The organism is uncultured Oscillibacter sp. (assembly GCF_910579365.1).
GTDB lineage: Bacteria > Bacillota > Clostridia > Oscillospirales > Oscillospiraceae > Oscillibacter.
The window spans coordinates 1-56,079 of the sequence record NZ_CAJTUX010000005.1 but is presented as its reverse complement, the minus strand read 5'-3'; the positions used below and the strand labels follow the sequence as shown (position 1 = coordinate 56,079).

Sequence of the window (56,079 nt, the reverse complement as noted above, 5' to 3'; positions counted from 1 at the left end):
GTATTTTTTATAGGGATACGGCTGGATGGAGGCATTGGTTTCAGATTGGAAGTGATGATGAACTCAACAAGCAAATTTTTGATGCCTGTGCCCGGATCATTACCGGTATTGATACGCCGCTCGGTACTATACTTGGAGCCGCGGCTATTCGGACGAAAAGTCTGCGAAAACAGCTTTTGAAAACGCCTTTGCCGGAGAATCCCATTATGCACACATCATCTACTTCCAAACGGTTAAAACCGCTGTACAGGGAGATGGGGAAAAGCTTTCTATTCGCGAACAGCTTGCGGTGGCAAAGGCGGTACTGGCGGAGCAAGCGGAGCGGCCCGCTGTCCAGCGGCATCAGAAAGACAAGAAGGCGAGATCATGCCATTTGTGCCGGTTCCCAAGGACCTTACGAAAGTCAAAACGAAGGTTGCCTTTAACCTGCCTCGCCGCCAGCTTGTGTGTTTCGGCGCGGGCGGTCTGGGTGGCATCCCCGCTTATCTTCTCACACGGGGCAGTATTGGTAACGACACAGCGGCTTTGCTGATGATCGGACTGATGCTGTCCTTCTTTCTTTTCGGTATCTACGAAAAGGACGGCCGGCGCCTTTAACAGCATCCGGGAGGAATATGAGGTATATGACCGGATACGGAAATTCGAGGGGCTTTGACACGGAGGGGCGGCGGGAGCGTATCTTTTACGCTTCCGCCGCCCATTTTTTATTTGAAAACCTGTTTGCAAAATGCGCTTCCTATGCTATGATAGAAATAACTATTTAAATTTGATATTTTTGGATATAATTTCTCATAAGATTTTTCTCTCAATCATACATCAAAAAGGAGCATGAACCATGGATGAGCAAAATGTAAAGCGCACGCGCCGCACCCCGCAGCAGATGGCCGAGGATATTGACGGCAAGATTCAAAAGCTGAGTCAGGACTTGGACGCCCTCGCCGCCAAAAGAGCCGCCGCCAACGAGGATTTTGACAAGAAGGAGGCGGCTGTTAAAAGGCGTATTGCGGCTTTGGAGCAGAAGAAAAAGGACATTTTTGCGCCAAAACCGCCGCGCAAACCCCGTAAGACCAAAAAACAGAAAATCCAGGATTTAATCAAGAGTGCCAGCAAAGCCGGTCTCAAGCCGGAGGAAATCGCCCGGCGGTTAGGTTTGGATCAGCCGGAGGATTGAGTATTCCGGCAATCGCGGGAGGGAATGCCGGATACCTTTGACCCGGATGTGGGGGACCTGCGCTTGTACGCCCCCTGGGGCAGCCTCTGCATCTTTTATCGGGACTTCCGCAATTCCACTTCTCTGATCCTCTTGGGCCGCATTGACAGCGGAATGGATGTGGTCGGCGGTATGACAGAGAATTTCACGGTGAAAATGGAGGCAGTCAAATGAACCGGACGGAATTGTCAGAAAAGAATAACCAGAACTGGTATCGGGGTCAGGCATTCCCCGGCGACTGCGACCCGGAGGTTCGGAAGATCGCCCAAGGCTTTTAGCGCGGAGATGTTACGGAACACGGGACGTTGACAGACGCGCAGAAAGCGTTGATTCGTTTGGCGGCGCTGCCTGCCTGCCAGACTTGAAAGCCGCTGGAACGCTATACGCTTTCCGCCCTGGACGTGGGGGCTACCCCGGAGCAGATCAAGGAAACGCTCTATCAGTGCGCTCCATATATTGGACTGGAGAAGGTACAGTGTGCGTTGGATGAGGTCAATCAGGTATCCTGGTCCAATATCCGTCCCAGGTGGAGCCGGCGCCTTACGCATCGGAGCTGGGGCGGCTGCTGGACAGATTGGAACGGGACTATGGCTATGAGGACCAGGACGCCTTCCTGGTCCTGAAGGACATTCTGGCGGGAGTCTGGAAGGTCCGGAAGGATTCCTGAAAATCCGGAAAGAGAGACGGCTGTCCTGCGGGACGGTCGTCTTTTTCCGCTATAAGGAGTTGCCGGGATGCTTATGAGAAATATTTCACAATAAAGAGCGGCGCTTTTAAAAAAAGATTGTCTATTTTATAACTTTTCTTGACATTCCCGGGGGCTGCATTCATAATTAATATTTAGGAAACCAAAAAAACTTTTAGGAAAGAAGTGAAGTCATGAGCAGACTGGAAGTGAAGACCCCCGGCCAGGCCCAGGCGGTGGTGGAGCAGCTCTACCGCAATATGGAGCGGCGGATCGCGGCCAGCCCGCCGGGCCTCTGCCCCGTGGATATGGCGCTGAATTTCCTGGACCTCTGCCGGGCCCAGACCTGTGGCAAGTGCGTGCCCTGCCGCATCGGCCTGAGCCAGCTTTCCAACATGATCCGGGAGGTGCTGGACGGGGAGCCGGACCTGAGCATTCTCCGGCGGATTGAGAAGACGGCCCAGGTCATCGTGGACACGGCGGACTGCGCCATTGGTACCGACGCGGCCAATCTGGTCCTCATGGGCCTCAAGGGCTTCCGGGACGACTACGAGGAGCACATCCTGCACCACCGCTGCCTGGGGTCTCTGAAAAACCCCGTGCCCTGCGTGGCCCTGTGCCCGGCAGGCGTGGATATCCCCGGCTACATCGCCCTCATCAGCGAGGGCCGCTGCGGCGACGCCGTGCGGCTCATCCGCAAGGACAATCCCTTCCCCACGGCCTGCGCCTACATCTGCGAGCATCCCTGCGAGGCCCGCTGCCGCCGGAACATGGTGGACGACGCCCTCAATATCCGCGGACTCAAGCGCTACGCCGTGGACCACGCCGGGGACGTGCCCCAGCCCAAGCCCGCCAAGGCTACGGGCAAGTCCGTGGCCATCGTGGGCGGCGGCCCCGGCGGATTGTCGGCGGCCTACTACCTGGCCCTTATGGGTCACAAGGTCACGGTCTACGAGAAGCAGAAGGCCCTGGGCGGCATGATGCGCTACGGCATCCCCAGCTACCGCTTCCCCCGGGAGAAGCTGGACGCGGAAATCGCCTCCATCCTGTCTCTCGGCATCGAGGTACATACCGGGGTCAACGTGGGGACCGGCCTCTCCTTCGACGAGCTCAAGCAGCAGTACGACTGCCTTTATCTCTCCATCGGCGCCCACACCGACAAGAAGACGGGCATTGAGGGAGAGGACAGCCTGGGCGTGGTCTCCGCCGTGGAGCTGCTGCGCCACATCGGGGACAACGAGATGCCCGATTTCGCCGGTCAGAACGTGGTGGTCATCGGCGGCGGCAACGTTGCCATGGACGTGACCCGCTCCGCCATCCGCCTGGGAGCGGAAAAAGTCACCTGCGTCTACCGCCGCCGTCAGGAGGATATGACCGCCCAGGCCGAGGAAGTGGAGGGAGCCATCGCCGAAGGGGCGGAGGTGTTGACCCTCCAGGCTCCTCTGCGCATCGAGGCCGACGAAAACGGCCACGTCTCCGCCCTCTGGACCCAGCCCCAGATCATCGGCGAAATGGACAAGGCGGGCCGTCCCCGGCCCAATACCGCCGCCGTGGAGCCCCTGCGGATTCCGGCGGACACGATCATCGTCGCCATCGGCCAGGGCATCGAGACCCGGGGCCTGGAGCAGACGGGCATCAAGATTCAGCGGGGCGGGGCCCTGCTGGCGGACTCCAGCACCCAGCTGCCCGATATGGTGGGCGTTTTTGCAGGCGGCGACTGCGTGACGGGTCCCGCCACGGTCATCCGGGCCATCGCCGCAGGCAAGGCCGCCGCCGCCAACATCGACGAGTACCTGGGCTTTAACCATGAGATCGAGTCCGAGGTCAAGGTTCCCACGCCCCGCTGCGCGGACCTGCGGCCCCGGGGCCGGGTCAACGCCACCGAACGGGAGGCCGGCGAGCGCAAAGGGGACTTCCAGTGCATCGAGTGCGGCATGACCGACCAGGAGGCCGGGCAGGAGTCCTCCCGGTGCCTGCGGTGCGACCACTTCGGCTATGGAATCTTCAAGGGAGGACGTGTGGAGAAATGGTAAACTTTACGATCAACGGCCGGGAGCTGACCGCCCCCAAGGGGACCACCATTCTGAACGCCGCCGAGAAGGCGGGCATCCCCATCCCCCATCTGTGCTATTTGAAAGACATTAACGAGATCGCCGCCTGCCGGATGTGCATGGTGGAGATCGAGGGTACGGAGCGGCTGGTCCCGGCCTGCAACACGGAAATCCTGGAGGGCATGGTCATTCATACGAACTCTCCCCGGGTACGGGACGCCCGGAAGACGAATCTCCGTCTGATTCTCTCGCAGCACAACTCCAACTGCACCGTCTGCGTGCGGAGCGGCTATTGCGAGCTCCAGCAGCTGTCCCATGACCTGAACATCCACTACCAGCCCTATGCGGTCCAGCCGGAGCGGGCCCAGATCGACCTCAGCGTTCCCATCGTCCGGGAGGCCAGCAAGTGCATCAAGTGCATGCGCTGCGTCCAGGTCTGCGACAAGATTCAGGGCATGAACATCTGGGATGTGGCCGGGACGGGTTCCCGGACCACGGTGGACGTGAGCTACAACCGCTACCTCAAGAACACGGACTGTGTGTTTTGCGGCCAGTGCGTCACCCACTGCCCCACCGGCGCCCTGACGGTCCGGGACGATACCACCAAGGTCCTCCGGGCCCTGGCCGACCCCGAGATTACCACGGTGATTCAGGTGGCTCCGGCGGTGCGGGTGGCCTGGGCGGAGGTTTTCAATCTCCCGGCCAAGCAGGCCACCACCGGCCGCATGGTGGCGGCGCTGAAGCGCCTGGGCTTCGACTATGTGTTTGACACCAACTTCGCTGCGGACCTGACCATCATGGAGGAGGGCAGCGAGTTCGTGGACCGCTTCACCCACCGGGGGAAGTACCGCTGGCCCATGTTCACCTCCTGCTGCCCCGGCTGGGTGCGGTTCCTGAAGACCCAGTATCCGGCCTACACGGACCATCTGTCCACGGCGAAATCGCCCCAGCAGATGTTCGGCGCGGTGGCCAAGAGCTACTTTGCCGAGAAGATGGGCCTGGACCCGAAGAAGATATGCGTGGTGTCCATCATGCCCTGCTCCGCGAAGAAGGCGGAGAGCGAGCTGCCCGCCATGCGGGACGCCTGCGGCGACCCGGATGTGGACGTGGTGCTGACCACCCGGGAGATGGTGCGCCTGTTCCGCAGCGACTGTATTATCCCCACGGACCTGGAGGAAGCGGAGTTCGACAGCCCCCTGGGCAGCGGCACCGGCGCTGCGGTGATCTTCGGCGCGACGGGCGGCGTGATGGACGCGGCGCTGCGGAGCGCCTACTACCTGGTGACGGGGAAGAACCCGGACGCCGACGCCTTCAAGGCCGTTCGGGGCGAGAAACCCTGGAAGGAGGCCACGTTCAACATCCCCGGCGCGGGGGACATCCGCGTCGCGGTGGTCAGCGGTCTGGGGAACACCCGGCGGCTGATGGAGGCCATTGAGGAGGGAACGGCGGACTACGATTTTGTGGAGGTCATGGCCTGTCCCGGAGGCTGCGCCGGAGGCGGCGGACAGCCCATCCACGGCGGCGCGGAGTACGCGGGAGCGCGGGGCAGCCAGCTCTGGAAGCTGGACGCGGGTTCCGAACTCCGTTTCTCCCACGAGAACCCGGATGTGCAGGCGCTGTACCGGACCTACCTCAAAAAACCCTTGGGCGAGCGGTCCCACCACCTGCTCCACACGGATCACAACGCCTGGTCCGCCGGGACGTCTGAGCAGGCCCGGTAACCGCCGGTTTTGAAGCTGGAAAATGGTTCCCTAAAGGGTCAGAGGAGGCCGTCTTATGGCGGCCTCCTCTGACTTTGGAGAGTGTATGGAGATGGTAAGATTACGCTTTACAGTTCGCAGAGCTTGAGGAGGCCTTCCCAGTTGCGGTCGACTTCCTTTTGAACCTCCTCGACCATCCACTCGTTGCCCGGCTTGAACATGTGGGCAAAGCGGCCCTGCACCTTGAGGTATTCCTCCACGGGCAGCTTGTTCTTGGGTTTGTAGCTGAGGATGTACTTGCCCTCGATGACCTCATAGAGGGGCCACACGCAGGTTTCGACGGCCAGCTTGGTGATCTCCATCAGCTTCTCAGAGGGATACCGCCAGCCTCTCGGGCAGGGAGCCATAACATTCAAAAACGCCGCGCCAGGGGTGTAGATGGCCTTGTGGGACTTCTCGGCGATGTCCTTGAAGTTCCCGATGAAGGTGGTCTGGGCCACATAGGGGATGCCGTGGGCCACCATGATCTTGGTCAGATTCTTCTTCTGCTGGGGCTTGCCGGGAACCACCTTGCCCACCGGCGTGGTGGTGGTGTCGGCGAAGTGGGGCGTGGAGCTGGACCGCTGGATGCCCGTGTTCATGTAGGCCTCATTGTCGTAGCAGACGTACACCAGGTCGTGGCCCCGCTCCATGGCGCCGCTGAGGCTCTGGAAGCCGATATCATAGGTTCCGCCGTCTCCGCCGAAGGCGATGAATTTGTACGTCGCGTCGATCTTGCCCCGCTTTTTCATGGCGTGGTAAGCGGTTTCCACGCCGCTTAAGGTGGCCGCCGCGTTCTCGAAGGCGTTGTGGATGAAGCTGTCCTTGTAGGACGTGTAGGGGTACATGAAGGAGGAGACCTCCAGGCAGCAGGTGGCGGAGCAGACCACGGCGTGGTCCTCCGGCTCCAGGGCCCGCAGCACGGTCCGCACGGCGATGGGGCAGCCGCAGCCCGCGCACATTCTGTGACCGCCGGTGAAGCGGTCTTCCTTCATGACGTTTTCTTTCAGATTATAGGCCATTTTGACTCCTCCCTCCTTACTCGCGCACGTCCAGGTAACGGTAGGTCTCGCCCACCTCGCCGGTCTCGGCAATCTTCTCCAGGTCCGCGAACACGTGCTGGATGCTCTCCACCCGCACGTCCCGGCCGCCCAGGCCGTAGATGTAGCTGATGCCCTTGGGGCCGCTGACGCCGTTGGCATACAGCCCCGCACAGGTCTCCGCGAAGATGGGGCCGCAGTGGGCGTTGAAGCTGTCGTCCTTGTCCATGGCGGCGAAGGCCTTCACGTTCTTCAGCGCGTCCGCAATCTCCTCGGCGGGGAAGGGGCGGAAGGAGCGAATCTTAATCATGCCCACCTTCTTGCCCTGGGCCCGGAGCTGCTTGATGGCCTCCCGGGCGGTGCCGGCGGAGGAGCCGATGATAATAATGGCCTCCTCGGCGTCGTCCATCTCGTACTTCTCAATGAGGCCGTACTGACGGCCCGTCCAGGCGGCGAATTCGTCCGCGACCTTCTTGATGACATCCTTGGCGTCCATCATGGCCTGGGCCTGCTGGCGTTTGGTCTCCATGTAGTAGACGGGGGTGGAGTAGGGACCCACGGCGATGGGCTCGTCCTTGTTGAGGAGGTAGTGCTGGGGCTTGTACTCGCCCACGAACTGACGGACCTTCTCCGTCTCCTCCAGCTCGATGTTCTCGATGGCGTGGGAGGTGATGAAGCCGTCCTGGCAGATCATGATAGGCAGGGACACCGCCTCGCCGATGCGCATGGCCTGGAGGTAGTTGTCGTAAGCCTCCTGGTTTGTCTCGGCAAACAGCATCAGCCAGCCGGAATCCCGGACCGCCATGGCGTCGGAGTGGTCGTTATTGATGTTGATGGGGCCGGACAGGGCGCGGCAGGACACCGCCAGGGTGATGGGCAGGCGGTCGCTGGCCGCGACATACAGCATCTCGGCCATGTAGATGAGGCCGCAGGAAGAAGTCGCGGAAATGGCCCGGCATCCGGCGGCTTCCGCGCCGATGCAGGTGGACATGGCGGAGTGCTCGGACTCCACAGCGATGAAGTCCGTGTCGACCTCGCCGTTGTCCACGTAGGCGGAGAAGTACTGGGGGATTTCGGTGCTCGGCGTGATCGGGTAAGCACCCATCACGTCGGGGTTGATCTGCTTCATTGCGTAGGCAACGGCCTCGTTGCCGGACAGTCTTTCTCTGATACTCATTTTTCGTTACCCCTCCTTACTTCTCGTCCTTGACCATAGTGATGGCCCCGAAGGGGCAGACATTGGCGCAGATGCCGCAGCCCTTGCAGAAGAAGTAGTTGAAGTCCTCCCGCTTGCCTTCGCTGTTAACCGGGATGGACATATCCGGGCACACGGGAGCGCACAGCAGGCACTGCCTGCACTTGTCCATGTCCAGCATCGGCTTCATGGTCCGCCAGTCGCCGGTTTCGACAACCTCAGACGTGCCGCCCTCGAAGATGGCGCCGCCGGGAGTGATGTCCTTCCAGGTGACTTGAGGGGTCATATCCTTCGCTAAATGGCTCATCCTTCCTGTACCTCCTCCATAGAGCGTTTCAGGGCCCGCATGTTGCCCTCGATGACCTGGGGCTTGGAGGCAAACTTGTGCTTAAAGGACGCCTCCATGTCCTTGACGAACTCCTCTGCGTCCACCACGCTGCTGACCTTCACAATGGCGGCCAGCATGGGGGTGTTGGGGAAATTCTTGCCCAGCTCTTCTTCGCTGATCTTGCCGGCGTCGATGGTGCACACCCGGCCCTCATAGCCCTTGAGCAGGGGGCGGAGCTCCTCGGGCTTCTTGCCGGAATTGATGACAATGGCGCCCTCTTTCTTGAGACCCGCCGTCACGTCCACGGCGGAGATGAGGGTCTCGTCAACGACCACGACGTAGTCGGGCTCATAGATGTTGGAGTGGACGGTGGAGCGTTCCGAGCTGATGCGGTTGTACGCGGTGATGGGCGCGCCCATGCGCTCCGGGCCGTACTCCGGGAAGCCCTGGACATACTTGCCTGTATTGAAGGCGGCGTCCGCCAGCAGCAAAGACGCGGTCTTCGCGCCCTGGCCTCCCCGGCCGTGCCAGCGGATTTCTACGATGTCTTTCATGTACTGCGTTCTCCTTTCATTTCACTGCGTCGAAGACGGGGCCGGACTGCCGCCGCCTTTCCGGATTGATTGTACCAGAAACGCGGCGGGCAGTAAAGATCTGCCCGCCGCTGAACGATAAGAAAATTACGCCAAGGGGTCCAGAACGGCTTTGAAATCGGCGATAATGTCCTCCGGGTCCTCCAGACCCACGCTGACGCGGACCAGCCCCTCCGAGATACCGGCGGCTTTCAGTTCCTCGGCGGAGTAGGTGGAGTGCGTCATGGTGGCGGGGTGCTCCACCAGAGTTTCGGCGTCGCCCAGGGAGACGGCCACGGTGCACAGCTCCAACTTGTTCAAAGCGGCGGCGGTGGCGGCCTTGTCGGCTTTCAGCTCCAGGGAGATCATGCCGCCGGGCAGCCGCATCTGCTTCTTGGCGGTCTCGTAGCCCTCAAAATGCTCCAGGCCCGGATAGTAGACCTTGGAAACGGCGGGATGCGACTCAAAGAACTCGGCCACCTTTTTGGCGTTGGCGCAGTGGCGCTCCATGCGGATGTCCAGGGTCTTCAAGCCACGGGCCATCAGGAACGCATCAAAAGGACTCAGCACCGCGCCGGTCAGGTCCTTCAGACCAAACATGCGGCACTTGGTCACAAACTCCTTGTCGCCGACGATGACGCCGGCGATCACGTCGCCATGGCCGTTTAAGTACTTGGTGGCGCTGTGAACGACGGTGTTGGCGCCGTGCTCCAGAGGACGCTGGAGATAGGGGGTGCAGAAGGTGTTGTCCACAATCACCCGGATATCGGAGTTGAAGTCATGAGCGGTTTTGGCGATCAGGGCGATGTCCAGAATCTTCAGGGTGGGATTGCAGGGCGTCTCGAAATAGACCACTTTGGTCTTCTCGGTCAGGGCTTTTTTCAGATTCTCCATATCGCTGAGATCGGTGAGGGTGACCTTGACGCCGAACTGGGCCATGCCGTGCTCCAACAGGGAGTAGGTGCAGCCGTACAGGGTTTCGTCCGCTACGATTTCGTCGCCGGCGGACACGGAGCTCCACAGCGCGGTGGCAATGGCGCCCATGCCGGAGGCGGCGGCCAGGGCGTCCTCGCCGCCTTCCAGGTCTGCCATCTTGGCCTCCACCAGAGCGGTGGTGGGGTTGCCCAGGCGGCTGTAGATATAGCCCTCTTCCTTCCCGGCAAAGCGGGCGCCGCCCTGCTCCACAGACTCAAACTCGAAAGTGGAAGTCTGGTAAATCGGGGCGCAGAGGGAACCGGCGGCGTTCCCGACCTTGCCGGTGTGAATCTGGCGGGTGGCAAAGCCCTTGTTTTTGCAGTTCATAGTTGTTTACCTTCCTTTCTTTTTTGCGCCGCCTAATGCTGATTTTGACCGGGAAAAGTTGGAATTCGGTTTTTCTGCTATAAAGAGCTTTTTCCGGGCAGAGACAGGCGGACCTGTGAGATTGTGTGGAGAGACGGTTATACAGCGGGATTTCGGTAAAGTTGACCATAAACCGAAGAGCGAAACCTCGGTTTTTTTCAACTTCTACTAATTCTACTAAGAATCATACCATTTTTCCCACGGGGGTGTTAGTATCAGTTTTTGAGAATTTGTTAGCGTTTTAAGTGATAACAATTTGACAATTCCGCAGAGCCGCTTTATAATGCAGGTAAGGGCTCACAGTGGAGAAACTCTGGATTTCGGGAAAACACGGCGTGCCGCGCGCCGGAGACAGAAGCGGCCGTCCCCGTTCCCGCGGGAGCGGGGAAGAGCATGGAGGCGTTATGACCTTTCAGCAGCTGACCTATGTGGTGGAGATTTCCAAGTGCGGTTCCATCAACAAAGCGGCAGGCAAGCTGTTCCTTTCTCAGTCCGGCATATCCACTGCCATACGGGAGTTGGAGGAAGAGCTGGGCATTCAGTTTTTTGTCCGCAGCAACCGGGGAGTGGAGTTCACGCCGGACGGACGGGAGTTCCTGGGCTACGCCGTATCCCTGCTGGAGCAGAAGCAGTGGATTGAAACCCGCTACGGCGAGGCGCGGAACGCCGCCCCGGCCACGCATCTCTCCATCTCCTCCCAGCGCTATCCCTTCACGGAGGACGCGTTTATCGAGCTTCTCCAGTCCCCCAAGGTGAACCGCTATCAGTTCTCTGTCCGGGAGGTGGACATGGACGCGGTCATCGACGACGTGTATGACCACCGGGCGGACATCGGCGTCATCTGCCTGACGGAGCTGACGGAAAAGATGATTTTCCGCTTTCTGGATTCCCGGGCGCTGGTGTTCCATGAGATTGCGGTGGTGGACCCCTGCGTTTACGTCCGCCGGGGCCACCCCCTGGCGGAGCAGGAAGCGGTGACGGAGACAGACCTGGCGGGCTATCCCTATGTGTCCTTTGAGCGGGAGCAGGGCGTGGCGGTGGACTTCTCCGAGGAGTACCGGATGCTGTCCTTGAAAAAACCCGCCCGGCAGATTCGGGTGAACAGCCGCAGCACCATGCTGCGGGTCCTGTCCTATACGGATGGATTTACTACCGGCAGCGGACTGATTACAAAGAGCAGCGGCTACCGGAAGATCATTACCCTGCCCCTGGCGGAGAAGAGCGGCATCCGCATCGGCTGGATTGCCCTGAAGGGCGGCAAGCTCTCCGCCCAGGCGGAGCGGTTTTTGGAGCTGCTGAAGGTGCATATTCTGGAGTCCATCCAGTTTACGAGCGAGGCCCGGCAGCTCAGCCGCTGGGACCGCTGAGCGCCGTTTCCGCCCTGCCGGGGACGCTTTGCCGGTTCCGGGGGGACGTCTCTGGAAAAAAGCGCGCCGGAGTACCGGCGCGCTTTTGGGCTTTGTCAGGTGGTGTGCTCTTTTTCAATGGCCTTCTCCGCCGCCAGCAGGGCCTTCTTGGCGGCCACGCCGGACTCGGCGGTGTCATACTCCCAGTTCCAGGGGTCCTCCTTGCAAATGCCGTCGGCGAAGGGAAGGAAGATGGAGGCAATGCCCACGATGGCCAGTATCCAGCAGTACCACAGGTTGAGAACGATATCCGTGGGATTGATGGCGATGCCGCAGGCAGTGGTCAACGCAGCGGCGGACAGCAGCTGTGCGCCGTAGGGGATGATGCCTTGGAAGACGCAGGAGAACACGTCCAGTAAAGAGGCGGTCCGCCGGGGGTCCACCTTATACTCGTGGCTGATTTCCTTGGCCATGTTTCCGCTGAGGACGATGGCCACGGTATTGTTGGCAGTTGCACAGTCGGCCAGAGAGACCAGGGCGGCAATGCCCACCTGGGCGGACTTGTTGCCCTTCATCATGCCCCGGAGGCTGTTGATGAGCCAGTTGATACCGCCGTTGTGGGTGACCATTTCTCCCATGCCGCCGCAGAACAGGGTCAGGAAGAATACCTCGTTCATGCCGGTAAAGCCGTTCCAGATGGCCTGGGCGAAGCCGAACAAATCCAGGGAGCCGGTGGCAATGCCCACGATACCGGCGACAAAAATGCCGATGGTCAGGACCAGGAACACGTTCATGCCGATGAGGGCCAAGATCAGAACCAGCAGATAGGGCACGACCTTGATGATGCTGTAGCTCAGGTCATCCATAGGGGCAATGACCTCGGGACGGCCCACAATCAGCAGGACCACCAGGGTAATGAGAGCGGCGGGCAGGGCGATGAAGAAATTCACCCGGAACTTGTCCCGCATCTCGCAGCCCTGGGAACGGGTGGCGGCGATGGTGGTGTCAGAGATCATGGACAGGTTGTCGCCGAACATGGCGCCGCCCACGCAGGCGCCCACCAGCAGGGGGATGGACAGCCCGCCCTTGTCCGCCACGCCCACGGCGATGGGAACGATGGCGCCGATGGTGCCCATGGAGGTGCCGGTGGCGGTGCCCATGAAGGCGGAGATGATGAACACGCCGGCAGCCAGGAACTGGACGGGGACCAGGGAGAGGCCCAAGTTGACGGTGGCGTCCCGCCCGCCCATGGAAGTGGCTACGCTGGAGAAAGCGCCCGCCAGCAGGTAAATCATCAGCATGGTCAGCACGTCAATGTTGGCCGCGCCCCGGGCGAAGATGGCGAAGCGCTCGTCAAGAGTGCCTTTGGTAATGGCGAAAGCCACCAGCAGGGCAATGAACATGGCGGTGACGGAAGGGAACTGGTAGAACGCCATCTCGACGCCCTGGGCCTGGAGAATCAGGCCGGCGCCCAGGTAGATCACGACGAAAATCAGAAAGGGGATCAGTGCCAGAGCGCTGCTCTTTTTGTTTAGGTTGTGTTCCATTTCATTTCTCCTTTTCTTTGCCGCTTTGAAGATACGCCTGCTTTCCGCTGATTGCATAGTTTGCATAATTTTCCGCTGAGAGCCCCCCTCTCTCTTGTACAAAATTATAGCATGCCTGGGCAAAAATTGGTAATAGCTATTTTCCGGAATCTGTCAACGTTTTTCCTTATATTAAACCTTTTTCTTCCAGATTTCGAGCCAGTAAATTTATGAACTGACAAGAAATGCGCCCGCTGAGGGCGGTTGAAGAAGACCTCCTTAACAAGGCGCGGCGGAGCGCCCTGCAAAGGTGCTCCGCCGGTTATGGCGCCTGTTATTTTCTTTTCCAGCGGTCCAGGGTGGGCAGGAGCCTTCCCAAAAATTCCCGGTTGCCCTCTGGAGTGCCGAAGGGCATGTAGGGCAGGCACCACTCGATCATTTCCTCCATGGTGCAGTCGGAGAGGAACTCCCCGTTGTCCCGGCACCATTTGCAGTAGTGCTGGTTGAGCGTTCCATCCTTCTCCCGGGCCATATCCCCGGAGACGATGGGCATGCCGCAGCTCTGGCACTGCAGGTCCGTCGGGTAGCCCAGAAGGCTGTTGATGGTTACGCCGAAGAGCTTGGAAATGGCCTGTAAGGTCCCGATCTCCGGCACGGTTTCCCCCTGCTCCCAGCGGGAAACCGCCTGGCGGGTGACGAAGAGCTTCTCCGCGATGTCGTTTTGGGAAAGGCCCGCCTGTTTCCGCAGGGCCGTGAAGTTGTCTTTGAAGTTCATGGGTCCGCCTCCTTTGTGCCGTTAGTTTACCACGCCGGGAGACGAACCGTCAAGCAACCGCCGGTTGCCTCTGCCGGAAGATTATGGAACCGCAGAAAGAGGCCTATCCGCCCGCCGGCAGCCCCGGACTTCGGGAGGAGGATGGCTGGGAATTCCGCCGGGCCTCCCTCTCGCCAAGTCTGGAGGATCTGGTCGTTTCCAGGAGAAACGCGGCGGGCAGCAGGAGTTCCGGCACAGACATGGCGCTCTTACCGAGGCCGGGCGGCGAAGACCTTCACGCTCCGGGGACCGATGGAGAAGCGGCCGTCGGGGATATCCAGGGATTTCTGCTCCGCCTCCCAGGTGTCCGCCAGCTGCTCCCAGCACATGTTGGGCGGCAGGTCCGGAAGCTCTGCCTCCAGGGGTTTCCAATAGGCGTTGGAGGCGGTGTAGACGATCTGGGGCGCTTCCCCCGGGGCCTGTCCGGCGAAGAGGACACCCACGTAGCGCTCATGGTCCTGGAACTGGCTGTGCCAGGGGGTGACGCCGTGGAAACTGACGTCGGGAAAGCCGTAGTATCCGTCGGAGAGGTTGGCCCGCAGGATGCGGAAGCGTTTGCGCAGGGCAATCATGAACTGGAAGAAGCGGAACATGTCCCGGTTTTTTTCCAGCAGCCGCCAATCCAGCCAGCTGGTGAGATTGTCCTGACAGTAGGCGTTGTTGTTGCCGAACTGGGTGTTGCAGAACTCGTCTCCCGCCAGGAACATGGGAATGCCCCGGCTGCACATCAGAAGGGCGAAGGCGTTGCGGACCATTCGCCGGCGGAGGGTGTTGATCTCCGGAAGGTCGGTTTCGCCCTCGATGCCGCAGTTCCAGCTGTTGTTGTCGTTGGCGCCATCGGTGCCGCCCCAGCCGTTTTTCTCGTTGTGCTTGACGTTGTAGCTGAAGAGGTCCCAGAGGGTAAATCCGTCGTGGCAGGTGATGAAGTTTACCGAGGCGTTTTTCCGGTCCCCGGACTGGTAGATGTCCCGGGAACCCACCATCCGCAGAGCGGCGGCCTGGGCGCAGGCCGCGTCGCCTTTCAAATAGCGGCGCATATCGTCCCGATAGCGGCCGTTCCACTCCGCCCAGCGGTTCCATGCGGGGAAGCTTCCCACCTGGTAGAGGCCTCCGGCGTCCCAGGCCTCGGCGATGAGCTTCACGTCTCCCAGGATGGGGTCGAAGGCCATGGCCTGGAGCAGGGGGGGCTTGTGCATGGGACTGCCGTCCTCGTTCCGGCCCAGGATGGAGGCCAGGTCGAAGCGGAAGCCGCTGATGTGATAGGTGGTGACCCAATAGCGCAGGCAGTCGATGATCATCTGATGGACGATGGGGTGGTTGCAGTTCAGGGTGTTGCCGCAGCCGCTGAAATTATAGTACTGCCCGTTGGGGGTGAGGAGATAGTAAATGTTGTTGTCAAAGCCCTTGAAGGAGAAGAAGGGACCGTCCTCGTTGCCCTCCGCCGTGTGGTTGAAGACCACGTCCAGATAGACCTCGATGCCGTTTTCGTTGCAGGCCTGGATCAGCCGCTTGAGCTCGTTGCCTTCCCGGTTGTACTCGGTACCGGAGGCGTAGCTGGTGTTGGGGGCGAAGAAGCTGACGGTGTTGTAGCCCCAGTAGTTGTAAAGCTGTACCCCGTCCACCTGCCGGGCGTCCTGCATCTCGTCAAACTCGAAGATGGGCATAAGCTCAATGGCGTTGACGCCCAGCTCCTTTAAGTAGGGAATCTTTTCCCGCAGACCCTCGAAAGTGCCGGGGGCGGCCACGGCGGAAGACTCGTGAATGGTGAAGCCCCGGACATGGAGCTCGTAGATCACCAGATCCTCCATGGGAATCAGGGGCCGGGTGAGATTGCCCCAATCAAAATCGTCCTTCACGACCCGGGCCTTGTAGTGCTGATCCATGGAGGACTTCACGCCCCACTGGCTCTGTCCCGTAACCGCCCGGGCATAGGGGTCCAGCAGGTATTTCGTCTTGTCGAAGATCAGGCCCTTTTCCACGTTCCTGGGCCCGTCCACCCGATAGGCATACTCGAATTCCTCAATGTTCAGCTTGAACACAATCATGGAGTATACGTTGCCGATGCGGTAGCGCTCCGGGAAGGGGAGAATGGCGTAGGGCTCCGTCTCCTCCCGCCGGAAGAGCAGAAGCTCAATGGACGTGGCTCCGTGGGAGTGAACCGTGAAATTGACGCCGCCGGGAATGGCGGTGGCGCCGTTGATCTCGTAAAAGCCCGGACGCACGTCGAAGCCGTTCAGGCGGTCCATGGGGACCAGATGGATGGTGCGGGGCAGCGCCACTGCGGGGGCGTCCGCCTCCAAAATAGTCTCGCGGACCGCAGTTTTGTCTTGTCTTTCCACCGGGAACTCCTTCCTCGCCGGTTTGGCGACTGTAGAATACAAGTCCATTATACAACACACCCACAGATTTGTCATAGGTTTTTTCGGTTTTTGTCAAAAATTACAAAGTCTTTGCCGGAAGGGCGCTTTGCGGCAGAACTGCAAATTGTAAGGGGAGAAGACGCGGAAGGTTTCCCCAGGACGCCGGATGAAATTTTTCGGGGGGAGTGAAAAATTTCCCGGCTTCCGGACGTGTTGGTAGTGAAGGGAGTTGAGGACCGTGGTTCCATTTGGTACCGATGAAACCATATGCCGGATTGTGGCGGAGTACAGTCCCATGCTGCTGCGGCTGGCCTGTACCCGCCTGAGCTCCGCCGCCGACGCGGAGGACGCCGTGCAGGAGGCGTTTTTGCGCCTGCTTACTGCCCGGCCCGCCTTTCGGGACGGGGAGCACGAGAAGGCCTGGCTGATCCGAACCACCCTTCAGCGCGCAAGCGACATCCGCCGAAAAGCGGAACAGCGAAACATCCCTCTGGAGGATGTTACGGAACCTGCAGCCCCGGAGAGCGCCGGTGAAGAGCTCCGCTCCGCCGTCCGGACCCTGCCGGAAAAATACGGGGCCGTGATTCACCTCCATTACTACGAGGGATATTCCATCCGAGAAATTGCCAAACTGCTGGGCCTGCCCGCCGCCACGGTGGGCACCCGCCTGGCCCGCGGCCGGGAGCGGCTGCGGCAGATGCTGAGGGAGGACGCAGTATGAACCGGGAAGACTATCGCAAAGCCTTCGACGAACTCTCCTTTTCCGCGGATTTTCAGGAGCGGACGGCGGACCTGCTGCAAAAACGTGCCCGAGAATTGGAAAAGGAGTGTACCGACATGACGTTCAACAAGACAAAAAAAATGGCTGTACTCATTGCGGCCTGCATCGCCTTACTGGTGGTGTCCGTCTCCGCCGCCTTCGCCTGGCTGACCCCCGCCCAGGTGGCGGAGGAGTACGACCAGCCCCTGCTGGCGGAGGCGTTCAGCGGCAAGGACGCGCTTTTGCTCAACGAAACCGTGGAGAACGGGGGCTACTCCATCACCCTGCTGGGTCTGGTCTCCGGGAGGAACCTGGACGTTTTGAATCAGGACCTGGAACAAGACCACACGTATTCCGTCCTGGCTCTCCGGCGGCTGGACGGCGCCCTTTTGGAAAACTGGGATTTCGATTTCAGCAGCTTCACGATGACCCCTCTGGTGGAGGGCTACTCCCCTCGGGCGGTGAACAACTGGACCCTGGATGCCTTTGCCCAGGGCTTCGCCAAGGACAACGTATATTATTTTCTGTTGGATACCGCCAGCATTGAGATGTTCGCGGACCGCACGGTTTACATGGCCTTCTACGAGGGCTTCGTCCCGGACAATAACACGTTCACCATGGCGGAGGACGGGACCATCGCCTTCTGTGAGGACTTCACCGGCGTCCATGCCCTCTTCACCCTGCCTCTGGACCCCGCCAAGGCAGACCCGGCGGCGGCGGACGCCTTCGTGGAATCCACCGGCTTGAACGGCTGGAGCAATGAACGGACGGCGGCAGAAACGGAGGAGTTCGAGACGGAGAGAAGCGTAGATGCGGACGGGAACGAAACGGTGATCATCCGGCCCAAGGAGGACGCGCCCGCTCTCGCGGTCGAGTGAGCACCCCTGAAAAAGAGCGGAAGGACCGGCGAGGAAACATCCCCGCCGGTCCTTCTCCATCTTCAAGCCGAGACGGCGCTGCCGCCGCTCCAGCCCGGATACCCCCGGACCGCCAGAGCGCGCCGAAGTTCTTTTGCGTACTTTTCTTTCAAGAAAAGTGCGTTACAGCAAGGTAATGCCCGCCTTCTCGCAGTCCTCGAGGGTCTCCTTGTCCCAGAGGCTGGCCTGGACCTCGCCGATGTGGCAGGCCCCCAGCAGCAGCATGCACACCCGGGACTGTCCGATGCCGCCGCCGATGGACTGTGGCAGTTCGCCGTTGAGCAGCATTTGATGGAAGGGCAGCTTCCGCCGTTCGTCGCATCCGGCGGCGGTGAGCTGGCGGTCCAGAGCCTCCGCGTCCACCCGGATGCCCATGGAGGAAACCTCGAAGGAGCGCTCCAGCACCGGGTTCCACATGAGGATGTCCCCATTGAGCTCCCAGTCGTCATAGTCCGGGGCCCGGCCGTCGTGGCGGGTTCCGGATTTCAGGGTTTTGCCGATCTGCATCAGGAATACCGTCTGGTGCTCCCGGCAGATTTCCGTCTCCCGTTCCGCCGGGTTCAGGTTCGGATAGCGGTCCTCCAGCTCCTGGGTGGTGAGAAAGCACACGTCCCGCTCCGGCCGGAAGGTGAGGACAGGGAAGTGGTTCCGCAGGACGGAGGCGGTGTCGCACAGGGCGCTTACGATGTTCAGCACGGTGTCCTTCAGGTACTGGAGGGTTCGGTCTTTTTGGCCGATGTGTTTCTCCCAGTCCCACTGGTCTACATAGATGGAGTGGAGATTGTCCACAACCTCATCCCGGCGGATGGCGTTCATATCGGTGTAGAGGCCGCAGCCCTCGGGGAACTCGTAGCGCTTCAGGGCCAAGCGCTTCCACTTGGCCAGGGAGTGAACCACCTGCCCCTCGGTGCCCACGTCAGGGATTTCGAAGGCGACGGGGCGCTCCACGCCGTTGAGGTCGTCGTTCAGGCCGGTGCGGCCGTCCACAAACAGGGGGGCGGAGACCCGGTGGAGGTTCAAACGAAGGGTGAGGCTGCGCTGAAAATCCTCGTGAATAAGTTCAATGGCTCGCTGGAGTTCGTTGTTGCTCAGAGGCATTTTGTAGCCGGCGGGGATGGTGAGTTTGCTCATGAGATAAAACCAGTCCTTTATTTAATTTGAAAAATATGGGGGCGGAGATTACAGCTTCGCAAGGCCCAGGCGCAGGCGGCGGAGGGTTTCCTCCCTGCCCAGGATGTGACAGATTTCCACCGCGCCGCCGGGGGTCACCTGCTTGCCCGCCGCGGCGATGCGGACGGGCCACATCAGCGTGGCGTTCTTGACGCCAAGCTGCTCCGCCAGGGCGATGAGGCAGTCGTGAACGGCGTCCTGGGTCCAGTCCGGCAGGGCCTCCAGGACGGGGACGGCGGCCTCCAGCATGCGCTTGGAAACCTCGCCGTCGGTCTTGGACTTCTTGTTGGTGAAGAGGGCGGCGTCATAGTCCGGCAGAGCGTCGAAGAAGTCCACCTTCTCCGGAATGTCCGTCAGCTTTTCGCACCGGGCCTGGAGAAGGGCGGCCACCGCCGCCGCGTCGACGGAGGGGTTTTTCACGGTCTGCCGGATATAGGGCTCCGCGGTTTTGGCGAAGTCCTCCGGCGTCATGGCGCGGAGGTACAGGGCGTTGAAATGGGTCAGCTTCTCCATGTCGAAGATGGCGGGAGACTTGGAGATGCCGGCGATGTCGAAGGCGTCCACCAGCTCCTTCAGGGAAAAGACCTCCTGCTCGCTCCGCTCGCCCTTGGGGGCCCAGCCCAGCAGCGCCACGTAGTTCAGCACGGCGGAGGTCAGATAGCCCTGCTGGATCAGGTCCTCGTAGGAGGGGTCCCCATGGCGTTTGCTCATCTTGTTGTGCTGGTCCCGCATGACGGGGGAGCAGTGTACGTAGGTGGGAATGTCCCAGCCGAAGGCCTCATACAGCAGATTGTACTTCGGGGCGGAGGAGAGGTATTCGCTGCCCCGGACCACGTGGGTAATGCCCATGAGATGGTCGTCCACCACGTTGGCGAAGTTATAGGTGGGCAGGCCGTCCCGCTTCAAAAGGACCTGATCGTCCAGGGTCTTGTTTTCCACGGTGATGTCCCCAAAGGAGACGTCGTGGAAGGTGGTGGTCCCCTCCTGCGGGATGCGCTGGCGGATGACGTAGGGCATTCCCGCCATCAGATTGGCGTCGATTTCCTCCTGGGAGAGGTCACGGCAGGGGTCGGCGGCCCGGTCGAAGCCGCCGCTGTCCTCCTCGGACTCGGTCTTCTCGCAGAAGCAGTAGTAGGCCGCGCCCTTCTCCACCAGGAGCTTGGCATATTTGCCGTACAGGTCCCGGCGCTCCGACTGGATGTAGGGTCCCGTGGGACCGCCCACGTCGGGGCCCTCGTCGTGGGTCAGGCCGCACTCGGCCATGGTGCGGTAGATGACGTCCGTGGCGCCCTCCACCAGACGGCCCTGGTCCGTATCCTCGATGCGGAGGATGAAGGTGCCGTGGTGGTGCCGGGCGATGAGCCAGGTGTACAGGGCGGTGCGGAGATTGCCCACGTGCATGTAGCCCGTGGGGGAGGGGGCGAAGCGGGTGCGGACCGTCCCCTTGGGGATGCGGTCCTCCATGTCCTGGAAAAAGCGGCTGTCAGGAGCCATAGAAAAACCTCCGAGTCAAGCCGGATGGGTCCCGGCGGGTTTGGTGTAAGACATTGCCATTATCCACGCTTTGGAGGGAAAAGTCAAGGGTCGGAGGTTCCCTTTCCCGCTCCTTTTTGCCAGATACGCTAAAAAAGCCGCCGCCGCCGCCCCCGGCTTTCAGTCCCTTCGTCACTTGCAAAGGGGGAGGGGGCTTGTTAGAATATCTATAGCTGAGGAACCGGCGGATATTCCAAGTTTCCTTCACCATTCCGATAACTGATTATGAGGTGTCATATGTATCATACCGTGATTTTTGACCTGGACGGAACCCTGCTGGACACCATCGAGGACCTGGCCGCCGCCGGGAACTGGGTCTGCCGCCGCAACGGCTGGCCGGAGCACTCGGTGGAGCGGTTCAAGGCCATGGTGGGCCACGGCATTCCCAATCTGGTTTCCAAGTTCTCTCCCGAGGGCTGCCGAAGCCCTCTGATTTTGATGAACACCCTCTCCCAGTTCAGCGAGTACTACGGTGAGCACAACATGGACGCCACCGCCCCGTATCCCGGCATTCCGGAGCTGCTGGAGCGTCTGAAGGCCGCCGGGGTGCAGATGGCGGTGTACTCCAACAAGGCCGACAGCTTCAGCCGGGAGATCGTGGAGCATTATCTGCCGGGCTTTTTCCGGCTGGTCCGGGGAAAGGTGGACGGCGTGCCCGTAAAGCCCGACCCGGCGGGAATTCACAGCATCATGAAGGAGCTGGACGCCAAGCCGGAAAGCACCCTCTTCGTGGGGGACAGCAGCGTGGACATCCAGACAGGCCACAACGCGGGATTGAAGGCCTGCGGCGTCACCTGGGGCTTCCGGCCCCGTTCTTCCCTGGAGGAGGCCGGGGCGGACCGGCTGGCGGATACCATGGAGGAGCTGGAGAGCGTCATTCTGGAGGGCCCATGCGCCTGAGCTTTGATCAGGCGGGGGAGCTGCTGGACGAACTGGCGGAGCCCTTCCCGGAGGCCCTGTTCGACGGGCTCAACGGCGGCGTGAACCTGCTGGAGGACGCCGTGCCGGACCCGGAATTCCCGGCGGGGGAGATGTACGTCCTGGGGGAGTACCGCGAGGACCTGCTGGGCCGGTATATCAACCTCTATTACGGCTCCTTCGCCGCCCTGGCGGAGCGGGAGGACTGGACGGAGGAGGATTGGCGGACGGAGCTTCGCCAGACCCTCTCCCATGAGCTGACCCACCATATGGAAAGCCGCAGCGGTCTCCACGCCCTGGACGACAAGGACGAGGCGGAGCTGGCCGCCTGGCGGGCGGAGTACGGACTGGACGGCGAGTAGATGAAAAGACCAGAGCGCCGGTGGCTTGGAATCAGAATTTTTTAAAATTGAGAAAAACCGGAAGGATGGTCCTTCCGGTTTTTTGCCGCTATTTTGTGGGAAAGCCGAACTGGTCCCGCATGTCGAACAGGAAGCGCAGAAAACTCTCCGGGTAGGGGATGAAGGTCCCCTCCGCCAGCATGTCCAGGATTTCGTCCAGAGCGGCCCAGCGGACGGCCCGGACTTCCTCCTTTTGCAGGGTCAGGTCCTCCAGGGCCAGGTCCATTTGAACGAGGAAGAAGTCGTCGAAGCCGCCGTCAAAGTTCACCGTCACCGAGGGGCGGAGACCGCCGAGGTCCAGGGGCCAGCCCAGCTCCTCCCGAAACTCCCGCTCCGCTCCCTGGCGGCTGGTCTCTCCCGCGTCCACGCCGCCGCCTACGGACAGGTCCCAGAGGTTCGGCCAGATGAATTTTTCCGGGGTCCGCTGTTGAATCAGCAGCCGTCCCCGGCGGTCAAAAACGCAGACATGGACCACCGTCCGGTACTCGCCGGGGGCCCGCCCGGCGCTTCGCTCCCCGGTTTTCCCCAGGGGGAGGCGGTTTTCGTCGTATAGGTCTACCAGTTCCATAAGGTCCTCCCTCACTGTTTCGCGGCGGTTTTGTAGTCGCCTCCGGGGCGGTAGAAGGGACAGGCGGTATTGGTCCCCTTCAAAAAGCGCTCCATCTCGTCCTCGTCCAGGTCCATGGTGCAGATGAAGGCCTCCAGTTCCCCGTCGTAGTCATAGCAGACGCAGTCCTCGCAGATGTTGGACAAACAGCATCACCTCTCAGAGGATAATAGCATAAATTCCGTCCACATCCAAGTGTTTTTTCATCACCAGCTCCTCCAGGTCCTCCCGGGCCTCCGGCGGCGCGGCCCAGCACAGCCCGCAGCCGGCGGTGACGCTCCGGGGCACGGGGATCAGCCGTCCCGGCAGACCGGACGTCTGGCAGGCGGCCTCCATGGCCATGGCCCCGGCGGTGGTGAGGAAGGTCACCACGCATTTTTCCGACCGTTCCCGCATCTCTACCGGGCCTCCCGGGCCAGAACGCGGACCGCCTCCGCCGCCGCGTCGGTTTCCGCCTCCGTGTTGAAGTACGACCAGGAGAACCGGACGGCCCCCTGGTCCTCTGTCCCCAGAGCGTGGTGGAGCCGGGGGGCGCAGTGAGCGCCGGGGCGGGTGGCGATTTCAAAGCGCTCCGCCAGCTCGTCAGAGACCTCGGCGGAGTCACAGCCGGCGATGTTCAGCGTCACGATAGGAGCCCGGAGGGGGGCGGAAAAGTCGCCGTAGACCGTTGTCAGGTCCTTGACCGCCTCGTAAAACCGGCGGGCCAGGGCGTCCTCGCGGGCGTGGATGGTGTCCGGGCCGGTTTCGTTCAGGAAGTCCAGGGCGGCGCTGAGGCCCGCGAGGCCGTGGCCGTTGAGGGTGCCGGCCTCCAGGCGGGTGGGGTAGTCCAGGGGCTGGGACTCGGAGTAGCTCTGCACCCCGGTGCCGCCCACCGCAAAGGGGCGGACCTCCAGTCCCCCCCGGAGGCACAGTCCTCCGGTGCCCTGGGGGCCCATGAGGCTCTTGTGTCCGGTGAAGCACACCACGTCCATGCACTGAGCGGTCATGTCAATGGGAAGGACCCCTGCCGTTTGGGAGGCGTCCAGGATGAAGAGCAGGCCATGCTCCCGGGCGAAGCGGCCGACCCAGTCAATATCCACCACGTCCCCCGTCAGGTTGGAGGCGTGGGTGCAGACCACAGCCTTTGTCTCCGGCCGCAGAAGACGGGCAAAGCCGTCATAATCCAGCCGTCCCCCCGGCGCGGGAACGAAATCCACTGCCGCCCCCTGGTCCCGGAGGCGGTACAGGGGCCGCAGGACAGAATTGTGCTCCAAATCCGTGGAGAGAATGTGGTCCCCGGGGCCCAGCAGGCCGGAGATGGCAATGTTCAGGGCCTGGGTGGAGTTCTGGGTGAAGCACACATGGTCCGCCCTGGGACAGCCCAGCAGGGCGGCGATTTTCTCCCGGGTCTCGTAGATGGTCCGGGCCGCCGACAGGGCGTCCTCGTGCCCGCCCCGGCCGCAGTTGCCATATGAGGAGAGGGCCTCCAGCACGGCGGCGGCCACGGCGGGAGGCTTGGTCCGGGTGGTGGCGGCGTTGTCCAGATAGATCACGGCTTGACCACCTTGCCCGCTCCCGCCAGCTTCTCCACGATGGAGTACATGTTCGTCACGCCGCCCACGGCCAGTTCCTCCGTCAGTCCATAGTGGTTCAGGCAGGTGCCGCAGGTTAGAATTTCCACCCCCTGGGCCTCCAGGTTTTTCAGGTCTTCCAGGGAGGCGGAGTCCTTGCAGGTGAGGCGGGCCCCGCCGTTGTAAAAGAGCATGGTTTTCGGCAGCTCCGGCAGCTGACTCACGGCGAAGAGAAAGCCCTTCATCAGCACGCCGCCCAGCTCCTCGCTGCCCCGGCCCATGACGGCGCTGTCCACCGCCACCACCAGATTTCCCCTGACGTCCGGGGCGCAGGAGAGCGGCGGCTCTTCCATAGGGGCCTCCCCGACGGGATTCGTCACCTCCATAGTGACCACAAACTCCTGGCCGCTCCGTTTTTCGGAACGGGCGGCCAGCTTGTGTCCGGCGGCCATCCGGGTCAGATTCTGGACGGCGATCTCATTGTCCACATGGACTTCCAAGGTTCCCGGTCCGGTCATTTCCCGCAGGGCGCGGGTGGCCTTTACCACCGGGATGGGGCACTGCTCGCCCACGGCGTTTACAACGATCTTTCCCATAGTCAAACCTCCGTTTTCCGCTCCGAAAAGCGGATTGTTTCTCCACCATTGTACCGCCGGAGACAGCGGAATACAAGGGCTATTTTTTGAAAAGGATATCGAGAGAAAAGCCTTGAATCAAGGCTGTATCTGTGATAGAATAAAAACTGTTTATCCGAAGTAAGCGAGGAGACGGAGACGATGGCCGGTATTTTTGACGAGGGCAACATGCTGCAAGTTCTGGAGGGCTGCACCCCGGAGGGGGAGACGATTTCCGCGGGAATTCACGGCGTAACGCTTCAGATTAACCAGAAAAAGACGTCCAAATTTGATGTGTATATTGGCGTTACCTCTCAGTATTTCCTGGTTGCCGAATGTGAGGAGCGGAAGTATTTGAACCAATTTTATCACATTCCGGACCTGCGGAAGACCGTGGCCGAGGATCTGGGAACCTGTTTTCCCCTGTCGGAGATTCAGGACTGCGAGATCAAAAAAGCCATGCTGGGCGCCGTCAGCTGTTCCATCACCCTGAAAAACGGCGCGTTTCTCAAGCTCCTGCTGCCGAAGCGGGGCGGACTGGGGGGAGGTATGCCCCACCACGAGGAATACCGGGAAAAGATCATCGCCCGCCTGAGCGGTCTGAGCTGCACCCGGCAGGCGCTTTGAGCGGGAACGCCCCGCCCCATTATACGAAAGAGTTGAGGCCGTTTTATGAAAACACCTTTTGTCACCAAAGACCGGCTGGAGAGCATTGCCGCCCGGTATCCCACGCCTTTCCATATTTACGACGAGCGGGGCATCCGGGAGAACGCGCGGCGGCTGAAGGCCGCGTTTGCCTGGAATCCCGGCTTCCGGGAGTATTTTGCCGTCAAGGCCACCCCCACCCCTGCCATCCTGAAGCTCCTCCACGAGGAGGGCTGCGGCTGCGACTGCTCCTCTCTGGCGGAGCTGGCTCTGGCGGAGCGCTGCGGAATTACCGGGGAGGAGGGGATCATGTTCTCCTCCAACAACACTACGGAGGAGGAGTTCCAGGCTGCCTGCCGTCTGGGGGGCATCGTCAATCTGGATGACCTCACCCTGATCGACACCTTGGTAAAGGCCCAGGGAACGGTTCCGGAGAAGGTCTGCTGCCGCTATAACCCCGGCGGCGTCTTCACCCTGGGGGAGAGCCGGGACGGCGTTCAGGTGATGGACACCCCCGGCGACGCCAAGTACGGCATGACCCGCCCCCAGCTGGCGGAGGCCTTCCGGCGGCTGAAGGACCTGGGGGTCAAGGAGTTTGGCCTTCACGCCTTCCTGGCCTCCAACACGCTGTCCAACGAGTATTATCCCGCCCTGGCCCGCATTCTCTTCCGGCTGGCGGCGGAGCTTCAGGAGGAAACCGGCTGTCCGGTTACATTCATCAATCTCTCCGGCGGCGTGGGTGTGCCCTACCGTCCGGAGGAGACGGAGAACGACATCGCCGCCATCGGCGAGGGCGTGCGGAAAGCCTTTGCGGAGATTCTGGCGCCGGCTGGAATGGGCGGTGTGGCGCTCTACACGGAGCTGGGGCGCTATATGCTGGCCCCTTACGGACATTTGGTCACCCGGGCTATCCACGAAAAGCATATTTATAAGGAGTATATCGGCGTGGATGCCTGCGCGTGCAACCTGATGCGTCCCGCCATGTACGGTGCGTATCACCACATCACCGTAATGGGCAAGGAGGACGCCCCCTGCGACCACAAGTACGATGTGGCGGGAAGCCTCTGCGAGAACAACGACAAATTCGCCGTGGACCGGATGCTGCCCAAGGTGGACATGGGGGACCTGCTGGTCATCCACGACACCGGGGCGCATGGGTTCTCCATGGGCTACAATTACAACGGCAAGCTCCGCTCGGCGGAGCTGCTTCTCCGGGAGGACGGCAGCGTGGAGCTGATCCGCCGGGCGGAGACGCTGGAGGACTATTTTGCAACGTTGATTTGGTGATTGGCTTTTCCGGGAAAAAAGGGGAAGCCAATAAAAACCTTCGTCCGGTCCGGAGCGGAGGCGCAGAAAAGACCGCCTGGGATGGCTGCTCCCAGGCGGTCTTCGATTTATAAAACACAGAGACGATGGACGGAAGGGCAGAGCGCTGCGGAGAGACTGCGCCTGCGGCGCGGCTCGGCGCAGCCGTTGGGTATGACGGCTCTAGGCACGGAGAGAACCCGGGGAAGGGCTCCCTCCGGTTTTCAAAGAGGCGTCACAGCTTCCGCAGGGCGTCCACCAGGGCGGTTTTCCCCTCGGTCTTTTCGTCCTTCATCTTGATGATCCGGGCGGGGCTTCCCGCCACCACGGCGTTCTCCGGCACATCCTCAATGACCACAGCCCCGGCGGCCACCACGGCGTTTTTGCCGATATGAACGCCCTCAATAACCACGGCGTTGGCGCCCACCAGCACCCCGTCCTCCACGATGACAGGGGTGGCCGAGGCGGGCTCCACCACGCCGGCCAGCACGGCTCCCGCGCCGATGTGACAGCGGCTGCCCACGGTGGCCCGGCCGCCCAGCACGGCCCCCATGTCAATCATGGTACCCGGGCCCACCACGGCGCCGATGTTGATAACGGCCCCCATCATGATAACGGCCCCCTCGCCGATTTCCACCTTCTCCCGAATGATGGCGCCGGGCTCAATCCGGGCCGTGACGCCTTTCAGGTCCAGCAGGGGTACGCCGGAGTTCCGGCGGTCGTTCTCCACCACATAATCGCGGATGCTGTCCCGGTTGGCCTCCAGAATGGGGGCCAGCTGAGCCCAGTCGCCGAAGACGGTGAAGCTGTTTCCGCCGCCGAAGACTTTGGCGGAGCCGAAGTCCACGGGGCCGGTGGTGTTGACATAGAGCTTTACCGGGGTCTTCTTCTCTGAGTTTGCGATATAGTCGATGATCTCCTGTGCGTTCATGGGCCGTCACTCTCCAAATAAGATTTTTTGCAGGTCGTAAACTCCGTTGGGCTTCCCCGGCAGCAGGCGGGCCATGTGCAGCGCGCCGTTGACAAAAATCTGCCGGCTGGCGGCCCGGTGGGTGAACTCCAGCTCCTCGTCGGGGCCGAAGAAGTGGACGGTATGGGTGCCCGCCACGGTGCCGCCCCGAAGGGCGTGGACGCCGATTTCATTCTTCCGCCGTTTTCCCGTGCTGCCCTCCCGGCCATAGACCAGGCGCGCCTCATGCCGGGGATCGACGGCCTCCAGCAGCAGCTTGGCGGAACCGCTGGGGGCGTCCTCCTTCTGGTTGTGGTGCGTTTCGGTCAGCTCCACGTCGAAGTCCGGCTTCAGCACGCCGGAGACCTCCCGCAGGGCCCGGTACAGCACCGCCATGCCCAGGGAGAAGTTGGCCGCCCACAGCACTGGGGCGGAGGAGCCCAGGCTCTCCAGCTGCCGGAGCTGGTCGGGGGTGAAGCCGGTGGTGCCGGAGAGAAGGGGGGTGCCGGTGCGGCGGACATAGGAGGCGATTTCCGGCAGCGTCTCCGGCCGGGAGAAGTCGATCACCACGTCCGCCACCCGGCCCAGCTTTCCCAGCTGCTCCAGGTCGTCCCGGCCGAAGGCGGCTTCGATCTCGTCTCCGGCGGCCTGGGCGGTCTCCTGAAGGAGGCGGCCCATTTTTCCCCGGCCAATCAGCAGATACCTCACAGCAGTCCCGCCTCCTTCAGCGCGGCTCGGAGAACGGCCTGATGCGCTTCGCTCATTTCGCACAGGGGCAGGCGCATGGGACCTACGTTCAGGCCCATCATGTTCATGGCGGACTTGACGGGGATGGGATTTACCTCAATGAAAAGATCGTTCATCAGCTCCAGGTACTTCAGATGAGTCTCCAGCGCCCTGTCCTGATGGCCGCCGGCGTAGTCCGCCACGATCTGGCGGCAGACATCCGGACAGACGTTGGCGAAGACGGAAATGACGCCGCTGCCGCCGATGCTCATCAGGGGAAGGGTGATGTCATCGTTTCCGGAGTAGAGGGCGAAGTCCGGGCCCACGCAATGGGCGATCTTCATGGCGTAACTCATGTCGCCGCTGGCTTCTTTGATGCCGCAGATATTGGGGTGCCGGCTCAGCTTCTCCACCACGGAGACGGGGATGGAGCAGCCGGTGCGGCCCGGGACATTGTAGAGGAGGCAGGGGATGTTTACCCGGTCCGCCGTCTCGGCGAAGTGGCGGTACATGCCCTCGGGATTGGCCTTGTTGTAGTAGGGGGCGATCAGCAGCAGGGCGTCGGCCCCCATGTTCTGGTACTCGATGCTCTTTTCCACCTGGGTGGCGGTACAGTTGGAGCCACTGCCCACGATGACGGGCACGCGGCCGTTCACCACCTTGATGGTGTGGGCGACGACGGAGGCGTCCTCCTCGTGGCTCATGGTGGGATATTCGCCGGTGGTGCCCAGGGTGAGGATGGCGTCGGTTCCGGCGGCGATCTGCCGTTCCAGCAGATGGGTGAGTACGTCGAAGTTGACGCTGCCGTCCTCGTGGAAGGGAGTGATCATGGCGACAATGGAGCCGGTGGGATTGTTGAATTTCATTTGAATGCCCTCCAAGTTTTGTAAGATCGTGGGTCGGGGCCCTGCTTTTGTATAAAAAAAGCCGGTAGAGGCGCGCTCCTACCGACAAGCTGCACGCCGCAGGCGGCGTGACATCTCTGTAAGCGGATAGCGCCCCCGCAGCCGAAGCCGCGGACAGTCCCGGAAGTATTCCCTCCGGACCCATCCCCCGCCCATGCCTGGGCGGAAGATTCGGCGGAGCTGCCTCCGTCGCGTTCCTGGCCTGCCGGCTCCCGCGACCTCTTCGTCTCCGCGCCTCTATCTCATTTTTTGTTATCATATCATCTTCCCAACGCAGTTGCAAGAGGGATTTTCAAAAAAGCTTTTGTCAAAACCGCCGAAATCTCTGCGGCCTCTTGCCGCGCGGGGGGAAGGTGTGCTATATTGTGAAATCATCAAACGCCAAAGGAGGGCTCTGCCCATGCTGCCCGTTGTGGAATACCGCCGCGCCCTGCACCGGATTCCGGAGTTGGACGACCGTCTGCCGGAGACCTGCGCCTATGTCCGCTCCGCTCTGGAGCGTTTTGGATTGACGCCGTTCTCCCCCATCTCCTCCGCTGTCTGCGCGTATCTGGACGCCGGGAGGGAGGAGACCGTGGCCTTCCGGGCGGACCTGGACGCCCTGCCGGTGACGGAGGCCGCCGGTCTGCCCTATGCCTCCGTTCACCCCGGCGTGATGCACGCCTGTGGCCACGATGGGCATACGGCCATGGCGCTGGCCCTGGCGGAGTACGCCGCCGGGCATGGTTCGGAGCTGCCCCGGAACGTGCTCTTCCTCTTTCAGCCCGCCGAGGAGACCACCGGCGGCGCCCGGCGGCTCTGTGAAACCGGGCTGCTGGAGCGCTACTGTGCCGCCCGGATTTTTGGCCTGCACCTCTGGCCCAAGCTTCCGGCGGGGGAGGTTTTCTCCCGGCCGGGTCCGCTGATGGCCCGGTCCAACGAGGTGACCGTCACCGTAACCGGCAAAAGCGTCCATCTCAGCCGGGCGGCGGAGGGACGGGACGCCCTGACAGCGGGGGCGGAGTATCTCCGCAGGGCCTATGCTATGGCGGAGGCCCTGCCCCGGAGGGAGCCGCTGGTGCTTCGCTTTGGCAAAATGACCTCCGGTACGGTGCGGAACGCCGTCAGCGGAGAGACCCGGCTGGAGGGAAGCCTCCGGACCTACCGGAATGAGACGCAGGCCCTCTGCCGCCGGGGACTGGAGGAGACGGGTCGGGAAATCGAGGCGGAGACCGGCTGCGGCGTGGACGTGCGCCTCAGTGAGGGCTACCCTGCCGTGTGGAACCACGAGGGCCTCTATGAGACCCTCTGCGCGGATTTGGGGGAGGACGTCCCCCGGACGCTGGAAGCCCCGGTTCTGGCGGCGGAGGATTTCTCCTTTTACCAGAAGCGGGTTCCCGGCGTGTTCTTCTTCCTGGGTACAGGGGACACGCCGGAGCTTCACGCGCCGGAGTTCTGCTTTGACGACGAGAGGGTGCTGCCTCGTGGCGTGGAGTTCTTAAAGCGGCTGCTTTTGCTGAAGTGAGCGGATGGAAACAAAAAGAGAAAGAGTCCCGGACGGATGTCCGGGACTCTTTTTGCGCGGTATTTGGTTCAGCCGATGTTGCTCATGTAGTTCAGCAGCATCTGGGCAACCTGGGCGCGGGTGGCCTGGCCCTTGGGGTCCAGCATGTTGCCGCCCTTGCCGTTGATGACGCCGTTCTGGGTGGCCCAGGCCATGGCAGCCTGCGCGTAGCCGCCCACCAGGGAAGCGTCGTTGAAGCGGAGATCGGTGGAGCTGACCGCGGGGCTGCCGGCGTAGCGGTAGAGCATGACGGCCAGCTGCTCGCGGGTGATGTAGTTGTTGGGCTTGAAGCTGCCGTCGGCATAGCCGGTGACAATGCCCTTGGAGGAGGCCCACTGGACAGCCTCGGCGCACCAGGCGTCGCCGGTCACGTCGGAGAAGCTGCCGGCCTCGGCGGCGGGATTGCTTTCCAGATTGTGGAGGACCTTCGCCAGCTGGGCGCGGGTCATGGGCGCGCTGGGATTGAAAACGCCGCTGCTGGTGCCGTTCATGATCTCCCGGCTGGAGACGAAGGCCACGGCGTTGGCGAAGGTGTTCCCGGCGGGAACGTCGCCGAAGGACTTGCTGTTGTCCACCAGAGTAATGGAGGCGGAACCGTCCAGAGGAACGGTGACGGTGCCGCTGGCGGCATCGGCCACAGACTTGCGGAGCAGCTCGGTGGTGCCGTCGGCCTTGGTGAGCATGGCCACAGTGCCGGCGGTGCAGTTGGCGGGAATCTCCACGGTCACGCCGCCGCTCACGCGGTCCACCACGGAGCCGCCGGCGGTGATGGTGACGTCAATGGCGCCGCCCTTGGCGGCGGTGTTGACCACCAGGGAACCGCCCTTGGACGCCAGACTGGAAAGACCCTGATTGGAGATGGTCACATTAGCGGCGGGAGTCACGACCTGAAGGTCCGCGTCCGTGCGCTTGGAGATGTCTCCGACCACGCTGGAGCCAATGGTGACGCTGGTCTGATCGGCCTCGCCGTTGATGGAGGGGGCGATGACCACGGTGCTGCTGTTGTTCTCCACAGCCTGGTTCACCAGGTCCTGACCCAGGCTTCCGCTGATGTTGGCGGAGGCGGCGCCGTCCTTCACGGTGGCGTTGGGCATGGCAGTGGTGGTGTCCCGGCCGCTGGAGACGCTGGGTGTGGTGGAGGTAGAGGAGGTGCTGGGCTTGGAAGTGGAGGCGGTGCCGCCGTTGATGACGGTGGAGCCGCCGCCGCCACCGCCGCCGCCGGTGGAGCGCCGGGTGAAGGTGACGGAGTGGACTTCGCTCTTGGAAGCGACGCCGCCATCCTCGTTCAGGTTTACCACAATGGCCTTGACGGTAGTGGTGTTGGTGATGGAGAAGGCATTGCCGTCATAGAGAATGCCGGAGATCACGGGCTCTTCCGCGCCCTCGGGGATATTATAGGTGGGTTCGGTGCCGTCGGTGGTGTAGACGATTTTCGCGCCGTCCTTGGCGTGGAGCGTCACCTGCTGGCTGCCCCGGAAGGTGCCGCCGTTGGGATTGAAGGCGGGGGGAACAATCGTCATGGACGTGCTCTGCTCCGGGCCTTCCAGAGAGACATCCTCCACAGCGGCGCGGCGGATGTAGGCGATATAGGAATCGCCGCCCTCCAGGCCGGTGAGCGTGTTGTTGGGGCCCCAGTATACGTTATCAAAGCTGTATTCCGCGCCGTCCTGCGGAGTGATGGTCACCGTGTAGGTAGTGCCGGCGCCCTGGGTAAGGGTTACAGCGATGGGGGCGAGGGCAGCGCCTGCGGGGAGGTTTTTCACCGTGATGGTGAAAACCAGGTTGAAGTCCTGATGGTTCATAGACTGGACAGGAACCGTCACAGTGGCGGTCTGGCCTTCATTTCCCGTTCCGGTCAGGGTGTAGGAGAGAACGCCGTCCGGGCTGATGGTCACGGTAGGACCCAACAGGCTGTTGCCATCGCTCACGGTAAGAGCGCCATAGGTGACATTGGTGTAGCCGGAAAGCAGGGCGGCGATGCTGTAGGTCTGCGGGCCTTCGGTCACAGTGCCGTGGGTCTTTTGTACCGTGGGAGGCGTGGCGACAACCGCCTTTTCAATGCTGAACTGCGTGATCACAGGGTCCCAAACGTAGTTTCCGCCCTGGGCGGGGGAGACGGTAACATGGGCGGTGTTGGTGCCCGCGTTGATGTTGTTGTCGTAGCCGATGTCGTATTCAGCTTCCGCAAGCACGGATCCGTCGTTTTTGACAACCACGCCGGGCTTGATCTCGCTGCCGGTGTAGGTCCAGGGACCGCCGGTCAGTTCCACGGTGGGGGTGATGCGCTTCGGAGTCACCGTCAGTGTATAGGAGGCGCTGTTTTCGGCGACTTCTCCCGCCACGCCTGCGACAGAGGCGGTGATGGTTACGGTGCCGGCCTTGCGCGCCGTGACTGTGCCGGAGGCGTCCACCGTGGCGACAGTTTCATCACTGCTGGTGTAGGTGGGAGCGGCGGGCTCGGAAGCCACGCCCGCAGGTTTCGTAACGGTGGCCGCATTTGTAACCGTTCCGCCGAACTCCACCGTTTCGGTGGGAGAGGTGAAAGCAATCCCCCAAACAGGCAGATCGGTCACGTTGACGGTTACTTGTTTAGATTCAGCCGCCTGGTGGTTGTTGTCTCCGGCATAGGAGACGGTAATTACGGCAGTGCCTACCGCTTTTCCGGTTACGAGTCCGGTCTGGTTCACTGTGGCGACAGAAAGATTTGCGCTGGTATAGCTCAAAGTGAGTCCGACGGGGTCCGTCGCCGCATTCAGCTGCACGGTTCCATTGATGTTGGTGGAAACCGTGGAGGGGACCGTGATGGTCACAGGGGCCTTGGTAATTTCAAAGGCGCCGACTTTGACAGGGGTAGTCAAATCAGAGAAGCCGCTTTCCGCGGTTGCCGTCGCTGTAACGTATACGTCGTAAACGCCCGCATTGGTGGGAGACGCGACAATCTGCCCATTCTGCCGGTATGTAACGGTAGGAATAACGCCGTCGGGGGCGGTGACAGTGGTGCTCTTCGCGGCGCCGTCGTAAACAACGGTGGGCGTGTCGACCTGGAAGGAATTCGCGCTCAGGGCGCCCTTGGTCGTAGCGGTCATGCTGCCAATCGTGCCGGGTTTGGTGGTATTCGTTTCCTTGACGCGGATAAGAATCGTATACGTGGTGCCCTCGTTCAGACCAGTAAACGTATTGCTGTTCTGCCAACGAATGTCAGCGCTGGACTGAATGGCGTATTCATAGTCCGCAGAGGGCGTTGCTGTTACCGTAATGCTGTTGTAGGTGCTGGTGGCGGTGGCGTTCGTCGGAGCGGCGGGGCCATCCGCCTTCTCCACGGGACCAACAGCGTTGGAAATTTTGCTGGCCTCTTCAATGGTGACTTTTGCGCTGATGTGCTTACCGATATCATTGACAGTGAGACGGTAAGTAGTGCCGGAGGCACCGCTGATTTCAGTACCGTCTTGAAGCCACTTCCAAGTGGCGGAAGAGTCGTTTTCCCCTTCCCCCTTGGTATAAGCGGCAGTCAGGATTTCGTTATATTTGGGCGCACCGGTAATGGAAATTGTGCCTTTCAGGGAGTGAGGAGGCACATAGTCGCTGGCGGACAAATTCAAAATTCCGGTGTTTTGATAGAGGCCGGTTGTTTTAGGGTCATAGTTATAAGTGATGAAGTTATCTTCATCAAAATCAAGACGGTAGCGTCCTTCCTCCTGACTGTATGGAATGCCGGCCATAAACAGCTTATCGGGGCTGCCGATAGAGTTGCTGTCACAGTTGGTCACGTCTACGAGGTAATTTTGGTCTCCAACAGTAACGATGTTCCACATATGGGGACCCTCGCCTGTGCCGCCGCCCATAGGACCAGAGACAATATGGCTCTTGATGGTATCATCTTCCCATTCCGTCAGATCGCACAGAAGCTGGAACGCCTTGGCGTAGCCCTCACAGACGACGTTCGTGGTTTCATCCTCATCAAAAACCCAGATAAGCTGCCAAGGGCCTTCACTGTGCGTTTCGATGGTGCCGGTCAGAGCGTCGTGATTGTATTCAACCAGACGGCAGATCTCCGTCATGTAAGTATACAACTTTTCATAGTCGGACTTGCCGCTGTTGGCATCAACAATCTCTTGGGCGTTAGTGATAGCTGCCGCAGCCACATTCATGGCGTTCTTGGCAACGGTCGTGGTGCCAATCTTGCCATCAGAGGAATATTTAAAATCAACCAGGATGGTGAGCGTTACAGAGGTGACGGCTGTCATGGGACCACCTTGGGAGTCGGCCGTTCCACTTATGTTAAGACGGAAGCTCTCTCTGTGAAGTTCAGAGGGAGTGTCAGCGGTAGCGCCTCTGTCAGCCCAATAGAGCGATGCGGCACAGTCCACATTCAGACAGTTTACGATCTTCTGCCAACTTCCAGTGCCATCGATAAGCATGTTGCCCCATGTGTCGATGCCGTCATCGTGATCGTATGTAAAGACCGTGCTGGTCTTCGTTCCGTCAGCGACAGCCTCAATATCCGCACGGACTAGATCATAGAACTTCTTTTCGTTTGCATTAAGGGGAGAACCCGCCTCGCCGGCGAGGTTCGCCAGGGTATCAACGCCGTCATCAGCGTCTCCAAACAGACCAGGAAAGATCGTGGAGAGATAGCTCTCCAGACTCTCGCCGCCGTCGGGAAGATCGACGTCGGCGGTCAGCTCAATCTCGATAGTCTCCTTTTCTTTTTCGGGAACGACAGGAGTTTCCGGGGCGCTGGCCCCATCCTCCTCCTCGTTCTCCTCAGGCTCCGCCGGGGTTTCGACGGCTGCGGGGTCTTCGCTCGGACCATCGTCCGCCGGTTCGTCGGCCAGAGCCCAAGAGGGCATCAGCGTCAGCGCCATGCAGAAGGCAACGAGCGCTGACAACAGGCGTTTACTCATGTTTTCTGCTCCTTTCATCATAACAAAATTGCCGCATGTATAGTGGCTACTTCAGTTTACCAAACACGGGATAAAAAAGCAAGAGGCGAGGGCGGTTTTTTTATCTCCGAACTCTTTTTTCGCCCGCTTTTCGAAAAAACCGCCGAACCCTTGAAATCAGAGGAGCAAACGAGTATAATAACAAAGAGAAGCGCCGCGGTTTCGACGCTTTTTCAGAAATTGTCAAAAGGAGATTTTTCCCTATGCGCCGTCCGAACGCCGTCCAGACTCTGGCTCTGGGCTTCGCCCTGCTGATTCTGGCGGGGGCGTGCCTTTTGTCCCTGCCCATCGCCTCCCGAAGCGGGGAGTCCATCTCCTGGACCGGGGCGGTGTTTACCGCCGCCTCCGCCTCCTGCGTCACCGGGCTGACGCTGTACGACACCGCCACCCAGTTCACCCCCTTCGGTCAGGCGGTGGTGCTGCTGCTGATTCAGATCGGAGGTCTGGGATTTGTGACGGCGTCTCTCCCTGCGGCGCTGCTGGTCCGGCGGCGGGTGAGCCTGCGGCAGCGGGCTCTGCTTCAGGACAGCGTGGGGGCTTTGCAGCTGGGAGGCGTGGTGCGTCTGGCCCGCCGGGCTCTGCTGGTGACGCTGGCGTGCGAGGGGGCCGGCGCGGCGCTGCTGGCGCTGTGGTTCTGCCCCCGGTACGGCTTGGGCAGGGGGCTTTGGATGGCGGTGTTTCACGCCGTCTCCGCTTTTTGCAACGCGGGCTTTGACCTGCTGGGCACCGGCGCGTCCCTGACCTCTGCGGCGGGGGAGCCGCTTTTGAACGCCGTTTTGATGGCCTTGATCGTCTGCGGGGGACTGGGCTTTCTGGTGTGGGACGACGTGCTGACCCACGGCCGCCGCTTCCGCCGCTGGCGGCTGCACTCCAAGATGGCCTTTACCATGACGCTGGTTCTTTACACCGGCGGAGCCTTGGCCTTTTTTTTCCTGGAGGCGGACCACGCCTTCGCCGGGGAGAGCGCCCCGGTCCGGGCGCTGATGGCGGCCTTCCAGTCGGTGACGGCCCGGACGGCGGGCTTCGCCACGGTGGATCAGGCCTCCCTGAGTCAGGGAGGCGTGCTGCTGATGCTGGTGCTGATGTTCGTGGGGGCGGCCTCCGGGTCCACCGGCGGCGGCGTGAAGGTGAACACCTTCGCGGTGCTGCTTCTGGGAGTCCGGGCCCGCATCCGGCGGCAGGACGATTTGAACATCTTCCGCCGCCGCCTGGACGAGGAGGACATCCACAAGGCCAGCTCCACCGCCGGCATCTACCTGCTGGGGGTCCTGGCGGGGTGCATGGTGCTGTGCGTGCAGGGTGTGGACCTGACGGACGCGCTGTATGAGACCTTTTCCGCCATGAGCACCGTGGGACTGTCCCGGAACGTCACCGGGACTCTGCCGCTGCTGTCCAAGTGGACGGTGATTCTGATGATGTTTGCCGGGCGGGTGGGGAGCATGTCCGTGGCCATGGCCATCACCCGGGGAAAAGCGGCCCAGAACTGCATCCGCTATGTGCCGGAGAAGATTTTGATTGGATAAAAATTTGGATATGATATTTAAATGAAGGAGAATGGCTGTGAAATCCTTTTTGGTCATCGGTCTGGGCCGCTTCGGGCGGCACCTGACCCGGTATTTGCTGGAGCTTGGGAACGAGGTCATGGTCCTGGATAAGGACGAGGACAAGGTGGCCCGGGTGGCCGCCACCGCCACCGCCGCCTGCGTGGGGGACTGCCAGGACGAGGATGTGCTGGCGTCTCTGGGCATCCGGAATTTTGACGTGTGCTTCGTCTGCGTTCGGGACGATTTTCAGTGCTCCCTGGAGGCCACCGCCGCCTTGAAGGAGCTGGGGGCGAAATTTGTGGTGGCCCGGGCGGACCAGGAGCGGCAGATCAAGTTCCTGCGGAAGATCGGCGCGGACTTCGTGGTCCATACGGAGATGGACATGGCCCGCCGTTCGGCCATCCGCTTCTCCGCCGAGAACGTCTTTGACTATTTTGAGCTGACGCCGAAATTTGCCATCTTCGAGCTGGAGGTCCCCGCGGAGTGGACGGGCCACACCGTCGTGGAGCTGGAGGTCCGGCGGAAGTACAACGTCAACATCCTGGGCGTGAAAAGCGGCGACGTGGTGGTGCCTCTGGTGGACCCCCAGTACCGCTTCCGGGAGGACGCGCACCTCATCGTCGCCGGAGACAAGGAGGCGGGCATCCGCCTGATGAATCTGCACTGACGGCAACATAAAATCCCCGTCTTCCGCGCATACTCCCTTCGGGGTGATATTATGTCAGAGGATAAGCGGGCGGTCAATGGCCGCGACGATGAGAAGCCGTTCCTCCGGCTGGAGCCGGAGAAGCGGATGTGTCCCATTTTCGACCCGGACACCATCGCGAAATTCCCGGTGGCGCCGCCGGAAGAGATGGGCTTCCGGGTGTTGGACAATTTCTGTGAGGAGCATATTGAGTGACCGAAAACACCCCCTCCGGCAATGCCGGAGGGGGTGGAAAACGGCTGGCGGGGTCAGTGTGTTTCCCGGCCTGCGCCCGCGCAGACGGAGAGGTCCCAGAGAAAATCCTCCACAGCCTGCTCCGGCGTGGCCCAGCTGGTGACCAGACGGATGCAGGTGTGTCCGGCGTCCACGGTGTGGTCGGTTTCGAACGCATAGCCCATGTCCCGGAGCTGCTCCACCACGTCGTTGGGGAGCACGGGGAACTGCTGGTTGGAGGGAGAGGGCAGCGGCAGGGGATAACCCAGGGCGGCGACGCCGTCCCGGAGGCGGAGGGCCAGACGGTTGGCGTGGCGGGCGGCGCTGAGGAAGGTATCGTCCTCCAGCAGGGCCTGAAACTGGACGCCCAGGAGGCGGCCCTTGGCCAGTATGGCCCCCCGGCGCTTCATGTACCAGCGGAAATCCTTCCGGGGAGTGGGCAGGACCACGGCCTCGCCGAAGAGGGCGCCGTTTTTGGTGCCGCCGATGGAGAAGACGTCGGTCAGGGCCGCCAGGTCCGGGAAGGTGAGGTCCCCGCAGGCCATGGCGGAGCCCAGCCGGGCCCCGTCCAGAAAGAGGAGGAGGCCGTGCTGGTCACAGCATTGGCGGAGGGCGGAGAGCTCCTCCCTGGAGTAGACGGTGCCCACCTCCGTGGTGTTGGAGATGTAGACCATGGCGGGCTTGACCTGGTGCTCGTCCCCGTGGAGCTCCGCCACGGACTCGATCGTCGCGGGCGTGACCTTGCCGTCCGCGCTCTTGAGGGGGAGAATCTTGCGCCCCGTGGCCTCAACAGCCCCGGTCTCGTGGACGTGGATGTGCCCCGTGTGGGCGGAGAGAACCGCCTCATAGGGCTTCAGCAGCGCCTCAATGACGGTGAGATTGGCCTGCGTGCCGCCCATCAGGAAATGGACGTCCGCCTCCGGGGCGGCGCAGAGGGAGCGGATCAGGTCCGCCGCCTTTTGGCAGCGGGGGTCCAGACCGTAGCCCCGGGTCTGCTCCAGATTGGTCTCGGTGAGGGCCTGAAGCACCTTGGGGTGGGCTCCCTCGCTGTAGTCGTTGCGGAAACTGTACATGGCGACCTCCAGAAAGTAACAACCAAACAGTGGAACTGTTACGGAATGTTACAGATTTGATGTTGAAATTATAGCGTGAATCCTGTATAAAAACAAGGAACAAAAAGAAAACTTTTCCGGCGGCGGAGCCGTCTGCGGGAGCGGGAGGAGATCGGGATGAAGAGAAGAACGGTGTGGGTTCTGGCGCTGCTGCTGCTGGCCTCCGGCTGCGGGCAGGCGGACGGCGGCGGGGCGGAGACGGCGGAGGTGTCCCTCAGCGCCCTTTATGCCGGAATGGCGGAGGCCTGCGGCTGGGAAGACGGCTATATGACGGACGTGGAGGGAGAGCTGCTGGAAAGCTACTATCCCGGTCTCGCCGGGGTTCCCGCCGGGCAGCTTCTGGCAAAGGTTCCCGCCATGAGCTCCGACGTGAATGAGATTGTGCTCTTCCAGGGGGAGACGGAGGAGGACGCGGAGGAGGCCGCCGGCATCCTCCAGGCCCGCGTCGACGCCCAGGTAAACGGCGGGGCCTGGTATCCCGAGACCCAGGCCGCCTGGGAGAAGGCCGAGGTGCTGCGCCAGGGGACCTACGCGGCGCTGATCGCCTCGGGGGAGTTCCAGGAGAGCCTGGAGGAGCAGTTTAACCGGCAATTTTCGTGAGGAGAGCGTCCCATGGTTTTCAGCAGCCTGACGTTTTTATTCGGATACCTGCCGCTGACGCTGGCACTTTACTTTATTACGCCGCTTCGGCGGCGTAATTTTGTGCTGCTTTTGGCCAGTCTTTTTTTCTACGGCTGGGGCGAGCCGGTGTACGTGGGAATCATGTTCCTGTCCATTTTCATCGACTATACCCACGGCCTTCTGGTGGAGAAGTTCCGGGACCGGGACCGGCTGGCGAGGTGGTTTGTGGGGCAGTCGGTGGTGTTCAACCTGCTGCTTCTTGGGTTCTTCAAGTACTGGGACTTTCTGGCGGCCAATCTGTCCCTGCTTCCCGGCGTGTCCCTCCCGGAGCTGGGCCTGCCTCTGCCGCTGGGCATCTCCTTTTTCACCTTCCAGACGATGAGCTACACCATCGACGTCTACCGCCGCGACGCGCCGGTGCAGCGGAATCCTGTCGACTTCGGGGCCTATGTCACCCTTTTCCCCCAGCTCATTGCCGGGCCCATCGTGAAGTACAAGACGGTGGCGGCGGAGCTGGCGCGGCGGACCGTCACCTCACAGGACTTTGCTGGGGGGGCCTGCCGGTTTACGGCGGGCCTTGCCAAGAAGGTGCTGCTGGCCAATGCCGCTGGAGCGCTGTGGGAGAGCTGCCTGTCCTCCCAGAGCGCCGGGACGCTGACGGCTGCGGGGGGCTGGACGGGACTGCTGGCCTTTGGATTTCAGATTTACTTCGATTTCTCCGGATACTCCGACATGGCCATTGGCCTGGGGCGCATCCTGGGCTTCCGGTTCGGCGAGAACTTTGACCACCCGTACCTCTCTCTCTCCGTGGGGGAGTTCTGGCGGCGGTGGCACATGTCGTTGACCTCCTGGTTTCGGGAATACCTGTACTTTCCCCTGGGAGGCAGCCGGAAGGGGAAGGCCCGGACTTTGCGGAATCTGCTGACCGTCTGGCTTTGCACCGGCTTCTGGCATGGGGCCAGCTGGAATTTCATTCTCTGGGGACTGTACTTCGGCCTGTGGCTGATTTTGGAGCGGTTTGTGTTCCGGGACCTCCTAACGCGGACGCCGGTTTGGGTGAAGCGGGCCTATACGCTGGCGGTGGTCTTTGTGGGCTGGGGTATCTTCGCCATGGAGGACCTGGGGGTCTGCGGGCGGTATCTGGCGGTTTGCTTCGGCGGCGGGCCGCTGTGGAGCGCCCTGGACGGCTACCGTCTTCGGAGCTGGGCTGTGATTTTGGCGCTGCTGGCGCTGGGCTCCACCACTCTGGCCGTGGACCTGTGGGAGAAGCTCCCCGAGCGGGGGCGGAGAGTTCTGGCGCCGGTGCTGATGGTTCTGGGGCTGGTCCTCTCCACCGCGTATCTGGTGGACGGCAGCTACAATCCCTTTTTGTATTTCCGGTTTTAAGGAGGAGGCGGAATGACAACGAGATACAGCCGTTTTCTCGCGGCCTTCTTCTGCCTCTTCCTGGGTGGACTGCTGGCGTGGCATGTCCTTCTGCCGGACCGGGACCGCTCCGGCGTGGAGAACCGGACCCTGGCCCAGTTCCCGAAGTTCTCCTGGGAGAATTTGAAGGACGGCAGCTTTACCAAGGGCGTGGAGGACTATTTTGCCGACCAGTTTCCCCTCCGGGAGCAGTGGACGGGCCTTAAGGCCCGAACGGAGCAGCTTCTGGGCAAGCGGGAGTTCAACAGAGTGTACCTCTGCGGCGATACCCTGATTGCCAAGGTGGAGCCGCCCCGGGACGGTCTGGAGGAGAAGAATCTGAGCTATGTCTCCCGCCTGGCGGAGCGGACGGAGGTCCCGGTGTACCTGGGCCTGATTCCCTCTGCGGCGGAAATCTGGCGGGACCGCCTGCCCAAGGGGGCGGAGAGCTGGGACCAGGCGGCTTTCATCGCCCGGGCCGCGGAGCTGGAGGGCGCGGAGTCCATTGATTTCCTCACGGCCCTGAGCGGCCGCGCCGGGGAGGATATCTTCTACCGCACGGATCACCATTGGACCACCCTGGGGGCCTATTACGGCTACGCCGCCCTGATGGAGGCCCTGGGCCGTGGGGAGGAGGTTCCGGAGCCGGAGGCGGTGAAGGCGTGGGACCTCCCGGTTTCCAACGGGTTTCAGGGAACCCTCTATTCCCAGTCCGGCATTCACTGGCTGGAGCCGGACAGCATCGAATTCTGGGTGAAGGAGAGCGGTCTGACGGTCACCTCCTGGCGGGATGGCACGCCCAAGGAGGCGCGCTTGTATGAGTACGATTACCTGGGAGAGAAGGACAAATACTCCGCCTTCCTGGGGGGCAATCAGCCGCTTTGCGTCATCCGCAATCCGGAAGGAACGGGGAAGCTGCTGGTGATCCGGGACTCTTATGCGGATTCCCTGGCCTCCTTCCTGGCCCAGCACTTTGAAGAAGTCCACCTCCTGGACCCACGGTATTACCGATACGCCGCCTCAGGGTACGCGGCGGAAAACGGCATAGACGCCATCGCGGTGGTCTACAGCGTGCCGAATTTCATCACGGACCGGAATCTGGTCCTGCTGACCCAGTGACGAACCGCCCGCCGAAGGTTTTTTCGGCGGGCTTGCTTTTGGGCGTTCATGCGGTTATAATAAACGCCGTAAAGGCGGAAACCGTTTATGGACATGAGTAGATCAAAGGAGCGCTTTGCGATTGAGGCGGCGGCTCTTACGTTCGCACCGTTCCGCCGGTATACTAGCAACATGAAAAAACGAAAGAGGGGAGCAGAAATGATGAACGCCACCCGCATCGAGCACGACACCATGGGCGAAATCGCCGTCCCGGCGAACCGCCATTGGGGCGCCCAGACCCAGCGGAGCCTGGAGAACTTCAAGATCGGCGGCCAGCGCCAGCCCAAGGAGATCATCACAGCCTTCGCTTACTTAAAAGAAGCCTGCGCCAAGGCCAACGCCGCTGCGGGCAAGCTGACGGCGGAGCAGGCTGCCGCTATCGCCTCCGCCTGTGAGGAAATCCGAGCGGGGAAGTGGGACGAGGAGTTTCCCCTGGTGGTCTGGCAGACCGGCAGCGGCACCCAGACCAACATGAACGTCAACGAGGTCATCGCCCATCTGGCGGCGGACCGGGGCGTTAAGCTCCACCCCAACGACCATGTCAACGCTTCCCAGTCCAGCAACGACACCTATCCCTCCGCCCTCCACATCGCGGCGGCCCTGAGCGTCGCGGGCGGGGTCATTCCGGCGGCGGAGCGGCTGGCGGAAGCCTTCGCGAAATTGGAGGCGGCCTATCCCGGCCTCATCCGCATCGGCCGGACCCACCTTCAGGACGCCACGCCCCTGCGTTTCGCCCAGGAGGTCTCCGGCTGGCGGGAGCTGGTGGAGGCCCCCTGCCGGATGCTCCGGGCGGCCCAGGCGGAGCTTTGCCGCCTGGCCATCGGCGGCACCGCCGTGGGCACCGGGCTGAACGCCCCCAAGGGCTATGATGAGATGGCCTGCAAGGAGCTGCGGCTCCTGACGGGCCTGCATTTCCAGCCCGACGGAAATAAGTTCCACGCCCTGACCAGCAAGGACGCCCTGGTGTTCGCCCACGGGGCTCTGAAGGCCCTGGCGGCGAATTTGATGAAGATTGCCAACGACATTCGCTGGCAGGCCAGCGGTCCCCGCTGCGGCATGGGGGAGCTCCGCATTCCGGAAAACGAGCCCGGCAGCTCCATCATGCCCGGCAAGGTGAACCCCACCCAGTGCGAGGCTGTCACCATGGCGGCGGTGCAGGTGATGGGGAACGACGCCGCCATTGGCTTCGCCGCCTCTCAGGGGAATTTTCAGCTGAATGTGTTCCTGCCGGTGTCGGCTTATAACTTCCAGCTCTCCGCCCGGCTGCTGGCGGACGTTATGGACTCCTTCCGGGTTCACTGCGTGGAGGGCATCACCCCCAATGTGGAGCGGATGGAGGAGAACCTGAACAATTCCCTGATGCTGGTGACCTGCCTGACGCCGAAGATCGGCTATGAAAAGGCGGCGGAGTGCGCCAAGAAAGCCCTTCACGATGGGGTGACGCTGAAAGAGGCGGTCCTTTCCCTGGGCCTTCTGACGGCGGAGGAATTTGACGAAACCGTCCGGCCGGAAAAAATGGTTTGACATGGAATTTTCCGCCTGCCAGAGCGCCGGCAGGAGTGGGGACATGGGGCGTCTCCGCAAAGTCCTATAAAATCGGGTCCGGCCTGAGGGCATTTTTGTGAAAATCGGAGATTCTGCCGTACTAGCGAATTAGCGCTTTACCTTATTAAAAAATCGGTGTATACTGAAATCCATCAATGGGGCCCTGCCCCACAAGGAGGAATCCCCGTGGAATTGGATTTGAATTGTTTGCGCCCCCAGGAGCGGCTGTCTCTCCAGCTCCGCTTGCTGTATGAGCAGGCGGGCTTCCGGCAGTACCGCATGGGCCGCTTTGAGGAGTACGGCCTCTACCAGCAAAACCGCCGGTTTCTGGCCAGCGATCAGGTCATCACCTTCACGGACCTGGACGGGCGGCTGCTGGCGCTGAAACCGGACGTCACGCTCTCCATTGCCAAGAACGCCCAGGTCGAGGAGGGGAGCTGCGGGCGGTTTTACTATTCCGAGAACGTCTACCGCCCCAGTCAGGAGAGCCACACCTTCCAGGAGATCAGCCAGATGGGGCTGGAGTGCATCGGCGCGGTGGACGATGAAGTTACTGCCCGGGCGGTGTCCCTGGCCTGCCGGAGCCTGGCGCTGACCGGGCGGGAGTTTGTGGTGGAGGCAAGCCACATGGGCTTCGTGGCGGGCCTGCTGGACGCCGTGGGCGCGCCGGAGGCCGTCCGCCCCCGGCTGCTCCGCTGCATCCGGAATCGGAACCTCCATGAGCTGAAAGCGGCGGCGGAGGAGGCGGGACTTTCCAATCAGGGCGCCGGAGCCCTCTGCCGTTTGGACTCCCTGGCGGGGGATTGGGAGACCGTACTGGACCAGGCGGAGCCCATCGCCCTCAACGCCGCCATGGGAGCGGCTCTGACGGAGCTGCGGACGCTGTGCGGGGCGCTGGCGGCGGAGGGACAGAAGCTGCGGCTGGATCTGTCCCTGGTGAACGATATGGACTATTACAACGGTCTGGTGCTCCAGGGGTATCTTGCCGGCATTCCCCGAGCGGTGCTCAAAGGCGGGCGGTACGACCCCCTGGCGGAGCAGTTCCGCCCCGGGGCCAGGGCCGTGGGCTTCGCGCTGTATCTGGACGAGCTGGACCGCCTGAGCGACGAGGCATCGAACGGGCGGGAAAAGCGTATGCTGAACGTGGCCCTGCCCAAGGGCCGCCTGGGGGATCGGGTGTACAACCTCCTGGCGGGCGTGGGCTACGGCTGCCCCGAGGATTACAGCGAGAGCCGGAAGCTGGTGGTGGAGAATCCCGCCGCCGGCATCCGCTATTTCCTGGTGAAGCCCAGCGACGTGGCCATCTATGTGGAGCACGGCGCGGCGGACATCGGCATCGTGGGAAAGGACATCCTGGAGGAGTCCGGGGCCGACGTCTATGAGCTGCTGGACACGGGTCTTGGCCGGTGCCGCATGTGCGTGGCGGGACCCGAGGACTTCCGGGACGACCCGGGCCGGTCCCTTCGGGTGGCGACGAAGTTTGTGAACATCGCCAAGGCCTATTACGCGGCCCAGGGCCGGGACATTGACATCATCAAGCTGAACGGGTCCATCGAGCTGGCCCCGATTTTGGGCCTTTCCGATGTAATTGTGGACATTGTGGAGACCGGCACGACCCTGCGGGAGAACCATTTGAAGGTGCTGACGGAGTTTATGCCCATCTCCGCCCGCTTCATTGCCAACCGGGCCAGCTTCCAGTTCAAGCGCCGGGAGGTGGAGACCCTGCTGCAAAAGCTGACGGAGGTGACGGGGACATGATGAAAATTCTGGAGTTTGACGGTCTCCCGCCGGAGGCGCTTTTGAACCGGGACATTCAGGCGGAGGAGGACGTCTCCGCCGCGGTGGACGCCGTGATCGCGGCGGTCCGGGAGCGGGGCGACGCCGCCCTCCGGGAGTACACCCGCCGCTTTGACGGCGCGGAGCTGGACAGTCTCCGGGTGACGGAGGCGGAGCTGGACGCCGCCCTGGAGGCGGTGGATGGATATTTCCTGGATACTTTGCGGGAGGCGGCGGAGAACATCCGGCGCTTCCACGAGCGCCAGCGGCACAACGATTTTGTTCTGACGGACCGGCCCGGCGTGGTCATGGGCCAGCGGTGGACGCCCATTGAAAAGGTGGGCGTCTGCGTGCCCCGGAGTCCGGAGGCCTTCCCCTCCACTATTTTGATGAACGTCATTCCGGCCAAGATCGCCGGAGTGGGGGAGACCGTCCTGGTGACGCCGCCTGCCCGGGACGGAAGCATCAGCCCCGGTGCCCTGGCGGCGGCGCGGATTGCCGGGGCGGACGCGGTGTTCAAGATCGGCGGGGCCCAGGCCGTGGCGGCCCTGGCCTACGGCACGGAGAGCGTGCCCAGGGTGGATAAGATCGTGGGCCCCGGCGGCGTGTTCGTGGCCACGGCCAAGCGGAAGGTCTTTGGCCGGGTGGCCATTGACATGATCGCCGGCCCCAGTGAAATCCTGGTGCTGGCGGACGGGAAGTCCGACCCGAAATGGGCGGCGGCGGACCTCCTCAGTCAGGCGGAGCATGACGTGCGGTCCTCCGCCGTGCTGGTGACGGACAGCCGGGAATTGGCGGAGGCCGTTCAGGCGGAGGTGGAGGCCCAGCTGGAGACGCTGCCCCGGCGGGAGATCGCCCGCCGGTCCCTGGAGGACAATGGGAAGATTCTCGTCACGGACAGCCTGGACAAGGCGGTGGAGGCGGTCAACCGCATTGCCCCGGAGCATTTGGAGCTTTGCGTGGACGACCCCTTCGCCCTGCTGCCCCGCATTCGGAACGCCGGAAGCGTCTTCCTGGGCCGCTCTACACCAGAGGCTCTGGGGGATTACGTCGCCGGGCCGAATCACACCCTGCCCACCTCCGGCACGGCCCGGTTCTCCAGTCCCCTGGGCGTGGATGACTTCATGAAGCGCTCCAGCTTCCTCTGCTATGACCGTCCGGCGCTGAATGCCTGGGCGGACCGGATCGCGGACTTTGCCCGTCGGGAGGGCCTGGAGGGCCACGCCCGTTCGGCGCTGAGCCGGAGAGAATTTGGAACGAAAGCGGTGTTTGAATGAGCCGGTTTTTATCTTCGGAGGCCATGGCCTTGGCCCCCTATACCCCCGGCGAGCAGCCCCGGGACCAGCAGTATATCAAGCTGAATACCAACGAGAGCCCCTTCCCGCCCTCGCCCAAGGTGCTGGAGGCGGTGAGCCGGGCAGAGGTGGAAAAGCTCTGCCTCTACTCCGACCCCACCTGCGCCGCATTGAACGGCGCCATTGCCCGGCGGTATGGCCTGGGCCCGGAGAACGCCGTCAGCGGCAACGGCTCCGACGAGATACTCGCCTTTGCCTTCCGGGCCTTCTGCGGGAGAGGAAAGGACGTGGCCTTTGCCGACATCACTTACGGCTTCTATGAGGCGCAGGCGGCCCTCTTCGGCCTGAGAGCCTGCCGGATTCCCCTGGGGGAGGGGTTCGCCCTGCGGGCGGAGGACTACATGGACTTTCCCGGCATGGTGGTTATTGCCAACCCCAACGCCCCTACGGGCATGACCATTCCCGTCTCCGACATCCGGCGGCTGCTGGAGAAAAACCCGGACCGGGTGGTCCTGGTGGACGAGGCTTATGTGGACTTCGGGGCGGAGAGCTGCGTCCCCCTGGTTCGGGAGTACGGGAACCTTCTGGTGACGCAGACCATGTCCAAGAGCCGCTCCCTGGCCGGGGGACGGATTGGCTTTGCGCTGGGGGACCCGGAGCTCATCGCGGATCTGAACCGGGTGAAGTACAGTTTCAATCCCTATAATGTGAACCGTCTCTCCCTGCTGGCGGGAACCGCCGCTATGGAGGACGAGGCGTATTTTCAGACCTGCTGCCAGGCCATTCGGGACAACCGGGCCTGGACGGCGGCGGCGCTGGAGGACCGGGGATTTTCCGTTCTGCCCTCCTCCGCCAACTTTCTCTTTGCCAGATCGGACCGCATCCCCGGCGGAGAGCTCTACCGGAGACTGAAGGAACAGGGCGTTCTGGTCCGCTGGTTTGACAAGGACCGCATCCGGGATTTCGTCCGCATTACCATCGGTTCCAAGGAGCAGATGGAGGCGCTGGCGGAGCGGATTGACCAGGTGCTGGACAACGGATGAGGAGGGAAACGGCCATGCGCACCGCAAGCATTGAACGAGACACGAAGGAGACGCAGATTCGGCTGGCTTTGAATCTGGACGGAACCGGCAGGGCGGAGATCGCCACCGGCTGCGGCTTCCTGGACCATATGCTGGAGCTCTTTGCCCGCCACGGGGACTTTGATCTTACAGTGACCTGCCGCGGCGACACGCAGGTGGATTACCACCACTCGGTGGAGGACATTGGCATCTGCCTGGGCAAGGCGTTTCAGGAGGCCCTGGGGGATAAGCGGGGCATCGTCCGCTACGGCCAGTTTCTGCTGCCCATGGACGAGACGCTGGTCCTCTGCGCCTGCGACCTGTCGGGCCGGGATTACCTGGGCTGGGCGGTGGACCTGCCCGCCGCCAAGGTGGGGGATTTTGACACGGAGCTTGCCCAGGAATTCTGGCTGGGCTTCGTGCGGAACTGCCCCGGCGCCATCCACATCCGCCGGATGGCGGGGGAGAATACCCACCACATTTTGGAGGCCGTTTTTAAAGGCATGGGCCGGACGCTGAAGGGGGCCGCGGCCTTTGACCCGAAGCATCTGGACGACATTCCAAGCACGAAAGGTGTGCTGTAAATGACTGCGATTGTGGATTATGGCGTGGGCAACCTGTTCTCCCTGACCTCCAGCCTCCGCGCCCTGGGCCTGGAGGCGGAGGTCACCGGCCAGGCGTCAAGGCTTCGGGCAGCGGAGCGCATCATCCTCCCCGGCGTGGGGGCGTTCGGCGACGCCAGGGCCAAGCTGGACGCCGCCGGGCTGGTCCCCGTTCTCCTGGAGGAGGCGGAGCGAAAGCCGCTTTTGGGCATCTGCCTGGGGATGCAGCTCCTGTTTGACCGGAGCTTTGAGTACGGCGAGCACCCCGGCCTGGGGCTGGTTCCCGGCGAGGTGGCGTCCCTGGCGGAGGACCTGACGGACAAGGCGCAAAAGGTTCCCCACATGGGCTGGAACAGCCTGGAGGTTCTGCGGGACGACCCGTTGTTCCGGTATTTTAAGGACGGCGAATATGTGTACTATGTCCACAGCTTTTACGCTCGGAACTGCGCCGGGAGCACCCTGGGCGCGTCCCAGTACGGAAACGTATCCGTCACCGGCGTGGTCCGCCGGGGGAACGTCTGGGGAACGCAGTTCCATCCGGAGAAGTCCGGGGACGCGGGGCTGCGGCTGCTGCGGGCTTTTGGAGAGCTGTGAAGAAGGAGGACGCCTATGAGAAGGAAGGACCGGGAGGTCACCGACCCTGTAAAAATCCGGGAGATTATTACGAATTGTAAATGCTGCCGCCTGGGCCTGTGCGACGGGGAGCGGGCATATGTCGTTCCCATGGACTTCGGCTTTGTGGAGCGGGAGGGGCGGTATACCCTCTATTTCCACAGTGCGCAGGAGGGGCGAAAGATCGACTTGATCCGCAGGGCGGGCTGGGCCGCGTTTGAGATGGATACCGGCCATGAATGGGTGTCGGGCCCCAAGGCCTGCGACTATACCTCCCGCTTCCAATGCGTCATGGGCGGCGGCCCGGTGACGCTGCTGGAGACGGCGGCGGATAAGCAGGCGGGCCTCTCCGCCATTTTGGCCCATGTGGCCGACAGGGACCAGTGGGAGATTGGCAAAGCGGCCCTGGACGCTGTCTGCGTCTTCCGCCTGGAGGCGGAGGAACTGACCTGTAAAATCCATCCATAAGAAGGGGAGGGATATCATGCAGATTTTTCCCGCCATTGACCTGCGGGGCGGACAAGTGGTTCGCCTTTACCAGGGGGACTACGGCCAGGAGACGGTTTACGGAACGGACCCCTGTGCCTACGCCAGGGAATTTATGGACGCCGGAGCCCGGTATCTCCATGTAGTGGACCTGGACGGCGCCCGGGACGGCGCTCCGGCCAATTTTGACAGCATCGCCGCTATTGCCGGGCAGGGCGGACTTTATATGGAGGTGGGCGGCGGCATCCGCAGCGAGGAGCGCATCCGCCAGTACCTGGACCTGGGGGTGGACCGCTGTATCCTGGGTACCATAGCAGTAAAGGATTTTGACTTTACAGCTCGCATGGCCCAGACATACAAAGACCGGATTGCCGTGGGCGTGGACGCCCGAGACGGTTACGTAGCCGTCAACGGCTGGAAGGAGCTGTCCCGGGAGAAGGGGGTGGATTTCTGCCGCCGTCTGTGGGACGCGGGGGTGAAGACCATCATCTATACCGATATCAGCCGGGACGGCGCGGGCCAGGGGACGAACCTGGAACTCTACGAGGAGCTGGTCCGGATTGAAGGGCTGGAGGTGACCGCCTCCGGCGGCGTCAGTTCGCTGGAGGAGCTGCGGCGGCTGGAGCGCATGGGTGTCCGGGCCGCGATTCTGGGCAAGGCGCTGTACACCGGACGCCTGGACCTGCGGGCCGTCATGCAGGAGGTGGGGGCATGTTAGCCAAGCGGATCATCCCCTGCCTGGACGTCAGGAACGGCCGGGTGGTGAAGGGCACGAATTTTGAGGGCCTCCGGGATATGGCGGACCCGGTGGAGCTGGCCCGGTTTTACAACGCCTCCGGGGCCGACGAGCTGGTGTTCTATGACATCACCGCCTCCGCCGAGGGCCGGGGGCTGTTTACGGATATCCTCCGGCAGGTGGCTTCGGAGATTTTCATTCCCCTGACCGTGGGCGGGGGCATCCGGACGCTGGAGGACTTTGACCGGGTGCTCAAGTGCGGTGCGGACAAGGTCAGCGTCAACTCTGGGGCCATCGCGGACCCCTCCATCATCGCGGCGGCGGCGAAGCGCTACGGGGACCAGTGTGTGGTATTGAGCATGGATGTGAAGCGGGTGGAGGGACGGTTCCGTCTCTTCGCCAAGGGCGGCCGGGAGGATACCGGCATCGACGCCATGGATTGGGCGGTCCGGGGCGTGAGAGACGGCGCGGGGGAGATCGTGCTGAATTCCATTGACACCGACGGCGTGAAAAGCGGCTTTGACCTGGAGATGCTGGACGAACTGGCGGCCCGGGTCAGCGTGCCCATTGTCGCCAGCGGCGGCGCAGGGAATCCGGAGCACTTCGCGGAGCTCTTTACGCACCCGGGGATCGACGCGGGCCTGGCCGCCTCCATTTTCCACTCCAAACTGGTGGACATCAAAGAGCTGAAGCGCTTCCTGCGGGGCAGGGGCGTGGAAATGCGCATTTAGCAAGACGGAGCAAAGGAGCGTACAACATGGATAATGAGATTCGCTGGTGGTTTGCAGGCTTTGAGAAGGGGCTTTCCGCCCTGCAGGAGAAGGAGCGGGAAACGCTGTTTCAAAGCTGCGCGGAGAACTGCCTCCAAATGGGCATGTTGGATTTCTACCGGGGCGTCTATGAGCGCTGCGGCGGCGAGATCAACGATTTTTTCCAGGCCCTTGGAGAGCTGGGCGGCCTGGAAACGGAGATCGTGCGGCGGGACCGGGAGTTCTGGCTGATCTTCCACCAGTGCACCTGCGCGCTGCACACGCAGGGCTACATCAATTCCTGTCATTTATGCGAGTGCTCCCGGCAGAGCGTCCGGCACATCCTGCGGGAGCTGTGGCCGGACCGGGTCTTTGACATAGACCCGGAGGGCACCATTTTGAATGGAGCGCCGGACTGCCGGTTCCATATCACAGCGCGGGAAGGGGACGGCGATGAAGCTGAAATATGACGAGCGGGGACTGATCCCCGCCATAGTCCAGGACCATTATACCAAGGAGGTCCTGACCTTGGCCTATATGAACGAGGAGAGTCTGGCCATCACCATCGACGAGCGGCGGACCTGTTTCTGGAGCCGCAGCCGCCAGGAGCTCTGGCGGAAGGGGGAGACCAGCGGAAACCGCCAGCACGTGGTTTCCATCACGGCGGACTGCGACGGAGACGCCCTGGTGGTGGAGGTGGTGAAGGACGGCCCCGCCTGCCATACCGGGGCGGAGAGCTGCTTTTTCCAGGAGCTCTATCTCTCCGAGGAGCTGAAAAAGTTCAGCTATGAGGGGCTTTACCGCCTCATCGCCGGGCGGAGGACCAGTCCCAAGGAGGGCAGCTATACCACCTATCTCTTTGAGAAGGGCCTGGATAAGATTCTCAAGAAGGTGGGAGAGGAATGTACGGAGGTCATCATTGCCGGACGGAAAGAGGACCGGGAGGAGACGGTTTATGAGATCGCCGACCTCTGCTATCACGTGATGGTATTGATGGTCCAGATGGGAATTTCCGTGGAGGACATCACCCGGGAGCTGGAGAAGCGCCATGTGGTGGACCACAAGGTCAAGCAGGAGCGGATGCAATGAACGGCCTCTGCTCCGTCCACACCCATTCTACCATGTGCGACGGCACAGATTCCCTGTCGGAGATGGCCTGGGCGGCTTACGAGGCCGGGGCCGTCTCCTTCGGGGCCTCGGGCCACAGCCACACCCCCATTCCGGAGGACGAGGGCTGTGTCCTCCCGGCGGATATGACGGTCTACCGGGAGGAGGTTCTGCGGCTGCGGGAGGAGTTCGCCGGGCGGATGGACGTGCTGCTTGGCGTCGAGCTGGACAGCCGCGCCGACGTGACGCCGGAGGGCCTGGACTATTGGATTGGAAGCGTCCACTACGTGACAGGGCCGGACGGAGAGCCCCGCGCCGTCGACTGGAACGAGGAGCGGCTGGTCCGCTGCTGCCTGGAGAAATTCGGGGGAGACTTCCTGGCGCTGGCGAGGGAGTATTACGGGGAAGTCCAGAGGATGGCGGCCCGGCGCCCCACCATTCTGGGGCACCTGGACCTGATTGCCAAGTACAATGAGGGGTACCGGCTTTTTGACGAACGGGCGGCCTCCTACCGTGCCGCCGCCTTGGAAGCGCTTCACGCCGCAGACCCCGCAGTTACGCTGCTGGAAGTCAACACCGGGGGCATGAGCCGGGGGTATCGCAAGAGCCCTTACCCGGCGATCTTCCTGCTGCGGGAATGGCGGAGCATGGGCGGAGGGATCATCTTCACGGACGACGCCCACAGCGCGGACGCCATTGGGTTTGGCTATGCCCAGGCGGCGGAGCTGGCGCGGGAGGCGGGATTTGACCGCTCCACGCTGCTGACGCGGTCCGGTTGGGAGGAACGCCCCTTGTGAGCTGGTGATCCGGAAAAGGGCAAAAAGATGCGGAAGCTGCCAAAGCGGCGGCTTCCGCGTCTTTTTTCGGATAGTAGAGGCCGATCCTCCAGCCCCCCAGGAGACTTCCCCCTCTGCCGCTTCCACCACGGCGGAAAAGGGAAGTCCTGTTGGCTATCATGGGGGTCTGGCGTTCACGTTGGGCCGGAGGCGGAGCGGATGCTCCGCCTCAGTCCGCTCCTGAGGCGGTCACCTCAGGAGGCGTTCATGCGGGACAGCTCCTTCATGCACTTGGGACAAACGCTCTTGCCTTTGAAGAGCATGATGTCCTTGGTGGCGTCGCAAAAAATGCAGCTGGGCTTGTACTTTTTGAGAATAACAGACGAGCCTTCCACATAGATTTCCAATGCGTCGCGTTCCGCGATGTCCAAGGTGCGCCGCATCTCAATGGGAAGCACAATTCTGCCCAGCTCATCCACCTTTCTTACGATTCCAGTCGATTTCACAGCTCTCTCCTTTCCCGATGTCCACGATGTCTTCCAACAGGTGGTGCGATATTATCATACCAGGTTGGAGTTTGTCAATTCTTTCCTGGAAATTTAAGAAGATGTTCATAAATTGGCGAAAAAAGGCAAAAGGAGGCGGTTTATTATGACGATGGCTTGGGTATGGACGGGGATGGTGACGCTGTCTTTGTTGTTTGGGCTGGCAACCGGAAACCTGGACGCGGTGGCTAACGCCGCCCTGGAGGGCGCCCGTTCCGCCGTGGAGCTGGGAGTCTCCATGGCGGGAATTTTGTGCCTGTGGAGCGGCGTGATGGAGGTGATGAACGCCTGCGGTCTCTCGGCGGGACTGGCAAGGCTTTTCCGGCCCATTCTGCGCCGCCTCCTTCCAAACGCCTGCCGGGATACGGAGACCCTGGCGGCGGTTTCCGCCAACGTCTCCGCCAACCTCCTGGGGCTGGGCAACGCCGCCACGCCTCTGGGCATCCGCGCCGCCCGGAGAATGGCCAGGGGCTGCGGAGGCGTGGCCAGCGATGAATTGTGTCTGCTGGTGGTGCTGAATACCGCCTCCATTCAGCTGCTGCCTGCAACCATCGCCTCGGTTCGGGCCGCCGCCGGCTGCCGAACGCCCTTCGACATTTTGCCGGCGGTATGGCTGGCGTCGGCGCTGTCAGTGACGGCGGGACTGGCGGCGGCCTGGCTGCTGTCCCGTGGGAGGAAAGAGCGATGAACCTCAGCTCTCTGGTGATTCCGGTGCTGCTCTCGGCGGTGGCCGTGTACGGCCTGGGGAAGCGGGTGGACGTCTATGCCGCGCTGACCCACGGGGCGGAGGAGGGGCTGACGGTGCTTTTGCGCATCGTTCCGGCTCTGGTGGGACTGCTGACGGCGGTGAGTATGTTTCGGGCCTCCGGGGCCATGGAGTGGCTGTCCGGACTCTTTGCCCCGGCGCTGGAGCTGCTGGGCATCCCGCCGGAGACGGCGCCGTTGCTGCTGGTCCGTCCGGTGTCCGGCAACGGAGCTCTGGCGGTGGCCAGCGACCTGATGGCCTCCCATGGGCCGGACAGCTATGTGGGCCGGGTGGCGGCGGTGATGCTGGGCAGCACGGAGACGACTTTTTACACCATTGCCGTCTATTTCGGTTCCGCCGGAATCACCAAGACAAGGCACACGGTTCCCGCGGCGCTGGCGGCGGATTTGACAGGATTTGCCGCTGCGGCGCTGGCGGTAAGACTGTTTTTCGGAACCGGCGGGTGAGCTTGGACGGCGGTTCGGAAGAGGGCCGGGAAAGAATCGGGCGGCTTTTCGGGGAATTCGAAGGGCCCTGAAAGCGCGCCATGGGCCGGACGCCGGGAGACCGGCGCGCGTCTTGCGCGGGGGCATAAACGGCAAATGGCCTCTTGACATTTCTCCTCTTCAATGCTATAGTGTATCCTGTCAAATTGGTTATGACGGAGACGGAACCGCCGGAAACGCCCAGAGAGGGATGCGTATGCTGCGAGCATCCCGCGCGGAAGGCAGACTTCCACCACTCCTGAGCCGCCCGGGATGACCGGGCCGGGCCCTCCCGTTACAGAGGACACGAGCGGCGGTTCCCAGTGAACCGCAAGCAGGGTGGAACCGTGGAATACGTTTTTCGTATCTCACCCCTGATCTTTTGTCAGGGGTGAGATTTTTTAGCCTTACCCCTTAATACAAGGAGGAATTTTTATGAGTGAAGAAAGCAATCTGTATACCTTTGAAAACGAGACCTACCGCAAAACCTATTGGCACACCTGCTCCCACATCCTGGCGCAGGCCGTCAAGCGCCTCTATCCGGAGGTGAAGCTGGCCATCGGCCCTTCCATTGACGAGGGTTTCTACTACGATATGGACTCTCCCTTTGCCTTCACGCCGGAGATCATGGAGAAGATCGAGGGCGAGATGCGGAAGATCTGCAAAGAGAAGCTGAAGCTGGAGCGCTTCGAGCTGCCTCGGGCGGAGGCCGTAAAGTTCATGGAGGAGAAGGGCGAGCCGTTCAAGGTGGAGCTCATCAACGATCTGCCGGAGGACGCCGCCATCAGCTTTTACAAGCAGGGGGAGTTTACCGATCTCTGCGCCGGCCCGCACCTGGATTCCACGGGCCGCGTCAAGGGAAACGCCATCAAGCTCACCGCCTGCAACGCCGCCTACTGGCGGGGCGACAGCAGCCGCCAGACCCTCCAGCGGATCTACGGCGTGGCCTTCCCCAAGAAGGACGAGCTGGACGAGTATCTCCAGCGCATCGAGGAGGCCAAGAAGCGGGACCACCGCAAGCTGGGGAAGGAGCTGGGGCTGTTCATGATGGCGGAGGAGGGCCCCGGCTTCCCCTTCTTCCTGCCCAAGGGGATGGTGCTCAAGAACA

General features: G+C 62.0%; 54 protein-coding genes, 2 pseudogenes and 1 riboswitch. Of the genes and pseudogenes, 35 read left to right on the top strand and 21 right to left on the bottom strand.

What is annotated here, in order from left to right; all coding sequences use genetic code 11:
- Nucleotides 1–366: 366 nt before the first annotated feature.
- From QZ329_RS02915 to QZ329_RS02890, 6 genes and pseudogenes are all read left to right on the top strand, one after another.
- Nucleotides 367–588 (top strand): annotated as a pseudogene (locus QZ329_RS02915) (PrgI family protein); the annotation flags it as partial.
- Nucleotides 589–835: 247 nt separating this feature from the next.
- Nucleotides 836–1,171 (top strand): hypothetical protein, encoded by a 336-nt coding sequence (locus tag QZ329_RS02910; protein WP_295748136.1) that lies wholly within the window; start codon nt 836–838, stop codon nt 1,169–1,171.
- Nucleotides 1,172–1,195: 24 nt separating this feature from the next.
- Nucleotides 1,196–1,384, top strand: a complete 189-nt coding sequence (locus QZ329_RS02905; RefSeq protein WP_295748134.1) for a cyclophilin-like fold protein — start codon at nt 1,196–1,198, stop codon at nt 1,382–1,384.
- A gap of 352 nt (nt 1,385–1,736) precedes the next feature.
- Nucleotides 1,737–1,877 carry a hypothetical protein gene (locus QZ329_RS02900; RefSeq protein ID WP_295748132.1) on the top strand — a complete coding sequence of 47 codons (141 nt, stop codon included), beginning with the start codon at nt 1,737–1,739 and terminating at the stop codon, nt 1,875–1,877.
- Between the two features lie 212 nt (nt 1,878–2,089).
- A complete protein-coding gene (locus QZ329_RS02895; RefSeq protein WP_295748130.1) occupies nt 2,090–3,928 on the top strand; it encodes an NAD(P)-binding protein in 1,839 nt (612 codons plus the stop codon).
- On the top strand, nt 3,922–5,667 hold the full coding sequence (locus QZ329_RS02890) for an NADH-dependent [FeFe] hydrogenase, group A6 (RefSeq protein WP_295748128.1): 1,746 nt from the start codon (nt 3,922–3,924) through the stop codon (nt 5,665–5,667). Before QZ329_RS02895 ends, QZ329_RS02890 begins: the two co-directional genes overlap by 7 nt.
- Nucleotides 5,668–5,774: 107 nt before the next feature.
- Here QZ329_RS02890 and QZ329_RS02885 read toward each other — a convergent pair whose 3' ends face one another.
- The 5 genes from QZ329_RS02885 to megL all read right to left on the bottom strand — a co-directional run bounded on the left by QZ329_RS02885 (nt 5,775) and on the right by megL (nt 10,122).
- Nucleotides 5,775–6,707, bottom strand: coding sequence for a thiamine pyrophosphate-dependent enzyme (locus QZ329_RS02885; RefSeq protein ID WP_295748126.1), 933 nt, complete (start codon nt 6,705–6,707; stop codon nt 5,775–5,777).
- Between the two features lie 16 nt (nt 6,708–6,723).
- Entirely contained in the window at nt 6,724–7,902 is a 1,179-nt protein-coding gene (porA, locus tag QZ329_RS02880) for a pyruvate ferredoxin oxidoreductase (RefSeq protein ID WP_295748124.1), read from the bottom strand.
- A gap of 16 nt (nt 7,903–7,918) precedes the next feature.
- On the bottom strand, nt 7,919–8,227 hold the full coding sequence (locus QZ329_RS02875) for a 4Fe-4S binding protein (RefSeq protein ID WP_295748121.1): 309 nt from the start codon (nt 8,225–8,227) through the stop codon (nt 7,919–7,921).
- A complete protein-coding gene (locus QZ329_RS02870; RefSeq protein WP_295748120.1) occupies nt 8,224–8,802 on the bottom strand; it encodes a 2-oxoacid:acceptor oxidoreductase family protein in 579 nt (192 codons plus the stop codon). The genes QZ329_RS02875 and QZ329_RS02870 overlap by 4 nt, the downstream gene beginning before the upstream one ends.
- A 126-nt stretch (nt 8,803–8,928) precedes the next feature.
- A complete protein-coding gene (gene megL / locus QZ329_RS02865) occupies nt 8,929–10,122 on the bottom strand; it encodes a methionine gamma-lyase (RefSeq protein WP_295748118.1) in 1,194 nt (397 codons plus the stop codon).
- Nucleotides 10,123–10,565: 443 nt separating this feature from the next.
- Between megL and QZ329_RS02860 the strand changes: the two genes are divergently transcribed.
- A complete protein-coding gene (locus QZ329_RS02860; RefSeq protein ID WP_295748115.1) occupies nt 10,566–11,528 on the top strand; it encodes a LysR family transcriptional regulator in 963 nt (320 codons plus the stop codon).
- Nucleotides 11,529–11,623: 95 nt separating this feature from the next.
- Here QZ329_RS02860 and QZ329_RS02855 read toward each other — a convergent pair whose 3' ends face one another.
- From QZ329_RS02855 to QZ329_RS02845, 3 genes are all read right to left on the bottom strand, one after another.
- Nucleotides 11,624–13,156: a Na+/H+ antiporter NhaC family protein gene (locus QZ329_RS02855; RefSeq protein ID WP_365351310.1), complete on the bottom strand. Its 1,533-nt coding sequence runs from the start codon at nt 13,154–13,156 to the stop codon at nt 11,624–11,626.
- Between the two features lie 211 nt (nt 13,157–13,367).
- Nucleotides 13,368–13,808 carry a zinc ribbon domain-containing protein gene (locus QZ329_RS02850; protein WP_295748113.1) on the bottom strand — a complete coding sequence of 147 codons (441 nt, stop codon included), beginning with the start codon at nt 13,806–13,808 and terminating at the stop codon, nt 13,368–13,370.
- 248 nt (nt 13,809–14,056) lie between these two features.
- Nucleotides 14,057–16,093: an alpha-amylase family glycosyl hydrolase gene (locus tag QZ329_RS02845; protein WP_295748176.1), complete on the bottom strand. Its 2,037-nt coding sequence runs from the start codon at nt 16,091–16,093 to the stop codon at nt 14,057–14,059.
- 352 nt (nt 16,094–16,445) lie between these two features.
- On the opposite strand from QZ329_RS02845, the gene QZ329_RS02840 reads away from it, so the two are divergent.
- Together QZ329_RS02840 and QZ329_RS02835 are read left to right on the top strand one after the other, a co-directional pair.
- A complete protein-coding gene (locus QZ329_RS02840) occupies nt 16,446–16,928 on the top strand; it encodes an RNA polymerase sigma factor (protein ID WP_295748111.1) in 483 nt (160 codons plus the stop codon).
- The gene (locus QZ329_RS02835; protein WP_295748110.1) at nt 16,925–17,845 is read left to right on the top strand and encodes a hypothetical protein; all 921 of its coding nucleotides are present in this window, start codon (nt 16,925–16,927) and stop codon (nt 17,843–17,845) included. Before QZ329_RS02840 ends, QZ329_RS02835 begins: the two co-directional genes overlap by 4 nt.
- Before the next feature lie 162 nt (nt 17,846–18,007).
- Here QZ329_RS02835 and asnA read toward each other — a convergent pair whose 3' ends face one another.
- Both asnA and gltX read right to left on the bottom strand, forming a co-directional pair.
- Nucleotides 18,008–19,015 carry an aspartate--ammonia ligase gene (asnA, locus tag QZ329_RS02830; RefSeq protein WP_295748108.1) on the bottom strand — a complete coding sequence of 336 codons (1,008 nt, stop codon included), beginning with the start codon at nt 19,013–19,015 and terminating at the stop codon, nt 18,008–18,010.
- A 48-nt stretch (nt 19,016–19,063) separates the two neighbouring features.
- Nucleotides 19,064–20,548 carry a glutamate--tRNA ligase gene (gene gltX, locus QZ329_RS02825; protein ID WP_295748106.1) on the bottom strand — a complete coding sequence of 495 codons (1,485 nt, stop codon included), beginning with the start codon at nt 20,546–20,548 and terminating at the stop codon, nt 19,064–19,066.
- A gap of 276 nt (nt 20,549–20,824) precedes the next feature.
- Between gltX and QZ329_RS02820 the strand changes: the two genes are divergently transcribed.
- Nucleotides 20,825–21,487, top strand: a complete 663-nt coding sequence (locus QZ329_RS02820) for an HAD family hydrolase (RefSeq protein ID WP_295748104.1) — start codon at nt 20,825–20,827, stop codon at nt 21,485–21,487.
- Nucleotides 21,478–21,867 (top strand): metallopeptidase family protein, encoded by a 390-nt coding sequence (locus tag QZ329_RS02815; protein WP_295748102.1) that lies wholly within the window; start codon nt 21,478–21,480, stop codon nt 21,865–21,867. Before QZ329_RS02820 ends, QZ329_RS02815 begins: the two co-directional genes overlap by 10 nt.
- Before the next feature lie 88 nt (nt 21,868–21,955).
- On the opposite strand, the gene QZ329_RS02810 is transcribed toward QZ329_RS02815, so the two are convergent.
- Genes QZ329_RS02810 through yedF form a run of 5 tightly spaced genes read right to left on the bottom strand, consistent with a single transcriptional unit; the run spans nt 21,956 to nt 24,659 of the window.
- Nucleotides 21,956–22,474, bottom strand: a complete 519-nt coding sequence (locus tag QZ329_RS02810) for an NUDIX domain-containing protein (protein WP_295748101.1) — start codon at nt 22,472–22,474, stop codon at nt 21,956–21,958.
- Nucleotides 22,475–22,485: 11 nt separating this feature from the next.
- Nucleotides 22,486–22,659, bottom strand: a complete 174-nt coding sequence (locus tag QZ329_RS02805) for a DUF6472 family protein (RefSeq protein ID WP_295748098.1) — start codon at nt 22,657–22,659, stop codon at nt 22,486–22,488.
- A gap of 13 nt (nt 22,660–22,672) precedes the next feature.
- The gene (locus QZ329_RS02800; protein ID WP_295748097.1) at nt 22,673–22,909 is read right to left on the bottom strand and encodes a DUF3343 domain-containing protein; all 237 of its coding nucleotides are present in this window, start codon (nt 22,907–22,909) and stop codon (nt 22,673–22,675) included.
- A gap of 2 nt (nt 22,910–22,911) precedes the next feature.
- A complete protein-coding gene (locus QZ329_RS02795) occupies nt 22,912–24,045 on the bottom strand; it encodes an aminotransferase class V-fold PLP-dependent enzyme (protein WP_295748096.1) in 1,134 nt (377 codons plus the stop codon).
- On the bottom strand, nt 24,042–24,659 hold the full coding sequence (gene yedF / locus QZ329_RS02790; protein WP_295748094.1) for a sulfurtransferase-like selenium metabolism protein YedF: 618 nt from the start codon (nt 24,657–24,659) through the stop codon (nt 24,042–24,044). Before yedF ends, QZ329_RS02795 begins: the two co-directional genes overlap by 4 nt.
- 180 nt (nt 24,660–24,839) lie before the next feature.
- Here yedF and QZ329_RS02785 point away from each other — a divergent pair, with 180 nt between their 5' ends.
- A complete protein-coding gene (locus QZ329_RS02785) occupies nt 24,840–25,304 on the top strand; it encodes a hypothetical protein (RefSeq protein WP_295748092.1) in 465 nt (154 codons plus the stop codon).
- A gap of 45 nt (nt 25,305–25,349) precedes the next feature.
- Nucleotides 25,350–26,609, top strand: coding sequence for a diaminopimelate decarboxylase (locus QZ329_RS02780; protein WP_295748090.1), 1,260 nt, complete (start codon nt 25,350–25,352; stop codon nt 26,607–26,609).
- Nucleotides 26,610–26,862: 253 nt separating this feature from the next.
- Here the strand turns inward: QZ329_RS02780 and dapD are convergent, their stop codons facing one another.
- Genes dapD through dapA form a run of 3 tightly spaced genes read right to left on the bottom strand, consistent with a single transcriptional unit; the run spans nt 26,863 to nt 29,168 of the window.
- Nucleotides 26,863–27,558: a 2,3,4,5-tetrahydropyridine-2,6-dicarboxylate N-acetyltransferase gene (dapD, locus tag QZ329_RS02775; protein WP_295748088.1), complete on the bottom strand. Its 696-nt coding sequence runs from the start codon at nt 27,556–27,558 to the stop codon at nt 26,863–26,865.
- 6 nt (nt 27,559–27,564) lie between these two features.
- A complete protein-coding gene (dapB, locus tag QZ329_RS02770) occupies nt 27,565–28,284 on the bottom strand; it encodes a 4-hydroxy-tetrahydrodipicolinate reductase (protein WP_295748086.1) in 720 nt (239 codons plus the stop codon).
- On the bottom strand, nt 28,281–29,168 hold the full coding sequence (gene dapA, locus QZ329_RS02765; RefSeq protein WP_295748084.1) for a 4-hydroxy-tetrahydrodipicolinate synthase: 888 nt from the start codon (nt 29,166–29,168) through the stop codon (nt 28,281–28,283). Before dapA ends, dapB begins: the two co-directional genes overlap by 4 nt.
- 119 nt (nt 29,169–29,287) lie before the next feature.
- Nucleotides 29,288–29,455, bottom strand: a riboswitch (Lysine riboswitch).
- Between the two features lie 152 nt (nt 29,456–29,607).
- Here dapA and QZ329_RS02760 point away from each other — a divergent pair.
- Nucleotides 29,608–30,711, top strand: a complete 1,104-nt coding sequence (locus QZ329_RS02760) for a M20 family metallopeptidase (protein ID WP_295748082.1) — start codon at nt 29,608–29,610, stop codon at nt 30,709–30,711.
- Between the two features lie 68 nt (nt 30,712–30,779).
- Here the strand turns inward: QZ329_RS02760 and QZ329_RS02755 are convergent, their stop codons facing one another.
- The gene (locus tag QZ329_RS02755) at nt 30,780–35,654 is read right to left on the bottom strand and encodes an S-layer homology domain-containing protein (protein ID WP_295748080.1); all 4,875 of its coding nucleotides are present in this window, start codon (nt 35,652–35,654) and stop codon (nt 30,780–30,782) included.
- Between the two features lie 242 nt (nt 35,655–35,896).
- On the opposite strand from QZ329_RS02755, the gene QZ329_RS02750 reads away from it, so the two are divergent.
- From QZ329_RS02750 to QZ329_RS02740, 3 genes are read left to right on the top strand one after another with little or no spacing between them, the layout of a single operon-like run.
- On the top strand, nt 35,897–37,216 hold the full coding sequence (locus QZ329_RS02750) for a potassium transporter TrkG (protein ID WP_295748078.1): 1,320 nt from the start codon (nt 35,897–35,899) through the stop codon (nt 37,214–37,216).
- Between the two features lie 37 nt (nt 37,217–37,253).
- Complete coding sequence (locus QZ329_RS02745) at nt 37,254–37,904, top strand: TrkA family potassium uptake protein (protein WP_295748076.1); 651 nt, start codon at nt 37,254–37,256, stop codon at nt 37,902–37,904.
- 51 nt (nt 37,905–37,955) lie between these two features.
- Nucleotides 37,956–38,138: a hypothetical protein gene (locus QZ329_RS02740; RefSeq protein WP_295748074.1), complete on the top strand. Its 183-nt coding sequence runs from the start codon at nt 37,956–37,958 to the stop codon at nt 38,136–38,138.
- A gap of 53 nt (nt 38,139–38,191) precedes the next feature.
- On the opposite strand, the gene QZ329_RS02735 is transcribed toward QZ329_RS02740, so the two are convergent.
- Nucleotides 38,192–39,229, bottom strand: a complete 1,038-nt coding sequence (locus QZ329_RS02735; protein ID WP_295748073.1) for an aminotransferase class I/II-fold pyridoxal phosphate-dependent enzyme — start codon at nt 39,227–39,229, stop codon at nt 38,192–38,194.
- 156 nt (nt 39,230–39,385) lie between these two features.
- Here QZ329_RS02735 and QZ329_RS02730 point away from each other — a divergent pair, with 156 nt between their 5' ends.
- From QZ329_RS02730 to QZ329_RS02660, 15 genes are all read left to right on the top strand, one after another.
- Complete coding sequence (locus QZ329_RS02730) at nt 39,386–39,868, top strand: DUF4358 domain-containing protein (RefSeq protein ID WP_295748072.1); 483 nt, start codon at nt 39,386–39,388, stop codon at nt 39,866–39,868.
- A 12-nt stretch (nt 39,869–39,880) separates the two neighbouring features.
- On the top strand, nt 39,881–41,275 hold the full coding sequence (locus tag QZ329_RS02725; RefSeq protein ID WP_295748070.1) for an MBOAT family O-acyltransferase: 1,395 nt from the start codon (nt 39,881–39,883) through the stop codon (nt 41,273–41,275).
- A 12-nt stretch (nt 41,276–41,287) separates the two neighbouring features.
- Nucleotides 41,288–42,412 (top strand): DHHW family protein, encoded by a 1,125-nt coding sequence (locus QZ329_RS02720; protein WP_295748068.1) that lies wholly within the window; start codon nt 41,288–41,290, stop codon nt 42,410–42,412.
- A gap of 201 nt (nt 42,413–42,613) precedes the next feature.
- Nucleotides 42,614–43,975 (top strand): class II fumarate hydratase, encoded by a 1,362-nt coding sequence (gene fumC, locus QZ329_RS02715; RefSeq protein WP_295748175.1) that lies wholly within the window; start codon nt 42,614–42,616, stop codon nt 43,973–43,975.
- Nucleotides 43,976–44,182: 207 nt separating this feature from the next.
- The gene (hisG, locus tag QZ329_RS02710; protein ID WP_295748066.1) at nt 44,183–45,754 is read left to right on the top strand and encodes an ATP phosphoribosyltransferase; all 1,572 of its coding nucleotides are present in this window, start codon (nt 44,183–44,185) and stop codon (nt 45,752–45,754) included.
- On the top strand, nt 45,751–47,049 hold the full coding sequence (gene hisD / locus QZ329_RS02705; RefSeq protein ID WP_295748064.1) for a histidinol dehydrogenase: 1,299 nt from the start codon (nt 45,751–45,753) through the stop codon (nt 47,047–47,049). The genes hisG and hisD overlap by 4 nt, the downstream gene beginning before the upstream one ends.
- Entirely contained in the window at nt 47,046–48,110 is a 1,065-nt protein-coding gene (gene hisC / locus QZ329_RS02700; protein WP_295748062.1) for a histidinol-phosphate transaminase, read from the top strand. Before hisD ends, hisC begins: the two co-directional genes overlap by 4 nt.
- 14 nt (nt 48,111–48,124) lie before the next feature.
- Complete coding sequence (gene hisB, locus QZ329_RS02695) at nt 48,125–48,712, top strand: imidazoleglycerol-phosphate dehydratase HisB (RefSeq protein WP_295748060.1); 588 nt, start codon at nt 48,125–48,127, stop codon at nt 48,710–48,712.
- The gene (gene hisH, locus QZ329_RS02690; protein ID WP_295748058.1) at nt 48,713–49,324 is read left to right on the top strand and encodes an imidazole glycerol phosphate synthase subunit HisH; all 612 of its coding nucleotides are present in this window, start codon (nt 48,713–48,715) and stop codon (nt 49,322–49,324) included.
- 15 nt (nt 49,325–49,339) lie between these two features.
- Nucleotides 49,340–49,810 (top strand): pyridoxamine 5'-phosphate oxidase family protein, encoded by a 471-nt coding sequence (locus QZ329_RS02685; protein WP_295748057.1) that lies wholly within the window; start codon nt 49,340–49,342, stop codon nt 49,808–49,810.
- A 16-nt stretch (nt 49,811–49,826) separates the two neighbouring features.
- The gene (gene hisA, locus QZ329_RS02680; protein WP_295748055.1) at nt 49,827–50,546 is read left to right on the top strand and encodes a 1-(5-phosphoribosyl)-5-[(5-phosphoribosylamino)methylideneamino]imidazole-4-carboxamide isomerase; all 720 of its coding nucleotides are present in this window, start codon (nt 49,827–49,829) and stop codon (nt 50,544–50,546) included.
- Entirely contained in the window at nt 50,540–51,295 is a 756-nt protein-coding gene (hisF, locus tag QZ329_RS02675; RefSeq protein ID WP_295748053.1) for an imidazole glycerol phosphate synthase subunit HisF, read from the top strand. Before hisA ends, hisF begins: the two co-directional genes overlap by 7 nt.
- A gap of 26 nt (nt 51,296–51,321) precedes the next feature.
- Nucleotides 51,322–51,783, top strand: coding sequence for a hypothetical protein (locus QZ329_RS02670; protein ID WP_295748052.1), 462 nt, complete (start codon nt 51,322–51,324; stop codon nt 51,781–51,783).
- Complete coding sequence (gene hisIE, locus QZ329_RS02665) at nt 51,767–52,402, top strand: bifunctional phosphoribosyl-AMP cyclohydrolase/phosphoribosyl-ATP diphosphatase HisIE (RefSeq protein WP_295748051.1); 636 nt, start codon at nt 51,767–51,769, stop codon at nt 52,400–52,402. Before QZ329_RS02670 ends, hisIE begins: the two co-directional genes overlap by 17 nt.
- Nucleotides 52,399–53,217 (top strand): histidinol-phosphatase HisJ family protein, encoded by an 819-nt coding sequence (locus tag QZ329_RS02660; RefSeq protein WP_295748049.1) that lies wholly within the window; start codon nt 52,399–52,401, stop codon nt 53,215–53,217. The genes hisIE and QZ329_RS02660 overlap by 4 nt, the downstream gene beginning before the upstream one ends.
- 233 nt (nt 53,218–53,450) lie before the next feature.
- On the opposite strand, the gene QZ329_RS02655 is transcribed toward QZ329_RS02660, so the two are convergent.
- Complete coding sequence (locus QZ329_RS02655) at nt 53,451–53,702, bottom strand: AbrB/MazE/SpoVT family DNA-binding domain-containing protein (RefSeq protein WP_295748047.1); 252 nt, start codon at nt 53,700–53,702, stop codon at nt 53,451–53,453.
- A 145-nt stretch (nt 53,703–53,847) separates the two neighbouring features.
- Between QZ329_RS02655 and QZ329_RS02650 the strand changes: the two genes are divergently transcribed.
- The 3 genes and pseudogenes from QZ329_RS02650 to QZ329_RS02640 all read left to right on the top strand — a co-directional run.
- Nucleotides 53,848–54,429 carry a spore maturation protein A gene (locus tag QZ329_RS02650; protein WP_295748045.1) on the top strand — a complete coding sequence of 194 codons (582 nt, stop codon included), beginning with the start codon at nt 53,848–53,850 and terminating at the stop codon, nt 54,427–54,429.
- The gene (locus QZ329_RS02645; RefSeq protein ID WP_295748043.1) at nt 54,426–54,953 is read left to right on the top strand and encodes a nucleoside recognition domain-containing protein; all 528 of its coding nucleotides are present in this window, start codon (nt 54,426–54,428) and stop codon (nt 54,951–54,953) included. The genes QZ329_RS02650 and QZ329_RS02645 overlap by 4 nt, the downstream gene beginning before the upstream one ends.
- 453 nt (nt 54,954–55,406) lie before the next feature.
- Nucleotides 55,407–56,079, top strand: a pseudogene (locus QZ329_RS02640) (threonine--tRNA ligase); the annotation flags it as partial.

Coding starts and splice junctions, on each gene's coding strand:
- QZ329_RS02910 (WP_295748136.1), top strand. CDS start 836: ATGGATGAGCAAAATGTAAAGCGCACGCGCCGCACCCCGCAGCAGATG.
- QZ329_RS02905 (WP_295748134.1), top strand. CDS start 1,196: ATGCCGGATACCTTTGACCCGGATGTGGGGGACCTGCGCTTGTACGCC.
- QZ329_RS02895 (WP_295748130.1), top strand. CDS start 2,090: ATGAGCAGACTGGAAGTGAAGACCCCCGGCCAGGCCCAGGCGGTGGTG.
- QZ329_RS02890 (WP_295748128.1), top strand. CDS start 3,922: ATGGTAAACTTTACGATCAACGGCCGGGAGCTGACCGCCCCCAAGGGG.
- QZ329_RS02885 (WP_295748126.1), bottom strand. CDS start 6,707: ATGGCCTATAATCTGAAAGAAAACGTCATGAAGGAAGACCGCTTCACC.
- porA (WP_295748124.1), bottom strand. CDS start 7,902: ATGAGTATCAGAGAAAGACTGTCCGGCAACGAGGCCGTTGCCTACGCA.
- QZ329_RS02875 (WP_295748121.1), bottom strand. CDS start 8,227: ATGAGCCATTTAGCGAAGGATATGACCCCTCAAGTCACCTGGAAGGAC.
- QZ329_RS02870 (WP_295748120.1), bottom strand. CDS start 8,802: ATGAAAGACATCGTAGAAATCCGCTGGCACGGCCGGGGAGGCCAGGGC.
- megL (WP_295748118.1), bottom strand. CDS start 10,122: ATGAACTGCAAAAACAAGGGCTTTGCCACCCGCCAGATTCACACCGGC.
- QZ329_RS02860 (WP_295748115.1), top strand. CDS start 10,566: ATGACCTTTCAGCAGCTGACCTATGTGGTGGAGATTTCCAAGTGCGGT.
- QZ329_RS02850 (WP_295748113.1), bottom strand. CDS start 13,808: ATGAACTTCAAAGACAACTTCACGGCCCTGCGGAAACAGGCGGGCCTT.
- QZ329_RS02845 (WP_295748176.1), bottom strand. CDS start 16,093: ATGGACCGCCTGAACGGCTTCGACGTGCGTCCGGGCTTTTACGAGATC.
- QZ329_RS02835 (WP_295748110.1), top strand. CDS start 16,925: ATGAACCGGGAAGACTATCGCAAAGCCTTCGACGAACTCTCCTTTTCC.
- asnA (WP_295748108.1), bottom strand. CDS start 19,015: ATGAGCAAACTCACCATCCCCGCCGGCTACAAAATGCCTCTGAGCAAC.
- gltX (WP_295748106.1), bottom strand. CDS start 20,548: ATGGCTCCTGACAGCCGCTTTTTCCAGGACATGGAGGACCGCATCCCC.
- QZ329_RS02820 (WP_295748104.1), top strand. CDS start 20,825: ATGTATCATACCGTGATTTTTGACCTGGACGGAACCCTGCTGGACACC.
- QZ329_RS02815 (WP_295748102.1), top strand. CDS start 21,478: ATGCGCCTGAGCTTTGATCAGGCGGGGGAGCTGCTGGACGAACTGGCG.
- QZ329_RS02810 (WP_295748101.1), bottom strand. CDS start 22,474: ATGGAACTGGTAGACCTATACGACGAAAACCGCCTCCCCCTGGGGAAA.
- QZ329_RS02800 (WP_295748097.1), bottom strand. CDS start 22,909: ATGCGGGAACGGTCGGAAAAATGCGTGGTGACCTTCCTCACCACCGCC.
- yedF (WP_295748094.1), bottom strand. CDS start 24,659: ATGGGAAAGATCGTTGTAAACGCCGTGGGCGAGCAGTGCCCCATCCCG.
- QZ329_RS02785 (WP_295748092.1), top strand. CDS start 24,840: ATGGCCGGTATTTTTGACGAGGGCAACATGCTGCAAGTTCTGGAGGGC.
- QZ329_RS02780 (WP_295748090.1), top strand. CDS start 25,350: ATGAAAACACCTTTTGTCACCAAAGACCGGCTGGAGAGCATTGCCGCC.
- dapD (WP_295748088.1), bottom strand. CDS start 27,558: ATGAACGCACAGGAGATCATCGACTATATCGCAAACTCAGAGAAGAAG.
- dapA (WP_295748084.1), bottom strand. CDS start 29,168: ATGAAATTCAACAATCCCACCGGCTCCATTGTCGCCATGATCACTCCC.
- QZ329_RS02760 (WP_295748082.1), top strand. CDS start 29,608: ATGCTGCCCGTTGTGGAATACCGCCGCGCCCTGCACCGGATTCCGGAG.
- QZ329_RS02755 (WP_295748080.1), bottom strand. CDS start 35,654: ATGAGTAAACGCCTGTTGTCAGCGCTCGTTGCCTTCTGCATGGCGCTG.
- QZ329_RS02750 (WP_295748078.1), top strand. CDS start 35,897: ATGCGCCGTCCGAACGCCGTCCAGACTCTGGCTCTGGGCTTCGCCCTG.
- QZ329_RS02740 (WP_295748074.1), top strand. CDS start 37,956: ATGTCAGAGGATAAGCGGGCGGTCAATGGCCGCGACGATGAGAAGCCG.
- QZ329_RS02735 (WP_295748073.1), bottom strand. CDS start 39,229: ATGTACAGTTTCCGCAACGACTACAGCGAGGGAGCCCACCCCAAGGTG.
- QZ329_RS02730 (WP_295748072.1), top strand. CDS start 39,386: ATGAAGAGAAGAACGGTGTGGGTTCTGGCGCTGCTGCTGCTGGCCTCC.
- QZ329_RS02725 (WP_295748070.1), top strand. CDS start 39,881: ATGGTTTTCAGCAGCCTGACGTTTTTATTCGGATACCTGCCGCTGACG.
- QZ329_RS02720 (WP_295748068.1), top strand. CDS start 41,288: ATGACAACGAGATACAGCCGTTTTCTCGCGGCCTTCTTCTGCCTCTTC.
- fumC (WP_295748175.1), top strand. CDS start 42,614: ATGAACGCCACCCGCATCGAGCACGACACCATGGGCGAAATCGCCGTC.
- hisD (WP_295748064.1), top strand. CDS start 45,751: ATGATGAAAATTCTGGAGTTTGACGGTCTCCCGCCGGAGGCGCTTTTG.
- hisC (WP_295748062.1), top strand. CDS start 47,046: ATGAGCCGGTTTTTATCTTCGGAGGCCATGGCCTTGGCCCCCTATACC.
- hisB (WP_295748060.1), top strand. CDS start 48,125: ATGCGCACCGCAAGCATTGAACGAGACACGAAGGAGACGCAGATTCGG.
- hisH (WP_295748058.1), top strand. CDS start 48,713: ATGACTGCGATTGTGGATTATGGCGTGGGCAACCTGTTCTCCCTGACC.
- QZ329_RS02685 (WP_295748057.1), top strand. CDS start 49,340: ATGAGAAGGAAGGACCGGGAGGTCACCGACCCTGTAAAAATCCGGGAG.
- hisA (WP_295748055.1), top strand. CDS start 49,827: ATGCAGATTTTTCCCGCCATTGACCTGCGGGGCGGACAAGTGGTTCGC.
- hisF (WP_295748053.1), top strand. CDS start 50,540: ATGTTAGCCAAGCGGATCATCCCCTGCCTGGACGTCAGGAACGGCCGG.
- QZ329_RS02670 (WP_295748052.1), top strand. CDS start 51,322: ATGGATAATGAGATTCGCTGGTGGTTTGCAGGCTTTGAGAAGGGGCTT.
- hisIE (WP_295748051.1), top strand. CDS start 51,767: ATGAAGCTGAAATATGACGAGCGGGGACTGATCCCCGCCATAGTCCAG.
- QZ329_RS02660 (WP_295748049.1), top strand. CDS start 52,399: ATGAACGGCCTCTGCTCCGTCCACACCCATTCTACCATGTGCGACGGC.
- QZ329_RS02650 (WP_295748045.1), top strand. CDS start 53,848: ATGACGATGGCTTGGGTATGGACGGGGATGGTGACGCTGTCTTTGTTG.
- QZ329_RS02645 (WP_295748043.1), top strand. CDS start 54,426: ATGAACCTCAGCTCTCTGGTGATTCCGGTGCTGCTCTCGGCGGTGGCC.